Source organism: Lysinibacillus mangiferihumi (genome assembly GCF_003049665.1).
In the GTDB taxonomy this organism is placed as follows: domain Bacteria; phylum Bacillota; class Bacilli; order Bacillales_A; family Planococcaceae; genus Lysinibacillus; species Lysinibacillus mangiferihumi.
Map to the genome: position 1 here is coordinate 230687 of NZ_PYWM01000002.1, position 57671 is coordinate 288357.

Below are 57671 nucleotides of genomic sequence, written 5' to 3' on the forward strand. Positions count from 1 at the left end.
GGTATCGCATTTGCGGCGGGTTGGACACCATGTACAGGTCCAATTCTAATGTCCATAATTACGTTAGCTGGAGCAAATCCTTCTTCAGGGTTTAGCTATATGTTTGCTTACTATTTAGGTTTTGCCATTCCATTCTTCGTGTTATCATTCTTCATTTCACGTATGAATTGGATTCGCAAACACAGCCAAAAAATCGTAAAAGTTGGCGGCTATATTATGATTGCGGTGGGGATATTGTTATTCTTTGATGGTTTAACATATATCACGCGATTATTGCAGCCTATTTTCGGTGGATTTATTGGCTTCTAATCTGCTAAACTAAAGGGCATACCATACTTTAACGTGGAGGGAGATGAATACGTGCCTACAGTTTTAGTAGTGGATGATACGCTATTTATGCGTGTTACAATCAGTAATATGTTTACTGAATGGGGTTATGAGGTAGTTGGCAATGCAGTGAATGGTAAAGAAGCTGTAGAGCTGTATCGAGAGTTACAACCAGATCTTGTAACAATGGATGTAACGATGCCCGTTATGACAGGTATTGCGGCTGTAAAAAGGATCATCCCAGAATTTCCTAATGCAAAGATAGTTATGATTACAGCATTAGGACAACAAAAATTAATTGTAGAAGCAATTGAAAGTGGAGCGAAAGATTTTATTACAAAGCCTTTCGAGCCAGAAAAATTAAGAGCTGTAGCAGACCAGCTAGTTGGTCAAAGTTGCTAATTTAACATCAGAGGAGGATTCTTTATGTTAAGCAATATCCCTTCTCAATATTATGTTATAGGTTCGACTATAATGGCCATTATAATGGGTAGCTTTGTGATGGTATTACGTATGCGAGCTTCCAAAAAACCTACAAATGAGAAGAAAATTATCATTCCACCTATTGCCATGTCATCAGGTGCGTTAATGTTTTTATTTGCACAGTTTCGAGTGCCACCTATGCAGATTTTAGAAGCTGCTGCGGTAGGTATGGTGTTCTCGACCATTTTAATTGCTACTTCGAAATTTGAAGTAAAAGGTCAAGATATTTATTTAAAACGTTCAAAAGCGTTTGTATTTATTTTAGTTGGGCTGTTAATCTTCCGTATTGTGGCAAAAATGATTTTAAGTAGCTCGATAGATGTCGGGGAGTTAGCAGGTATGTTTTGGATTTTAGCATTTGCGATGCTATTGCCCTGGCGAATTGCAATGCTGATTCAATTTACAAAAATCAAGAAAACGATTCCATTAAAAAATATGTAAAGAAAAGAAACTACACTAGCACATTTGCTGTTGTAGTTTTTTTAACGCATACAATCATTTTTTGTATCAAGGGGATATATTATAACAAGCGCTTTCTAATCGACATCGTGGTATACTAGGAACCATGTTAAAAAATGAGGAGTTACTTAGATGAAATATTTTAAACCACAGATGCAGTTGCTCGTAAAAGAAAACCGTGAATTGCATGACCGACTAAAAGAGCTAATGGCGGATATGGATTTGCAAAAAAATTACGCATTAAAGGCACTGTATCATGCAGAAGTGGCAGACGGTGGGCGCTATCAACAAGATTACCAAGCGCTTGATCATTTATTTAAATAAAGCATGAATCCGTTTTATATCAAAAAAAGCCGCACGTATTGCAGTGCGGCTTTTTTGCATCCTATCAGTCGAAAAGATGCTCATATGGGGACACATCAATTTGCATTTGATCTAACTTTTTACGTAAAAATTTGTGGTCACGTTTAGGCGTAGCTTGAATATAGCCGCGTATAATTAAATCATTGTCTATAGCTGTCGCCTTTTCTTCTAAAGCCAGTTCGCCAATCTTACCTGCAATTTTTTCTTTCGCCACTTGTCTAAATAGCTCAGGTACTGGGCTCACCAACTCATATAGAAATTCCTTCTCAGGTTGTCCCCATAGATGAATCGTTTTATCTAAGTAATATTCCTGCCAATCTAAATCTGATTTCCCATCCTGCTTTGGTAAAGCCTTTAAAAATTTGCGGAACATGAAAAATCCGCCAATAGCCATTAGCGAAATAAGGACGACTACCCAAAATAAAATAAACCATAAAAACCAACCATCTAACAAATCGTTCACCTCTTTGTCTTCTCTCACTCTATTATAAAAGCTTCAACAAAAAAATTCATCCTTATTGTGCCTCTTTTTATAAATCGTTTAAATAAATGTAAGTATTGCACTCTAGTGAAAAAAGTTTGTAAGTTTGGCACAGTATGTTGTGGTCTTGATGAGCAAGTAAGGTATAGGTAAATAAGATTTTACAAATGTGCTAGCAATCTAACCGAGTAGAGTCTAATTTTTCACTTCTGCACATTATTTATGGATTGAATTGTTCAATATATTTCCAACTATTATTGGGAGTCTAATATCGTTTCTAGATGCTGTTAAAAAGGTAGAAGCAACCTATCCACCATATGAAAAATTTAAGTCAACAGGTAGGTTTGTTCAAAGGTATTATACACTTGATAATCTTAAATACACCGTTGCCTTTCTAGTTATTTCTGATTAAAGAATATACGCAATGCCAATTTTGAAAATAAATCAAAGTGTGAAAGTAAAGCCAACATATGCTATTTTCATATTCCTTTAAATGGAAATATAAATTTGTCTTAATTGACAAAAGTAACAACTCGTTGTTAAAATCAAGTTGTTACTTTGAACCAGATAAACTTTTATAAAGTCGGTCAAAGGTCTAGAGACAAGGAAAGTCTCTTCTAATTAAGGGGGATGTAAAATGGTCAAGTTGAAAACAGTAGGACTAACTTTTGGAATAGCTGTTTCGTTACTATTAGCAGGATGTGGTCATGAAGACAGTAATCAAAATGATGAAGAGGCAACAGGCAAGAACGTAAGCATAGGTGAGCAGGTTGATTATAAAATTATAGGGATTGAACCAGGAGCAGGATTGACGGAGCTTTCGGAAAACACGATAGCAGAATATCAAAATTTGCAAGGTTGGGAACTGGAGGAAAGTTCAACACCTGGGATGTTAGGTTCATTAGAGCAAGCTATTCGAAATGAAGAGCCTATTATTATTACAGGATGGACACCGCATTGGATGTTTTCATCCTACGATTTAAAATTTTTAGAGGACCCTCAAGGGACATTAGGTGGAACGGAAAATATTAATACACTTGTGCGCAAAGATTTGGCTAAAGACTTACCCGATGCCTATACACTTCTAGATCAATTCTATTGGGAACCAGAAGATATGGAAGCTGTAATGTATGAAGCCCAAACAACTTCTTTTGAAGAGGCGGCAGACAAATGGATCGCACAAAACGAAGAGAAGGTAAATGAATGGACAAAAGGGATGACAAAAGTAAAAGGCAAAGAAATTGAATTAGCATCCACTCCATGGGATTCAGAAAGAGCTTCAAGCAGTGTACTACAAGCAGTATTTGAAGAACTTGGATACACGGTCACAATCACACCAGTTGATCCTGCCATCATGTTTCAAGCAATCGCATCAGGAGTAGTCGATGCAACTGTCGCTGCTTGGTTACCAACGACACATAGCTCCTTTTATGCAAAATACAAAGAGGACTTTGTTGATTTAGGAGAGAATTTAACAGGGACCAAAAATGGATTTGTTGTTCCTACATATATGGAAATCGATTCCATTGAGGATTTACAACCAAAACAATAGGTTAAGAGATAACAAGGGGAATTTCCTTCATAAAGAGGGACATTCCCCTTTTATTAAGATAGTTTTTTAAAAATTGTAAAATAAGTTGGGCTATCAGAGGTAGAATTGCAAATGAATAATCTGATATTATGATAATAATACATAATTGGGATTATTGGGTATTAATAGTTATTTAAGAATGTTAGGGCTATTTATTGTTACTTGATATTAACTAACTTAGGAGGAGAACTATGGGTAAATGGAAAAGATTGAAATCTGAGTATATTCATAAAAGTCCATTTGGTAATATTCGAAAAGATTGTTGTCAACTTCCGAATGGCCTATTAATTGATGATTATTTTGTCCATGAATATGCTGATTGGGTAAATGCAGTTGTTATAACAAAAGAAAAACAAATTGTGCTTGTCGAACAATATCGTTATGCAGGAGAAGATTTTTTCTTAGAAGTACCTGCAGGTAAAAAAGAAGGAAATGAAACAGATGAAGAAAGTTTACTTAGAGAAGTAAAAGAAGAGACTGGGTATACTTCTTTAAAAACACCGATTTTTTTAGGTGATTTCATGGTCAATCCAGCGACACAAAACAACAAAGTGAAAACCTATCTAATACTGGAAGCATACAAAGCTTATGAACAAGACTTAGATGATACAGAAGAGATAACCGTTAAATTGTTTGAATTTGATGATTTTGGAAGTGAAATCATTACAAATAAAATTAAAACACAGCTATTTACATCAAATGCATATTTTATGGCAAAAAACTATCTTACAGAAAAACAGAACAGTTTGAAATTAAAGTAGACAAGCATATTAATTTCCTGAACATGTTAGGAGTCAAAGAGATGACGTTATATTCCGTTCTAGTAGCAGATTGCGAATTACAAACAGTGGATTGTACAGGAATTACTGAAATCACTGTAAGAGAATTAAAAAAATTACATCCGATAACAGGGGATACGCCAGAACAGCCTTGGCACTCGATGGATGATGACGCAAGGATTGTCTATGCGCCAGATGAATCAGCTTTCGGTCAATTGCATATTTTCGAATGGAATAATCCGCCCTATGATTTAGCGCTTTATAATGAAAAAAGTTATGTATATGGCATTGAGGGCAATTGGGGTCCGCAATTTTTAGATGATTTTTTAATCTATTTAAAGCAGCATATCAAACCGGAGCAAAACGTGGACTTAATTAGGTTTTGGGCAGGAGAATATGACCGAAAATTAAAAAGTCGTTGTATCAATATTGCCGAAATCGAAAGCCATCACCTTGAAAGCTTACAGAACGAACAGTACATATGTGTCGCTTTTGTGTAACTTATAGCATGTAAAATCTTTTTTTCTAGAATAAAGTTAGGATTTTGGTATTTTAATTATGGCAGATTTCCGTGCTGTATCAAGGAAATAAGTTTTATAAAGGGGCTGTATATCAAATGACTATACAATTCAAAAAGTGCAAGCTTGAAGATTTACATGTACTCCGAGACATAAGTATTGAAACGTTTCAGGATACATATAGCAAACAAAATAAGCCTGAAAATATGCTAGCCTATTTGGATAGAGCATTTACTCCTCAACAATTGGAGAGGGAACTAGCGAATGGTGGTTCCCAATTTTATTTCATTTATTTCGATGAAGACGCTGCGGGCTATTTAAAAGTGAATACAAATGATGCTCAATCAGAAAAAATGGGGAAAGAGTACCTCGGGATTGAGCGAATTTATATAAAAAACACCGTAATGATGCAGACTATGGAAATATTACTGCACAATTGAATAATGAAGCAACACCAAATTCAAAACAAATAGCAGAGCAAATGGCAAAGCGATGTAAAAAATAACGAGAGGCATCTTTTTTATTGCGCTAGATGGACATGCAAAGCATGATTGTTTAACCATATTTTTAATAAATGTTATGATGAGACTAATAACTGTGAAAAAGGGGATTGTTTTAATGGAAAATTTACACTCAATAGAGCAATTTGAAAACTTAAAAAAAGGTGACCGTACAATATTTGTTTTTTCAGCAGACTGGTGTGGAGATTGTCGATTTATTGATCCGATTATGCCGACAATTGAAAAAAACTACAGCAATTATCATTTTGTGAAAATTGACCGCGATGATTTCATCGATTTATGTGTTGCATTAGATGTATTTGGTATTCCAAGTTTTCTAGCTTATGATAAAGGCAATGAAGTTGGCCGATTTGTTAGTAAGGACCGTAAAACACAACAAGAGATTGAAGCTTTTTTAGATGGATTAACTTTATCATAAGACTTGCTTAAGCTATAGGACGCTATCTCCTATAGCTTTTTATTTGCCTGCTTTCAAGCCGTTACATAAGCAATACAACGTTCCACATACGCCAGTACCTCTGCTGAAATCGGGTATAATCCTGTTTTCTCTGTAGGGAGTTTTCTAACCTCCCAAAATTGATCCATTAAATCCGTGTCACCTTGAAACGTATCGTTTGATAATTCGATTATTTTGGAACCAATTTGAAAGCCTTCGTCCGATTCAGCTTGAATATTATGTTTGATACACCATTCAATTTGTCGTAGTAATACAATATATTGCTGTGTCATTATGTCATTGCTACTAAGGTTTGGAATGGTTTGTTGTAAAAATGTTTGTTCATGCTCTTGGAAATAGTCCATCCATTTTTTAGAGGTACTTTGAGAACGTTGAACGAGTTCCGTCACATGTTCCCACGATAATGATTCTTCTAAATCAATCATATTAATCAATGATGTCGTATGCGAGATACTCGTTTGCAGTTCAGCGAGTCGTTCTTGTAAGTAATTGTGATGTGAAATTAAAATTTGTTTATAGGAAAGTTTATCTAATAAATCACGAATTTTATCGAGTGGAAGTGACAGCGTTTTTAGAATGATGATTTTCTCTAATTTAAACAAGTCTTCTTCTGAATAGTATCGTCGTCCATAATCATCTTTAAAACTTGGTGTAAGCAGATTAATTTGATCGTAATACCGAAGTGTGCGAATGGAAATATTTCGCTGTTTCGCTACCTCTCCAGTCGTCCATTGTTTCATTTTCATTCCTCCTGAAAAAAAGATTGCAGGTGACGTTACGTCATCTCATACACTTAGATTACACCATATAAAGGAAGAAGGATAGAGAATGGAAATAAAACAAATTAACTGGAAAACACAAGATAATTGGGGATGGAAAGAATTTATTTTATTACTGCTATTAGAGTTTGTTGTTGTGATCGGCATTATTAAATTTATAGTGAAACCCGTGTACGCTCACTTGTTCCGTAATGAGCTATATGCTGGCACATTAACAGGATTCACCATTGCGATTACGCTTGTGATCGGTGTTTATTTTATAGCGCTACGTCCTAAAAAGCTTTCATGGCTTGAAGTAGGGATAACATCAATTTCGCTGAAGCAATGGAAAACGATACTATGCTATTCGGTTCTGTTAATGATTGGCGCCTTACTAATCGTAGTGCTAACAAGTTATATTGGGATTTCGGTGGAAAATAGCAAAACACAGGCAATACAGCAGAACATAACCTTTTTTACTGTACTAATAGCCTTTCTCTCAGCGGCTGTTATTTCACCAATATACGAAGAGATTTTTTATCGAGGGTTTTTATATCGCTGGTTACGTACACGCTTAGGATTGGTCGGTGCCATTATCCTTAGCTCATTTATTTTTACGATTGCTCATATCCCAACCTATAATGTCATGCCCGTCAACTTCTTTAGTGGCATTATTTTTGCTTTAGCATATGAACGTACGAATTCTATTTGGCCTTCCATTATCATTCACGGCTTAACGAATGGCATGATGGTTTTGCTGACAAGTTTGGGATGAATAGATGGTTAACATCGACAAAAAACCAGGTCTCATTAAACATGAGAACCTGGATCGGTCGATTGAATCATTATTTTGCTTGACGGTACCAGATAATCACAGGGATTAATAATAAAGATAATAGTCCACCTGTTAATGATAAAGTGGCGTAACTGGAATTCGCTACTATCATCCCCGAAAGTGCCCCTCCTGAAGCACCTGCCAATGCGATAAAAACATCAATGGTGCCTTGGATTTTAGCGCGTGTTGAAGGTTCTGTGGCATCAACAATTTGAGCAGTTCCGCTAATTAAGCCGAAATTCCATCCTATACCTAATAAAGAAAGAGCGACGATCAGCATAAACATGGAATCACTTGGTGCATAGGCCGCTATTAAACCTGCAAACAGTAAAATAACACCAGCAGCAATACTCATGGCTGTTCTACCAATCTTGTCAACAAGGATACCTGTGACAAGAGAAGGAAGATACATGGCCCCAACATGGAAACCAATAACAATTCCTACAGCACCTAAACTATGTCCATGATGTTGCATATGGATGGGCGTCATTGTCATAATGGCTACCATAACGATTTGCGTAAGAATCATCACAACTGCGCCAACGATGATACCTTTTTTATTCATTAAAGGTGGCGCATGATGAAGAGCTTTCCCAGATACGATTTGATGTTGATGAGCTTCTATCGATTTTGCTAGCAGTAAAGGATCAGGACGAAGCATGATGAAAAGAACCAAACCTGCTAATATAAATGCAATGGCAGATAATATAAATGGGCCAGCTAATGAAGGAATACCGATAGAAAGAGCAAATTTGCCCATGACATCCACTAAATTTGGTCCTGCTACGGCCCCGAATGTGGTCATAACCATCGTAGTACTAATGGCCGTTGCACGTTGTTTGTTATTTGCTAAGTCTGTACCTGCATATCGAGCCTGTAAATTTGTTGCTGTTCCTGCACCGTAAACAAGTAAGGAAGCAAATAGTAAAAAAACACTGTTAATTAATGCTGCGATAACAACGCCAATAGCGCCAAGACCACCAGTGATAAAACCAGTAGCGAGCCCTATACGGCGACCATAGCGTTGCGAAAGTCTTCCTACTATAAAAGCGGCCCCTGCTGAACCTAATGTAAATAGGGCAGAGGGTAATCCGGCAAATGCGTCCGTGCCAAGCATTTGTTGGGCTAAGAGAGCGCCTACCGTGATACCAGCAGCAAGACCTGCTCCACCGAAAATTTGCGATAAACTAACTACAATTAAAACCCTTTTATACATTTTTTTTAGCTTTTCGGGAGAATTTACATACTGCCCGATTGAATGATTTACACTAGTCAATTATATGGAACACCATCTTTCTAACTATAAGATTAACAAAAACTTTTAGCTCATTTACCAAGCTTACCATACTCCTGCAATTGTAGATATATGCCAATTTGCAGTGAAAAATTTTGTTTATTACATAGAACATTGCTTGTAATTTTAAAAAACCTCCTAACGAATAAAGCTTCGTTAGGAGGTGCAAATGATTTTCCTTCTATTAATTATGATCGTACCAAGGATTTAGGTGAATTAGAACTTCTTCTACATTCGGATGTTTCTCCATTATCGTTTTCTTGATTTTACGGATAATATCATGTCCTTCTTGGATTGTTAAATCAGCAGGTACCCCCACACGCAAATCGACTAATACATAGTGCCCATGTTCTCTCGCTCGTAGACGATCTATTCGTTTTACTTCAGGAATAGTGAGGATTAACGCTTTGAAACTAGCTAGTGTATCAGGACTTACGCTTTTCTCCATAAGTGTGTCGATAGCTTCTAATAACATCCCATAGGCAAGTTTGAAAACTAAAATGGTCACAATGATACCCGCAATGGGATCACCATATGTAAGGATATGAATATGATAATTTTCTCCAACTAGTGCAAGCCCGATTCCTAATACGGCTGCTAATGAAGCATATACATCAGCAAGATGATCATAAGCAGTGGCAATTAAGCCTTTACTATTTGTTCTTTTGCCAATTTTTATCGTATATACGTATAAAAGGAGCTTCCAAACAAGTGATATGATAGCCGTGATAAAGGCAATTAAACTTGCTTTTTCAGGTTCCTGAAAGAATGCTGTAACGGATTCATAAGCAATATAAAGAGCTGCCATTATTAATATAATTCCTACAATGGCGGAACTAATGACTTCTGCTTTTCCGTGTCCGTATGGATGATCTTCGTCGGCAGGACGTTTAGAAATACGCATAGATGTTAAAGCGGCACCGCTTGCTATTACATCACCTGCATTATGATAGCCATCAGCTAAAAGAACGGGGCTGTGGAAGATAGTACCAACTGCTATTTTTAAAATAGTTAAGACGATGTTGCTTATTAAACTAATCCATCCAGCAACGATTGTAGTATTGGAATTTGTGCTTTGATTCATAAATGTATACCTCCAATAAAATTCTTTCCTAAAAGCAACAAAAACCTTCGACTCGTTTTAAGTCAAAGGTTTTGATTAAAAAATATAGGTTTTGTGAACTTGAAATGTGCATCATCTTTCTCACTCCAATATAAGCGTTTATTGAGTGTAACATATTCTATTCATCGGTTCAATCATGGTTTGTCCAACTTTTTTTCTTAAAAAACAATGGGGATATCTATTGTTGGGTGGTATTATTTAATAAAATAGGGAATGAACGTTAAAAAGAGTTGTATAACTTATCAAACAAGAAAGGACGTAGACTTATGAAACAAATTATAGCACTTGGGGGCGGTGGCTTTTCTATGGAGCCAGAAAATCCTTTGTTGGATCAATATATTCTTCAGCAATCTATGAAAAAAAATCCAAAAATTTGCTTTCTTGCAACAGCAAGTGGAGATTCAGAAAATTACATTTCTCGATTTTATCAATTCTTTGAGAAACAGGATTGTCAGCCTTCGCACTTATCATTATTTAACCCACCTACAAGAAATGTAGAAAGTTTCTTACTGGACAAAGATATTATTTATGTTGGTGGAGGGAATACAAAGAATTTATTAGTGCTGTGGAAGGAATGGGGATTGGATAACATTCTGAAAAAAGCGTGGGAGCAAGGAATAATACTAGCTGGTATTAGCGCGGGTTCCATTTGCTGGTTCGAGCAAGGGGTGACAGATTCTTATGGGGATGGATTGGAACCTTTACAGTGTTTAGGTTTCCTAGAAGGTAGTAATTGTCCCCATTATGATGGAGAATCAGATAGAAGACCTTCGTATCAACAGCTTATCACTAATAAAAAAATTAAACCTGGTTTTGCAACGGATGACGGTGTTGCCATTCATTTCATTGATCAGGAAATCCATAATATTGTAAGTTCAAGACCTAACGCGAAAGCATATAAAGTATATGATGATAATGATAAAGTTATAGAGAAAGAGCTTGCAACAAATTTTTTAGGTCTTCTTTAGAAGTGATAAACGGGAAATTTCCTTTCAAAACCACAAAACCCCGAATAGTTCCGCTTTTCTTGAAAGCGTGCTTTGCTCGGGGTTAGTGTTATAAGCGGGCTCCTAACTGAATGGTCCGAAGCTTACTTTTGCTGACACAACATGCCTTTACTTAGTTGGCATGTGCGATGGCGCTGATTTCAATTAGTTGTTCTGGTGATGCCAAGTAAGTCACGCCGATAAGGCTACCGGCTGGTCGATGTTGCCCAACGTAGTCCTTGAATAGTCGAAGGACTGGTTCAGTATGTGCTTCCGCATTTCTTAAATAGATTTCCATATAAGCAAGGTTAGATCTTGTTGCACCGAATTTTTCCAAAACGCCATCTAGATTTTTAAGCGTTTGCTGTGCTTGTGCTTCGATATCGCCATCGCCAACGAATGTACCCTCCGTATCATGGGAAAACTGCCCCGAAATGTAGATAGTGCCGTTGACACTGTAGCCCTGTGAAATACCATGATCCCAAAGGTCGTGATTGTAAATTGTAATATTCTTCATTTTTTTCTCTCCTTTACTTTAAAGTAATGTCAGTATAAAATGAACGCGAACAAAAAAATAGTACGCACTTTTTTGAAAGGTACTATCAGAAAGGATAGTGTAAATATGGGTTTGGCTGATTACAAAGACACGGGGACTATCCAAGAAACCCCGTTTGGCTATACATTATCAGTAATTGGTGGTAAATGGAAAATGTTGATTATCTATATTTTGGCGGAACATCAAACGGTTCGGTTTAATGATTTGAAACGCAAAATAGGTGCAATCACCTTTAAAACATTAAGTGCACAACTGAAAGAATTAGAAGCAGATGGAATTGTCAGTCGAAAAGAGTATCCGCAGATTCCACCTAAAGTGGAGTACAGTCTTACAGCTAAAGCGGAAACGTTATTACCTGTTTTGGAACAGTTATGTGAGTGGGGAGAAAAAAACAATACGCATTAATGTCTTGCTGTAAAGCGTACCTCACAAATTAAATGAAATAAGCGATGAATGGATGCAGGAGCTACAGTTAATTTGCCATTTCTATAGCAGAGATTGATTGAAAGCTTCAATCATCTCTTTTTTTCTGTTTCTTATTATCAATAATTTTAAATAGAAACAACAGTAGACTACAAGAAAAAATAATAGACAGTACACCTTTAACCGCCCGCATGCCAAAGTTATCAGTAGGGAAATCGAATAAAATATACCCCAAACTATATATCCACGATACAATTATCAACAATTGAAATACTATTTTCTTCATAACATATTCTCCCTTAAAAGTACTGCTTTTTTTACTAGCTGGAAATTTTATCTACAAGAATTGTAACATAGTAATGTGCAGGTGGATACAAATGTAGAATTAGATGAATTTTATTGCACAGGATTAAGCTTTATGTCAGTTTCTAACTTGAAGGGTTCTACAATTATGACTAATGGTCACTTGTATTTGGCTGTCAGAGGCAATCTATCTATCATGCTAATCGCATTAATTTCAATCAAAAAATATAGAACCAGCCACTCATTTAAAAGTGAGTGGCTGGTATTTTTGTCTAAATCGTCTACAAAAATGATATTTTTTTGACAGCTCTAAACATTATTCAAAAAACATACTTTAATGGACGAGCGAAACTGCTAGATAAAGGTGCGTATAGCAAAGCCATTGAGCGGCATAATGATAGCAAGGTAAAATTTCGCAATGGAACAGTGAGGGTCTCCAACTGCTCTATTGGTTCAGCTTAAAATATATATAAAGTAAAGAATGGATGATGAATTTGTCACATTTTAATAATCATGGGCAACAGGATGGGAGTAAAAATAAAATAGCCTTGAAATGGACTTTCTTTCTTATAGCGGGGTTTATGATTGTCGAAGTGATCGGTGGCATCATGACAAACAGTTTAGCGCTATTATCAGATGCAGGTCATATGTTAAGTGACGCAGCAGCGTTAGGGTTAAGCTATATTGCTGTATCCATTGGTCAAAAAGCCGTAACAAATCGAAAAACGTATGGCTATCGTCGGTTTGAAATATTTGCCGCTTTTATAAATGGTCTTACGTTAATTGCAATTTCGCTTTATATTTTTTATGAAGCTTTTCGCCGATTTTCAGAACCACCAGCCGTGGCAAGTACGGGTATGTTAATCGTTGCAATACTTGGTTTACTGGTCAACATTGGCGCAGCGTTTATCCTTAAACGAGGGGATAATGATAATCTCAATGTGAAAAGTGCTTTTTTGCATGTTTTAGGTGATATTCTCGGCTCTGTGGGAGCTATTACGGCAGCATTGCTTATTTTATTTTTTCAATGGAATTTAGCCGATCCTATTGCAAGTATGATTGTGGCGTTTCTTATCATTATTAGCGGCTATCGTGTTACGCGGGACTCCTTTAATATTTTGATGGAAAGTGCGCCAGAAAATTTGCCAACGGATGATGTCAAAGCGAAGTTAATGACTGTTGAGGAAGTCGAAGAGATTACCGATTTACATATTTGGTTAATTACAATGGATTTCCCATCTTTAACTTGTCAAGTAGTGGTGAATCAAGCAGCAGATGAACAAATTGTATTACGGAAAATACAAAATCTGTTACATGACGAATTTGCATTGCATCATATGACGATACAGATTGAGAAAAAGAACAATTAGAACGGAAAAAATCATTACGTGATGGGGAATCTACATAATGCATATTGCCATGTAGATTATTCAATAGCGCAAAACGAATTAGCTTATGCTTACGGCAAATGCGCCTGCACACTTCTGAAGTCAACTTCCGCGTATCGATCCTCCTTATTGTAAGCCTTATTTGCACTTCTATGCGTCTATGTAGAATACTAGCTGTTGGTTGAATGCATCAACTGTTGTTTTCACCCGATGCTGAGAACATCTCAATGGACAGTAGCGGTAATCTACTTCGCTAGTGAATAGTGTTTGAATTGCCCTATAAAGTTACGTCCACAATTGAAATTAGGGGTTTTCCTTTAAACAATCATTGTTTAGGGGAAAACCCCTATATTTTTTACATATAGATTTCACTATGATGAGAGTGTAAGTTTCAAACACAAAATGCAGAAAGAAGGAAGAAGCATGAAAAATTCTTTCAAAATTGTCATTGTTGGTGGGGGAACAGCTGGTATATCTGTTGCTGCCCGCTTATTAAGGAAATCGCCAAGCCTCAATCATGAAGTGGCGATAATAGATCCAGCCTCAAAACATTATTATCAACCTTTATGGACGTTAGTTGGTGGAGGCGCTGCTAAAAAAGAAGATTCTGAACGTTCTATGGAATCTCTTATTCCAGAAGGTGCAGTATGGATCCAACAACCCGTACTTGAATTTAAACCTGAACAAAACGAAGTCATCCTAGGAGATCAAACATCTATTTCATATGATTACTTAGTTGTAGCAGCAGGGATTGAAATTAACTGGGGTGCCATTAAAGGCTTAAAAGAAGCACTTGGTACAAAATCTGTTTGCAGTAACTATTCATTTGAACATGTTGATTATACTTGGGAGACGATACGCAATTTAAAATCGGGTACCGCCTTATTTACACACCCAAATTCACCTGTAAAATGCGGTGGTGCGCCACAAAAAATTATGCATTTAGCAGAAGATTACTTCCGAAAAACAGGTGTTCGTCAAAATATGCAAGTCGTATTTGGTTCTGCTAATCCAGCCATTTTTGATGTACTGAAATACCGTGAAGCGTTAGAAAAAGTAGTGGAACGCAAACAAATTGATGCACGATTCAGACGGAACCTAATTGAGATTAAAGCGGATGAAAAAATCGCCATTTTTGAAAATCTAGATACTGGTGCAAAAGAGCAATTGAAGTATGACATGATTCACGTTACACCTTATATGAATGCACCTAAATTTATTGCGAACAGCCCTTTAGCGGATGACAATGGTTGGGTCGATGTGGATATGTATACATTGCAACATAAGAAATATGCAAACGTTTTTGGCATTGGCGACTGTGCAAACTTGCCAACATCTAAAACGGGAGCAGCCATTCGAAAACAAGCACCTGTGGTAGCTGAGAATGTTGTGGCATGTATGCGCAATCAAACAATGGACAACACATATAACGGTTATTCGTCTTGCCCAATCGTGACAGGATACAACAAGCTAATTTTAGCAGAGTTCGACTATAAAAAAGAGCCTGCTGAATCGATGCCATTTAACCAAGCAGTGGAACGTGCAAGCATGTATATGATGAAAAAAGATTTATTACCAATCATGTATTGGGACGGCATGTTAAAAGGAACGATGTAGAGAGGAGGCATGTGTGATGGAAACGAATCCATTACTAGAGCAACTAAAGCAGCCGGATATTGAAGCAGCGCTCGTATCATTGCTACGTCAATTGCCAACATATGAAAAAAACTTACAAGCCATCGGGAATGTTGTCAGTTTTGGACAAGCGGTATTGCAAGATCAGCAATCCATTCAAAAATATGATGAACTTGTACGAAGCTATAACGTAAATCTCGAAACGGTGGAAGCATTAGTTGGCTTACTAGAAAAATTGCCGAAGCTTTTACAAATGATCAATCAGTTAGAGGATATAGTGGATTTTGTAACGGCTGTGTTAGCCGATCAGCAAACAATTGATTATGCGACAGCAAGTATTAAATCTTACACAGAACCGATTGTAGAAAAAGGAAAACAAGGATACTCGCTAGTCAAAGATATACAACAACAAGCAGAAGCAACAACAGAACCAATTAAACTCTTTACGATTATGAAGTGGTTAAAAGACCCGAGTGTTCAAAAGTCACTGAAATATGTACAAGCAACAATCCAAATTTTAAATAAACAATCCAATTAAAAGGAGAGAATTTTATGTTATTACGTTATTTCTATGATGAAAAATTAGCACATGCTTCTTACATGGTAGGTTGTCAACGAAAAGGCGAGGCAGTGATTGTGGATCCAATGCGCAACATTGAGCCATACATCCAAGTAGCTGAAAAGGAAAATATGAAAATCGTAGGAGCATTAGAAACGCATATCCATGCTGACTTTGTAGCAGGTTCTCGTGAATTAGCGGATCGTTTTGGTGCTACGATGTACATTTCCGATGAAGGCGATGAAAACTGGAAATATCAAAACTTAGATGGCATTCAACATGTGTTATTAAAAGATGGTGACAAATTTGAACTTGGTAAACTTACTTTCGAGGTGATGCATACGCCAGGTCATACGCCAGAATCTATTTCATTCCTATTAACAGATGGTGCAGCAGCAGATAAACCAATTGGAATATTTACAGGTGACTTTGTATTTGCGGGGGATATTGGCCGACCAGACTTATTAGAAAAAGCAGCTGGTATTAAAGGGACTGCTGATGCAGGGGCAAAAGTGATGTATACATCTGTAGAGCGCTTTAAACAATTACCAGACTATTTACAAGTATGGCCAGCACACGGTGCAGGTAGCGCATGTGGTAAAGCACTTGGTGCAGTACCATCGACAACAGTAGGCTATGAAAAACAATTCAACTGGGCAATGCAATTCGACAACGAGCCAGACTTTGTGAAAGCTCTATTAGATGGTCAACCAGAACCACCTTATTACTTTGCAGTGATGAAATCAGTTAATAAAATTGGCATTGAGTTAATTAAAAATTTACCAGAGCTAAAAGTCATTACTGCTGTTGAAGAAATTGAAGGCTTGATTGCAGCTGGTCAGCAAGTAGTGGATACGCGAGATGCTCAAGCCTTCTCACAAGGACATATTAAAGGAACGATGAACGTGCCATTTAATAACTCCTTCACAAACTGGATGGGCTGGATTGTTAACTACAAGGAACCGTTATATTTACTTGCTAACCCTGCTCAAATGCAAGACATGTTAATTGCGCTTCGCTCAATCGGTATTGACCAAGTACTAGGTTATGCCGATGTAGAAGCGATGATTGAGCAAGCGAATGAACTAGATTCATATGAAAATATTACACCTTCTGAGGCAAAAGCGATGATGGACGCAGAAGAAGTAGCTGTATTAGATGTGCGTAATCTGACAGAATATAATGAAGAACATATTGAAGGTGCACAGCACATTATGGTTGGTACATTAAAAAATCGTTTAGATGAAGTACCAAATAAAAAACTCATTGTTCAATGTCAAGCAGGTGGTCGTTCAGCCATTGCAGCAAGTGTATTAAAAGCAAATGGCTTCCACAATTTAGTCAATATGACGGGCGGCTACGGTCAATGGGTGAAAGAAGTAAAATAAAGTAATTAGTGCAAAGAGTGCCTTCCATGTGAGGCACTCTTTTTGGAGGTTTCTATGATCATTTTTCTAATTGTTGCCCTAGCCATTGTTTTAGTACGGGCTTATTATATTCGTTTTGTCCCTGTCAAACAGGTGAAAGATATACCGTACCGTCAAGTAGCTGAAGGACATCAAATACTTGATGTACGTGATTACAATACAACCGGCTGTTTAGTTTATAATAGTAAGCATATTCCATACGGCTATTTACCACGTTTTTATAAACAAATCGAAAATCGCCCTGTCCATCTGATAGTAGAGAGTCAAATGGATTTAAATCTGGCTAGCCGCTTTTTACGAAAAAAAGGGTATAGTGTAAATAGCTACACGATGATGAAAAGACCGTGTAAAGTAAAAGGAATGATGTATAAGGAGGTGTAAAGTATGCATTCCCAGCTACAAAATGAGTATTTACAGCAAATTTATGAGCATATTCAAGATGGGATTATTATTATGAAGGAAAGCAGGGAAATCATTATGATGAACCCTGCTGCACAACGCTTAACTGGTTGGCAAAAAGGTGATTTTGTGCCGTATTGTTCTTATTGTATGACTCGTAAAAGGGAGCAGAGTGAACCAACATGCTATTTAATTGCAAACAATGAAGTGCCTTCATTTTTATCGGAAATGCCCATTTATCATGGTCGAAAGATTGATGTCGAAATGAGCACAGCCGCTATTTATGCTAATGAAAATACAGGGGAAACAGAATATTTACTTGTCTTACGTGATCAAGAAACATTAAAAAAAGCACAAGAGGCTGCCATTAATAAAAAAATGATTCGAGCATTAATCGAAGCAAAGGAATCAGAACATAAACGCTTAGCGCAAGAACTACATGATGGAGTTGGCCAATCTTTATTTTCGGTATCTATTGCGCTACAAGCGATTGAATCTTTTGTACAAGATAATGCGCAGTTGAATGAGTACATTTCCGAGGTGCGTGCGGAACTGCAAAAAGTTATGAATGACATTAACGCATACTCTCACCAATTACGACCGCACAGTTTAGATCAATTAGGCTTAGAGCCGACTATTCAGGCGACAATTGATGCGATAAAAAAACAAATAACGGGTTTGGATATTCAATTAACGACACGTGGTCTTGATCGATGTGACCCAGCAGTTGAGATTAATTTATATCGGATTACACAAGAAGCATTGCATAACATTATTAAATATGCAAAAGCAACCCAAGTGCATATCCATATTAAAAAGGACAACACCCATATTTATATGACCATTCAAGATAACGGGATTGGCTTTGAACGGGACAAGATTCAAAATGCAGGGCTAGGGTTAAAGCATATGGAGGAACGGGTCGATCAGTTGGGTGGTACTTGTTCAATTTTGTCAAAAGTAGGACAAGGGACATGTATCGATATCGTCATTCCAAGATGGAGGCCGCAACATGATTAAAATATTACTTGTCGATGACCATGTTTTAATACGGAAGGGCATTGCGCTCCTTTTAGGGAATTATTCGGATATGACAGTTGTAGGAGAGGCAAGTGATGGAGAAGAGGCGATTCAGCTTGCCTACCAGACTGAGCCGAATGTGATTTTAATGGATATATCGATTCCAAATGGGTTGGACGGATTTACTGCGACAAAGGAAATTAAAAAAAATTTACCTGACACAAAAATAATTATGCTGACAATGCATAATGAGATAGCCTATATTCAACAGGCGATGGAAGTAGGAGCAGATGGCTATATTTTAAAAAATAGTCAAGGTGGCGAAATGTACGAAGCGATTCAAAGTGTCTATACAGGCCGTCGCTACTATGAAGTGGGCTTACCAAAAGGTCAACTAGAAAAGTTATTTAAGAAAAAAGGTAAAAACAATGCGGATATCTTATCTACACGTGAGCAGGAAATTGTTCGATTAACCATTTTAGGATTTACGAATATGCAAATTTCAGAAAAGCTATTTATTAGTGCTAAAACGGTAGAAAACCATAAAGCCAACATCATGCAAAAGCTAAATTTAAAAAGCAAGGCAGAGCTTATTCAATACGGTATTACAAATAAGTATATTACGTAGCATACATGGGCTGCCCAATAAAGTCTTTTTCTTTCTAAAGTCTGACGTTTTGTAATGGAACAACCATCTATATATCTATCCCTGAGCGATAAAGCGATCTGCTTTATCGCTTTTTCTATGCTAGGGTGTTATACCTACCGTTTTCCTCCTCTTGTTAATTTTCGACAATAAATAATTGCCTTTTCTTCTGAAGGATAGGGGCTTCCCCCTATATTTTTAAAGCAATTCACACTCTATACTTAAAGAAAATAAGGTAGAAAGAAGGTGTGACGGTGGAGTTTTCATTCATCGTTGTCATATTTTTAATTGGTTTTGTTGGATCATTCGTATCAGGAATGGTAGGCGTTGGGGGATCCATTATTAAATACCCTATGCTTTTATATATTCCACCATTATTTGGGCTAGCAGCTTTCAGTGCACATGAAGTATCCGGTATTAGTGCTATTCAAGTGTTTTTTGCATCGATTGCAGGAGTATGGGCATATCGCAAAAGTGGCTATTTAAACAAATCGCTAATTCTTAATATGGGTACGGCAATTTTAATAGGTAGCTTCATCGGTAGTTTTGGATCCAGCATGTTACCAGAAGCAGCAGTAAATATTGTATATGGTGTTTTAGCCTTAATTGCTGCTGTTATGATGTTTATTCCGAAAAAGCAAATTGACGATAAGCAGCTAGATCAGATTACATTTAGTAAACCATTAGCAGCGGGTTTAGCGTTTGTCGTTGGGATTGGTTCAGGGATTGTTGGAGCAGCAGGTGGATTTTTATTAGTACCAATCTTACTTGTTGTCTTGAAAATCCCAACACGTATGACGATTGCCACTAGCTTAGCGATAACATTTATTTCATCAATTGGTGGAACAGTAGGGAAAATTATGACAGGTCAAATCGACTATGGACCAGCAGCAATCATGATTGTGGCAAGTTTACTTGCAGCTCCACTTGGCGCAAAAATAGGCGGCAAGCTCAATACAAAAGCACTACAAGCGATTTTAGCAGTATTAATTTTAGGTACAGCTATTAAAACATGGTTAGATATTTTGTAAGTAGTGAAGGTTAAAAATTACATGCTCGCAATGCAACGAGTGGTGATGATGCCACAACCAGATGCTCATTAGATATGAGTATCTGGGCTTTTTTTATATAGGAATAATGAAGGTGGAAAAAGCGTTTTTTCAGGTAGGAGCGGACTGCTCGATGCCTATCCCAGTCGCTGATGGCTTTTTACGTTAAATTTTCAAGTGAAACATGTCCCTATTTTTACAAATAGCTGTATATATTGTGTAGAAAGGGGGTGTTACGGATGGCAAAAACCCAATTATTAGATGCATCACTTCGCTTAAAGTATGTGGTGGGACATACTGAAACAAATAAGCCGCAATTTGTAATTAAAACCTACCGTAATGTAAACGACACGCATACACCAACAGCGTTAGTAACGGTAGCGAAAGCGATTGCGAGTCTTTCATCAAAGCCACTTGACAGTATTAGTAAGCAAGAAATAACAGAATTGTCGTCATTACAATAAAAAAGGAGGTAGGACTGATGGCAAAAGTTTTAGAGTTGCAATTTAATACAGCATTAGGAAAAACGGCGACGATTGCCATTGATGAACCGAAGCCACATGTCACATCTGCTGAAATTCAACAAGTAATGCAAACAATCATCATGAGTAATGTATTTGGTGGACAAGCGGGTGCTTTGGTTGGCATAAAAGGTGCACGCATGATTGATCGTCAAGTTTCAGAGTTTAACATGAACTAATGAATGACATGGTCTTTGCAGTCGTTGCAAAGACCATTTTTAAGACAAGCAAAGCATGTCGAAAGGAGAGGGCAGTATGGAACAATGGCTGACAATGTTATCTGATATTGGTTTTCCTATCCTCATGTCGTTTTACTTATTACATCGAGTAGAGGTTAAGCTTGATGCGATTCATGATGTGATTGTTTCACTTAAGTGAAGTTGACTTCACAAAGATGTACGAAAGCTGTCACGACAGGTAGTTGTCAACGCTTACATCATTCGATAAGATGGGGGTAGTGTAAGTAGGGAGTGTGTAAAGATGAAAAATAAAGTAATGGGGTTTGTATTACTATTGACTTTAGTAACTGTACTTAGTGCGTGCGGGAACGCAAAGTTTAAAGCTGATTATAGTTTGGAAATGCAGGATTTTGAACATATTAATCAACGAGGAGAAACTGTTTCACTAGACAGTTTAAAAGGGAAACCTTGGTTGGGCATGTATATATTTACGAATTGTAATTCAGTTTGTCCACCAATGACGTTTAACATGACGCAAGTGCAAGAAAAGCTGAAGAAAAAAGGGATAGAGGATTATAATATTGTCGCTTTTTCAGTAGACCCTGAGGTGGATACGCCGGAAGTACTAGCTGATTATTTAACGAGATACACTGTACCTGACGAATCTAAATGGAATCTCCTTACAGGATATTCACAGTCATATATTGAGCAATATGCAGTGAAGTCAACAAAATTACTTGTCAAAGACGATCCGAATTCAGACCAAGTAATCCACGGTATTCAGTTTTTCTTAGTGGATAAAGACGGAATTCTTGTAAAACAATATGACGGATACGCAAAAGATGCAAACGATGTTCCAATCGATACAATTGTTTCGGATTTAGAAACGTATATAGATGAAAACTTATAACATGATAAGCTAGTGCTACATTGACATAGCACTAGCTTTTTTGTAGCATGATGACAATACTTCGCGGGTATTTAAGGTTAAATCGCGGGTATTTCATGATTTTTCGCGGGTATTCAGTGGTAAATCGCGGGTAAAACCATGCTTTCCGCGGGTATTAACTTGTATCCACAGAGAAATGGTTTGAGAATTGGACAAGGGGGAGGTAGTTAGAAATGAGCATAGGGGAAACATATTTAAAAGCTGTACGAGAAAGATTTAAAACGATTAAAGCGGACGGGGATAAAGCGATTGCACAATTAGATATTGAGCAATTGCACTGGGCTTTCAATGAAGAGTCCAATAGTATTGCAGTCATTGTCAAACATGTAAGTGGCAACATGATTTCAAGATGGACAGACTTTTTAACGACAGATGGAGAAAAAACAACAAGAAATCGTGATGAAGAATTTATTGATAGTATTGATACTAAAGAAGAGCTACTAACTATTTGGGAAAAGGGTTGGCAAGTCTTCTTAGATTCACTATTGAGCTTAACCGAGATGGATTTAATGGCACATGTCTTCATAAGAGGGCAACAACATACAGTGATAGATGCGATAGAAAGACAGATGGCACATTATGCAGCACATGTTGGACAAATTGTCTATGTTGGGAAGCAAATAAAAGGGGAAGAATGGAAAACATTGAGTATTCCAAGAGGACAATCGCAGCTATTTACAGAAGCGATGAAAAAAAGCTAATTTTTAATTTTCAAAATTGTTTGGGTGTCAGGCACCAAAAAAGCGCCATTCCTTCAAGTAATCCTTGAGGGAATGGCGTTTTCTTATGATCGATGATCTTCCCAACAGTCTGTATTTTTCAAACCAGGGATGGACTTTGCGTAAAATACAGGATTTTTGCCTGCTTTTCGTTGTAGTGTAAAATCATCTAATACACGGAAAGCTATTTTACCAAGTATCATAATTACCGTAATATTGATGAGCGCCATAAGACCCATAAATAAATCCGCTAAGTTCCAAACAAGTTGAACTTGCGCTACTGAGCCGAACATTACCATGGCCAGCACAAGTAGACGATAAACGGTCATCCAGCTTTTATGAGCATTGATAAACTCAATATTGGATTCACCGTAATAATAGTTACCAATAACAGAACTGAATGCGAAGAAAATAATACTAATGGCGATAAAATAAGGAGCCCAGTCGCCAACATGCACTGCTAGAGAATTTTGTGTAAGAACGATTCCGTTACTTTCACCAGTTTTATATAAGCCCGCTAAAATAATGATAAATGCAGTGGCAGAACAAATCATAATTGTATCAAAAAATACGCCTAAACTTTGCACAAGTCCTTGTTTAGCAGGATGTGATGTATTGGCAGTTGCTGCTGCATTCGGCACACTCCCCATACCAGCTTCATTTGAAAATAAGCCTCGACGAACACCTTGCATAATGGCTACCCCAATGGCACCGCCAGCAGCTTCTTGAAGGCCGAACGCTTGAGAGAAAATAAGTTTAAACACAGTTGGGATTTCCCCTAAATTTGTTACAACGACATAAAGTGCAACGAGTAAATAAAAGACGGCCATTACAGGTACAATTACTTGTGTAAATTTAACAATTCTATGTACACCACCGAAAATAATCATAGCCGTTAACACTACTAATACAATGCCGATAATAAATGGTCTAATATTAAATGCTTCACCTACAGAAGTCGCAATCGTATTAGACTGTACTGCGTTAAAAATAAAGCCAAAGCTCAATGTTAAAAGGATACTAAAAACAATTCCTAATTTTCTATGACCTAATGCCTTTTCTATATAATAGGCAGGGCCACCACGAAAAGTATCGCCGTCTTTTACTTTATACACTTGAGCAAGTGTACTTTCAATAAAAGCGGTTGCCATACCAAGAATGGCAATAACCCACATCCAAAATACGGCACCAGGACCACCGACACCTATCGCAAGTGCAACACCTGTTATATTACCCGTACCTACACGAGACGCTGCGCTAATCGTGAACGCTTGGAACGGAGAAACCCCCGACTCACCATCTCTTTTTTCTGTTATTAAACGAAACATTTCTGGGAAAAGACGTATTTGTACAAATTTAGAGCCAAATGAAAAATATAATCCAGCAGCTAATAATAATATGATTAAAAGATACGTCCATAGAATATTATTTGTATTATCTACTATATTTGATATCCACTCCATTTATATTCCTCCTTTTTTTAATAAGTTTTAGTCTACACTCTTTTTTTATAAAATATCAAATTTTTAAAAATTCTTAATAATAAAAAGATATTTTTCTCGAAATGATTTGCTGTGTGGTGGTAATATATAGAAAAGGTAAAGTGGATACAGTTCACCGTTGCGGTAACACAATACTTTTTCCAAATTAGTATTCAACTTGCTTTTTCTTTTATACCTTTAATTTGAATACTTGAAAATGTATCGAGAGCAGTTTATTTAAAAATGACGATTAATAGAGGGAGTGGATGATGTGAAAACGATTGGCTTAATTGGTGGTATGAGCTGGGAATCTTCAGCTATGTATTATCGCCTTTTAAATGAGCAAGTGAAGCAACAATTGGGTGGTTTACATTCGGCAAAATGCATTTTATATAGTGTCGATTTTCAAGAAATTGAATACTATCAAGCAAATGAACAATGGCAAAATGCAGGAGAAATACTAGGAGAGGCTGCTTGGTCTTTAGAAAAAGCAGGTGCCGATTTCATTGTGATCTGTACGAATACAATGCATAAGGTCATAGAATTTATGGAAGCGCGTTTGACTATTCCAATTTTACATATTGCCGATGCAACAGCCGTTCAAATTCAACAGGCTGGTCTACAAACGATTGCGTTGCTTGGCACAAAATATACGATGGAGCAAGATTTTTATAAACATAGAATTGAACAGTTTGGCATAAATGTAATGGTGCCAAACGCTGATGAACGAACAATGGTTAATCAAATTATTTATGAGGAATTATGTTTAGGGAAGATTGAACCAACTTCAAAAGAAACCTATTTACAAATTATTGAGCGCCTTGTGAAATCAGGTGCGCAAGGAATTATTTTAGGTTGTACGGAGATTGGTTTACTAATACAACAAGAAGATGTCCAAATCCCTGTTTTCGACACGACTATTATTCATGCGCTTGCTGCTGTAAATCATGCATTAAAAGAGTAAAAAGCATTGAGAAGGGGTGAAAAAATGACACAAAAAGTGCGGGAATTGGGTATTGTTATTGGCACATTACCAGTCGGTAAAAAAAATTGCATTACGGATGTACAAGGTGTTCAAGTTGGGCATGTCACACTGGATGAAAAGCTAGATGATGTGGGGGCATATGCATGTACTGGGGTGACGGCGATTTTACCACATGGTGGCAATTTGTTTCAACAAAAAGTTACGGGTGCTAGTTATGTGCTAAATGGTTTCGGCAAAACGACAGGACTCGTGCAAGTCAATGAACTAGGTGTTATTGAAGCTCCTATTATGCTAACAAATACGTTTGGGGTGCCCGCAGTAACGCAAGGAACATTGCAATATATGTTACATACTAATCAGGATATTGGTCTTTCTACAGGGACAATTAATCTGGTTGTTGGGGAATGTAATGATGGTTATTTAAATTCGATTCGAGCTTGTCCCGTCACACCAGAGCACGCGCTGCAAGCAATTCGTAATGCGTCCGAAAATACCGCTGAAGAAGGTGCAGTTGGAGCTGGAAAAGGCATGATTTGTTTCGGCTATAAGGGAGGAATAGGTTCTGCATCGCGCATAGTGACTCTAGAACAAGATAAAATTAGCTATACGGTGGGGATTATCGTGCTAAGTAATTTCGGTCATAGCTCAGAGTTTATAGCTGAGCATTACAATCTGCCAAATTCTAATAGCAATGCTGCGTTCTCACCAACAGATGGTTCCATTATTATTGTGCTAGCAACAGATGCACCGCTTAGTAGTCGCCAATTAACACGTGTTATTAAACGTTGTGGTATTGGGCTTGGACGAACAGGTAGCCATTTTTCTCATGGAAGTGGTGATATTGTCATCGGCTTTACAACGGCACACCATATTGCGCATCATTCGTCCCAGCATTTGGAGACACGTATACAGCTACGTGAAGATCATCCTATTATGAATCAGTTATTTACCGCTGCTGCGGAAGCAACAGAAGAAGCTATTTTAAATTCCCTGTCACAAGCGCAAACAACAACGGGTCGAGACGGACACGTAGTAGAAGCCTATTCATTTAAAAAATAAACGAAAAGCTATTGAACATTCGAATGTTTCAATAGCTTTTTTGTTTACATGTTGACCGCTTGCCAAAAAAAGTCTTTATATTGTTTTCTTTTTATTGTAAATCCCCATCTATTTCATGCGCTACTAATTCATAAGCATCTGAAACGTACATCAACTCTTGTGCTATCCACGCGGTACTATTTTTCCTAACTAGAAGGTCGGTTAACTGGATAGAGGGGACCTCCTTTATGTTGCTTGAAGAGGTACATTCTTTACCTAACATTCCTAGCATAATGTGTAAGGGCAATGCTACTGTAGAATGTAAAACAAAATCAGAGCAGATTGCACTTATTTGAAGCAATGAAACCAGGTTTACGTCCAGAAAAAGAAAAAGTTCAATGAAGAGCTCAGACGCATGCCACTATTCTAGATTCCATTATCAAGTTGAATGTATGGGTTCTTTTGTTGCAACGCTTCTACAAATGCCTGTCTATCTTTTGGGGAAATCTGAATGGTTTTATATTTTTCGTAATTGATTTCTATGCGATGAACGGAAAGTGATGGTGCCACAAAAGGATTCGTTGTATGCCGATTGGATTTCATTTTAATAAGCCCATACGGTATTTGGAGTGTATCAGTTCGATTTTGTAGCGAGTATTGAACCATATTGTTCTTAATAATTACCATTGTATCACCTCCATAAAAACTTCCCTTTCATTAAGATATTTGGGCAATCATGTCTATTTTTAAAGTTTACTTAATCGCTAAAGTCGTATAAAAAAATAAATGTTTCGACCATATATTGTAGTGTTTAAGCGCTGCATAGCAAATTTTGTATAACGATTAGATAATAACCATTATTATGTAATTATTGTTTTTTTATCTAGTCAACTATGAAGCGGTGTGTTAATATTCAATGAAAATACTGAATTATCTAACAACTTAACATTCTTTACGATAAAAGGTGATGCGAATGCATGAAAAATTATTGCTGCCAATTGCACACGAGACACCGACAAATCCATCCAATCCTATTGTGCTTAACAGTTGTGAGCCATTGATGAACATTGACCACCTACACCCAAGAATCTTTACCCAGCCCGTGTACTATAAACAACAAATTGCTAGTAGCTTACAATCCATTTACTTGCGCCAAGCAGTATATGAGCGATTACAACAAGCTTTATTACTATTACCTGAAAACTATAGTTTGATTGTCTATGACGGGTACCGACCGCTACAAGTGCAACAATATTTATTTACACATTTTGCTGGGCAGCTCAAAGCGCAACATCCAAATTTCACAAAAGAAGAAATTCATAACAAGACATTAAAATTTGTCGCTTTTCCAAGGGAGGGGCAAGAGCATCTACTACCACATTTAACGGGAGGTGCCATTGATTTAACGCTCGCAAATAGTAAAGGGAAAGCGTTAAATCTTGGGACAGCATTTGATGAGCTTAGTGAAAAGTCAGCGACCCGCTATTTTGAACAGCATCCTAATGAAAATAAGGAAGCCTGTGTTCATCGCCGTCTTTTGTATCACTGTATGACGGCGGTTGGCTTTACGAATTATGCTGAGGAATGGTGGCATTATGATTTTCACAATATTGCATGGGCAAGAAGGGTAAATGCCAAAGAAGCTTTTTACGGTGCAATAGAGGCACAGATTGATGACAATTTGATAAAGGAGTATCGATATTTATGAAAGTCTATATTAGTGCAGATATTGAAGGCATTACAGGCACAACATCTTGGAGTGAAACGGAACTGAATGCGCCTGACTATTATTTTTTTCAAAAGCAGATGACGAAGGAAGTGGAGGCAGCAATTGAAGGTGCCATTTTAGGAGGCGCCACAGAAATTTTACTAAAGGATGCGCATGATTCAGCTCGTAATCTTGATATTTCGAATTTGCCGATGAATTGCAAGGTCATTCGTGGATGGACATATGATCCGATGTGTATGGTAGCCGGACTTGATAGTAGTTTTGATCGTGCTATTTTCATTGGCTATCACAGCAAAGGAGGCAGTGAACGTAATCCATTAGCACACACACTATGTGTTACTGCTGATATTAAAATCAATGGTGAATACGCAAGTGAGTTTCTTATCAATACGTATGCCGCTGCTTTACATGGTGTTCCTGTTTCATTTGTTAGTGGAGATGTTGGACTAACAGAAGAAATTCAATCCTTCAATTGCAATATTGTGACATTTGCTACCAAGGAAGGGGTGGGGAATGCCACAATAAGTGTCAGTCCTCAATTGGCAATTGCTGAAACGAAACGACTTGTGGAAGCCTCTATGAAGGTCTCCCGAGATGACTTACAAGTGACATTGCCTCAGCGATTTATAGTGGAAATAATTTACCGTGACCATACACGCGCTTACCGCAATTCCTTTTATCCAAATGCAACGTTTAAGCCCCACAACACGGTTGAATTTGTCACGGATGATTATTTTGAAGTACTTCGAATTTTACAGTTCTTAACTTAAGAATAGACTGTAGGTGAATGCATGAAGATTAAAGATATTGTTGTTGCAACGGTAGAAGCCCCCCCTTATTGTGCCATTTAAAACAGCATTAAGAACCGTGCGTAGCATTGAAAATATTGCCGTTTACGTTCATAGTGAGCACGGACAAATTGGCATTGGTGAGGCTGCGCCAACTGCTGTTATTACAGGGGAAACTTTAGGTTCGATTAAGGAGGCTATTAAACACTATATTAAGCCAGCCATAGTAGGTATGGATTTACAAGAAATAGCCGTTGTGATGGAGCGAATGGACAACAGTATTTATCAAAATACGAGTGCGAAAGCGGCGGTAGATATGGCGCTTTATGATTTATTGGCACAGCATCACAAGACGCCATTGTATAAATTATTAGGGGGCTATCGCAAGGCATTAACAACAGATATTACAATTAGCGTGAATAGTGTAGCGGACATGATAAAAGATAGCCTATCAGCGGTGGAACGTGGCTTTCAAATATTGAAGGTCAAGGTTGGCAAGGATCCAGCGACAGATGTCCAGCGTGTGACGGCTATACGGGATGCAGTAGGCAAAGCCATTACATTACGTGTAGATGCCAATCAAGGGTGGACGCCAAAAGAAGCGGTTCGGATAATTCGTGCACTTGAAGATGCAAATAGCAATATCGAATTAGTGGAACAGCCTGTGCACTATGCTGATTTAACGGGTATGCAATATGTAACAGCCAATACGTTGACAAATATATTGGCTGATGAAAGTGTCTTTTCTGCAAAAGACGCCCTCACTATTATCGAACGACGTGCTGCTGATTTCATCAATATTAAATTAATGAAAACAGGTGGCATTTTTCATGCGCAAAAGATTTGCCATATTGCAGAAGCGCATGGCATTGCTTGTATGATGGGCTGCATGCTTGAAACAAAAATTAGTGTGAGTGCGGCTGCACATTTTGCTGCATCACAAAAAAATATCACAATGATAGATTTAGACGGACCAAGTTTATGTTTGAAAGATCCTATTGCAGGTGGTCCTATTTTTAACAATGATCGAATCACAATGACGGATGCAAATGGAATAGGATTTTCAAGATAAAAATACGTAGGGGGATGCTTATGAGGAAAAGGAAATGGTTTCTTTTAGTATGTCTAGTCGTCTTACTTTGTGCAGCCTGTAGTAATGATTCTTCTGACGAGAAAAAATCAGAGTATCGGGTCGTTTATTCAGGTGAGATTAAAACATTAAACTATTTAAAAACCTCTGAAACAAATGAATTTGCTGTAGCTGCCAATTTAGTGGATGGCCTCATTGAATATGATAAGTATGGGATTGTGCAACCAGGCTTAGCGAAAGAATGGTCGTCAAATGAAGATGCGACTGTTTGGACATTTAAGCTACGTGATAATGTAAAATGGGTTACCCATAATGGAAAGGAATATGCAGATTTAGTGGCACAAGACTTTGTGGATGGTTTGCAGTATGTGCTCGATGCAAAAAATGAATCTTCGACCGTCTGGAGTGCCATGGTAGTCAAAAATGGTGAAGCGTTTTATAACGGTGAGCTAACTGATTTTTCAAAAGTGGGCATCAAAGCGATCGATCAACATACGGTTGAATACACGCTGGAGGCTCCTACACCTTATTTTCTGTCGATGTTGAACTATGTATGTTTCTTCCCTGTAAATGGGAAGTTTTTAACGGAAAAGGGCGAGCAATTTGGAACTACACGTGAAAATTTCCTGTATAACGGTGCCTATCTATTAGATAAATTTGAACCTCAAAATGAGCGTGTTCTTGTAAAAAATGATACGTATTGGGATAAAGACAACGTGCTGATAGAGCGCATTCGGTATAAATATAACAAAGAAGCAGCAACCGTTGCGCCCGAACTATTTTTACGGGGCGAAATCGACACAGCAACGATTCCTACTTCGATCATTGACGAATGGCTGAAGGATGATAAGAAAAAATCCCAAGTACGTCAAACGCAAAATAATTTTTATTCGTATTTTTATGCGCTCAACTTTGACCCGCAATTCGCTGCGGAATATGAACCTGAAAACTGGAAGATTGCCGTTAATAATAAAGATTTCAGAAAATCGCTTTTCCATGGGCTTGATCGTGTATCAGCGATGCTAACGGTGGAACCATTTAACCCTCAAGATTTACTAAGCAATACAATCACACCGAAAAACTTTGTTGATGTTGAAGGAGTCGACTATACACAACTTGACTCATTAGCGGCGATTACAAACAATGATTCTTTTAATAAAGACTTAGCTTTACAGTATAGGGACAAAGCGAAGGCGGCATTAGAAGGGAAAGCGACTTTCCCAGTAAAGGTATTAATGCCATACAACGCTGGAATGCCTGACTGGGCCAATCGTACCCAAGTCATTGAACAACAAGTCGAAAAATTATTAGGTACTGACTATGTGGATATTATCGTTGAAGCAGGTCCTTCGACAGGTTTCTTATCAGAAGTTCGACGCCCTGGTAAATTTGCATTACTAGAAGCGAACTGGGGGCCAGATTATGCTGACCCGTCAACGTATACAGAACCATTTAGTGTAGATGGTACTTATAATAAGCCAGAGTTAGCTGAAGGCTACAAGGAAGCAAATGGTCAAACTGTTTACTTGAATTTATTAGAAAAGGCGAAAGCGACAATCGATACGGCCGAGCGTTATAACCTATTTGCTCAAGCAGAAGCTTTCTTAATTGAAGAGGCCTTTGTTATTCCATATTCTGTAGGTGGTAGTGGTTATGTTGCTTCAAAATTAAATCCATTTGAAGCCCAGTACTCACCATTTGGTGTGACAGCAGAGAAGTTTAAAGGACAGCAAGTGTTAGCAAAGCCAATGAGTAATGATGACTTTAAGAAAGCATTGGCTCAGTGGGAGCAAGAACGTGTGGATGCATTGGCGAATGCAGCCAAATAAAAGAAAGGAATAATTATTGCCAAAATGCATTCCGTAGGCGTATAGTGGTGATTTTTCAATATCGAGGAGATGACCGAAAATGCTGATTCGGCATCTCCTTCCTGCTTTTGTAACAGTTTTACTGGAGGGAGGATGCTTAAATGCTTTGGTATGTAGGAAAGCGCTTGTTACAATCCATTGTTACGCTATTTATTATTATCACAATTGTGTTCTCGTTACTACGATTAATGCCAGAAGAAGGCTACTTAGGGGCAGCGGCAGAGAAAATGTCAGCGGCTCAAAAAGAAGTGTATTTAACGAATTTAGGGTTACGTGATCCATTGCTTGTTCAATTGGGGAATTTTTATGCGGATTTATTGCAAGGTGATTTAGGCAAATCCGTTACATATCGTACGGATGTGCCTGTTGTGACAATACTTGCAGATAAAATCATGTATTCATTGTTCTTTGGGTTAGGAGCGGTTGGCATATCGCTGCTCATCGGTGTACCGCTCGGAATATTAATGGCACAAATGAAGGGGCGCTGGCTGGATCGGTTAGGGACTGGCTACATTGTATTTGTCGTCGCAGTACCAGCGGCTGTGTATTACTTAGTCATTCAAATGTATATTACAGATATTTTCCATTTGCCGATGCTGTTTGACGAATATAAGCCAATCACCTGGCTATTACCGCTTACTTCGATGGCATTAGCACCAACTGCTTCTTATGCGATGTGGATGCGCCGGTACATGGTAGATGAATTAAACAAAGATTACATTAAGCTCGCACGTGCGAAAGGCGTGAAAGAGCGTACCTTAATGTTTAGTCATGTATTGCGCAATGCTTTTATTCCAATGGCGCAATATTTGCCAGCAACGATTCTTTTTACGATTACAGGCTCCATTTATATTGAATCTTTGTATTCTATTCCAGGGATGGGTGGATTACTCGTGGATGCTATTCAACGACAGGATAATACGATTGTACAAGGTTTAGTGCTAGTTTTTTCATCACTTGGCATTATCGGCTTAATTTTAGGTGATATTGCGATGGCGCTAGTGGACCCACGGATTAAATTAGGGAAAGGGGAGAGTGTGCGCTAATGAGCATGTATACAGAGGAAATCGATAATATGTCAGACAAGTCTCGTGCACAACTATTTGACTTTGTGGAAGCGACTGATGGTCAGGCAGAAGACATAGCCTACTCCAATTATTCCTATTGGCGCTCTACTTGGAAATCGTTTTTAAAAAATCGAGTGGCTGTTTTCTTATTAGTAATGGTTTGCATTATTGTGGCGTTCACCATGTTTCAGCCGTATTTGCCGGCACAAAAATCTCCGACCGAAATTTATCTCGATGACCAAACGGGATTACAGGCACGCAATATTGCCCCAAATGCTGAGTTTTGGTTTGGTACCAACTCGATTGGACAAGATTTATGGTCCCGTATTTGGGCTGGCACAAGGACATCGTTAATGATTGGCTGTGTGGTCGCATTAGTGGAAGCATTTGTCGGCATTACAATCGGAACACTGTGGGGCTTTTCTCGTAAGCTAGAAATGCCGATTACACAGCTTTATAACGTTGTAGATAATATCCCGACAACAATTGTCCTTATTTTAATGTCTTATATTTTACGCCCGAGCATTTCCACCATAATCATTGCCATGTGCATTACGGGGTGGGTAGAAATGGCGCGCTTTATTCGCAATCAAATCGTAATTTTACGAGATCGGGAATACAATTTAGCATCGAAATGTTTGGGGACATCAGACTATCGAATTATTATAAAAAATTTATTACCTTACTTAATCTCTGTTATTATGCTGCGCATGAGTTTAGCGATTCCGTTTGCGATTGGCGCAGAAGTGTTTTTAACATATATCGGTTTAGGGCTACCAATTAGTGAACCATCATTAGGGAATTTAATTAATGAAGGGCGTGTCCTGATGATGTCACCTGATTTAAGGTATCAGTTAATTTTCCCAAGTATTGTACTAAGTATTATGACGATAGCATTTTATATTATTGGGAATGCATTTGCAGATGCAGCAGATCCAAAAAACCATGTATAGAAGGGAGATGATTGTTTGTGAAGCAAATAAAATCCCGTATTTTAGCGATTGAAAACTTAGTCATTACATTTACACTACGAGGGCAAGTACTAACAGCTATTAGGGGAATCTCACTTGATTTATATAAAGGCGAGAGTCTTGCCATTGTTGGTGAATCAGGTTCAGGAAAATCCGTACTAATGAAATCAATTATGGGCTTACTCGATAAAAATGGTTCGATTGCCCAAGGTCAAATTATATACAATGGTATGGATTTAGCGCTGTTTAACACAGAACAACAATGGTTAACTATTCGAGGGAAAGAAATCGCTATCGTTACACAGGATCCGATGACATCGTTGAATCCATTGAAAACGATTGGCAAACAAATTGAGGAATGTGTGGTGTTACACCAAGGGCTCAAGGGCAAAGCAGCTTATACTGAAACACTTAAATTATTAACAGACGTCGGTATTGATGATGTAGAGAAACGCTACAAGCAATACCCTCATGAATTTTCAGGAGGAATGAGACAACGAATTGTGATTGCCATTGCGCTCGCGTGTAAACCGAAAATTTTAATTTGTGATGAGCCAACAACCGCATTGGACGTAACCATACAAGCACAAATTTTGCAACTTCTAAAAAGCCTTCAGCAAAAATATAGCTTAACAATCGTTTATATTACACATGATTTAGGCGTTGTAGCAAAAGTTGCGGACCGTATCGCCGTCATGTATGCAGGGGACATACTCGAAGTTGGTCATACCCATGAAGTGTTTTTTAATGGAAAACATCCGTATACATGGGCGCTTCTTTCGTCACTACCACAGCTTGGGTTAAAAGGGCAACCGCTTTATTCGATTAAGGGGACGCCACCCAATCTTTTTAAAGAAATTAAAGGTGATGCGTTTGCCCCGCGCAATCCATTTGCTTTAAAGATTGATTACGAAGTACGTCCGCCATTTTTTCAAGTAAGCGATACACATTTCGCGCGCACTTGGCTGTTGGATCCCCGTGCGCCCAAAGTGGAACCTCCAGCAACGTTACAAGCTTTTTTTGAAGAAGGGAGGCAGTACGCCAATGAGCGATAAAGAAGTATTATTAGAAGTGAAAAATTTGCACATTGTGTTTGATAAAGGCAAACATAAATTTGTGGCAATAGATGATGTCAGCTTTCATATTTATAAAGGTGAAACATTCGGATTAGTTGGCGAGTCGGGCTCTGGGAAAACGACTATTGGCCGCGCTATAATGCGCATCAATGAAGTAACGAGTGGTCAAATATTGTACCGTGGAAAGAACATTAACGGTAAAATCTCGAAAGATTGGGACAAACAAATAACGCAAAAAATCCAAATGATTTTTCAAGACCCGATGGCTTCACTTAATGAACGGGCAAAGGTGGATTATATTATATCGGAAGGTCTGATTAATACGAAAAACTTTAAAGATGAAGCGGAGCGTCAGCAAAAAGTACAAAATGCACTTTTAAATGTTGGCCTATTACCGGAGTTCGCGAGTCGCTTTCCGCATGAATTTTCTGGCGGTCAGCGTCAACGGATTGGCATTGCACGTGCATTAGTAATGGAGCCAGAGTTTATTATTGCGGATGAACCAATTTCAGCCCTCGACGTATCGATACGAGCGCAAGTGCTCAATTTATTATCGACGATTCAACAACGAAACAACTTAACCTATTTATTTATTGCCCATGATTTATCAATTGTTCGATTTATTACAGACCGTACGGCAGTCATTTATAAAGGAAAAATTGTGGAGTTAGCAGAGACCGAAAAACTTTTTTCTAATCCAATCCACCCGTATACAAGAGCATTATTATCAGCTGTGCCAGAGCCCAATCCGTATAAGGAGCGAGATAAAGTTGTGGAAATTTACAACCCGTTACAGCATCAATACGAACTAGCTCCCCCTTCATTTATAGAAATAGAAGAAGGGCATTATGTTTTAGCCAATGAAGAGGAAATAGCAAATTATCGTACATTACGAACAGTAGAGGTGAGCGAATGATTGTGCCTAAAGCTTTGCTAAAAGGGGATACGATTGGTCTACTTAGTGCTTCTGGTGCTACACCACCAGAAAAGCTAGCTCCCGCCATTGCTAGTATTGAGAAACTTGGTTTTAACGTCATTGTGGGGGAAACATGTCGTGTTAGACATGGATATTTAGCTGGTTCAGACGAACTGCGCGCATATGATGTCAATGAAATGTTCCGCAATCCCCATGTGAACGGCATTTTTTGTATTCGTGGAGGATACGGGGCAACGAAAATTTTACCAAGACTAGATTATGAGATGATACAAGCAAATCCCAAAGTATTCGCAGGCTATAGCGATGTGACTGCACTACATATCGCCTTTAATCAAAAATGTAATTTAGTGACGTATCATACACCAATGCCTTCAACAGAATTTATTCAACAAAATATGGATCATTATACATGGGATTCATTTTTGAATTGTGTGATGGCAACAGATACCATGCCGTTTCTGTTGGAAAATCCTCCACAGCAACCAATGACTACACTCCAAACAGGGACTGCAACAGGTCAACTCGTTGGGGGCAATTTAACATTGATTACAGCGTCTCTTGGCACGCCATATGAAATTGATACAAAAGGTAAAATTTTATTTTTGGAAGATATAGATGAGAGTGAGCAGCGGATAGATCGTATGCTGACACAGTTAAAATTAGCTGGGAAGCTTGATGATGCAGTAGGTTTATTATTAGGGGCATGGACAAATTGCGGGCCTGAAAACCCGAAGCATCCAGAACAGAGCTTATCCTTAAACACAATTTTTAAAGAAATCTTAACACCTTTGAAGAAACCTATTGTATCAAACCTTGCTTGTGGTCACTGTTTACCAACGATGTCACTGCCTTTAGGTCGTATCATAACCGTAGATGCGGAAACGCAAAACATTACAGTGGTAGGGTAGGTGCATGATGCAGCAAACGATTCAACGTATTATACAAGAAGCTCCATATAAAGTGCATATGTTTGTAAAAGATTTTAAGACAAATGAGCTTGTTATCAACGAGCGTCTAGATGATGCTTTTTCCAGTGCTAGCTTAATTAAAGTGCCTATACTTATTGCTGTTTTCGATTATATAGATGTATGCAATATACCTATCAATCAAGTAATAGCCATTACTCCTAGCGATTGGGTTGATTTTAGTGTGATTAGTGAACAGCGAGTAACATCTTGTACGATCTATGAACTGTGCGTTTGGATGATTACGACAAGTGATAATACTGCGACAAATGTGTTAATTGATGTAATCGGTATGGAAGCGCTAAATAAGTACTTTCATAAAATCGGACTGACCCATACACAATTACAAAGAAAAATGATGGACTTTGAACGACTTGCAAAAGGCATTGATAATATAACAACAGCGCGCGATATGGCGCATCTATTTAGCCAAATTTATGGGAAAAATCTGCTATCCCCAGTGTTAAGTCAGCTTGCTATTGATATATTGTGTCGTCAGCGTTTTCATGAAAGCTTGCGCCGTTATATCGTTGATGATGTGACAATCGCCCATAAAACAGGTGGCCTTGATACCGTTGACCACGATGTTGGCATTGTTTTTAGTCACGTACAAGATTATGGTATTGGTGTCTTTATCTCAGAGGTCAAGCAAAATGATGTCGCCAGACAATTAATCGGTCGTCTTTCAAAGGTAGTCTATGACAAGATGATAGGAGTGAAAGGAGAGACAACATGAACGCGATTGTCATTGCTATGATGGCTAATCTTTATGCTGAACCCAATCGTCATGCTGAGCTTGTTGATGAAATACTTTACGGTATGCCTGTTCAAATTATAGAAGAATTAGAAAATGATTGGCTGTATGTTCGCACCGCCTATCGCTATGAAGGTTATTGTCAGCGAAAGCATGTCCTTTTCGATGATGCGATTACAAATGCATGGATTCAAAAGGCGCAACATGTTATTGGACAGCGTTTCGCAGATGTTTTACAAGAACCGAAAATACAAAGCACCAAAATCATCACATTGGTAAAAGGTTCTATTTTATACAATGTAGATTCCGACACGACATCAAACACGCCATGGACTGCCGTTCAATTAGCGACGGGCGAAATAGGCTATTTACGTTCACAATGGTTGCATCCTAAAATTGCTGAACATACTTTTGAAGAGCATGCGTTTCGAGAAAATGTTGTACAAACAGCACTAAGCTATATAGCCACACCGTATCGTTGGGGAGGTAAGTCACCGCTAGGCATTGATTGTTCGGGCTTATGTTCGATGGCTTATCTGCTAAATGGCGTAATTATTTTCCGAGATGCTAGAATAGTAGAAGGTTTTCCAATTAAGGAGATAACAATTGATCGTATGCAAAAAGGAGATTTGCTATTTTTCCCAGGGCATGTAGCACTGTATCTAGGGCAGACTCTTTATGTTCATGCCTCACTTGGTGGCAATGAGGTCAATGTCAATAGCCTAGATGAACAACACCCGTTATATCGCCAAGATTTAGCAACGACTATTACCGCAATCGGAAGCTTGTTTTAAATGTATGTAATGCTTGCAGAAAAATGGAAGCAAAAAAACGAGGCATTTGACGGTAGTTGTATCGTCGAATACCTCGCCTTGTGTATGTTTACACTAATATTGATAAATATTTAACTGTTGTCCAGCTTCAATATTATCTGAACGCAATTGATTCCATTGTTTAATGGATGTTACTTTCACATTATGCGTCTGTGCGATGTGCATCAGCGAGTCACCATCCGCAACTGTAATGGTTTTTTTATTTTTTACAGGGCTGTCGTATTGTTGTAAGTCGTACTTCGCAATTAGACTATTTAACTTTTCATTGTAAGTTGAATCTGTTGCGTAAGAGCCTGTTAAAAATTTTGTCGCATCTGCATAGGATGTTGTGTTGCTTTTAAAGACACCTGTATAAAAATTTTTGTTCCAAGATACACCATTGCGGAGTAATTGGACATAATCCTTCATAGATTCTTCGTAGGAAGGATATTTGCGGAATTCAGCCATCACTGTTGTCAGATTACCAGAGCCATCATCCTCAACTGTTTCAAGTGTCACGGAATCATTTTGAAATTTGCCTTTCATACCAAATAAATTGTTATTAGGAGCTGAACTAAGACCACTTTGCCCATGCTTACTTTCTAAAATGGCTTGTGCAATCATGACAGATGCATATAAGTCATTTTCAGCACCGAGTTGTCGTGCTGTTTCTGCAATAGAGCCGATAAATTCTTCTACACTTGGACCTTCATCTACATATTTTTGAACGGCAGTGTCGGTTGGCTTCAATAGCTGAATCAAAAAATAAGTGGAAATACTGATAACAGACGCTATGACAATCATTCCGATTAATAGTTTTTTGAATAATCTCATGTAGTTATAGATGTTGAATCTGTGCAACACCTTCCTCCTTTCTTTTCTCTTAAAAAATCGCTTACTCTTTTCATATTGTAAAACAACTAGATAAAAAAAAGCATCGTTTTTCACTAGAATTCATAATTAATAGAACGAACTTTCATACGAAAAAGTTTCATATAGCGCGTCTAGGATGGACATGAAACTATAAGTCTATTAAAATCGCTTTGTCCTATTGTTAGTTTAACCGCTTGAATATGTGGAAAGATATACTGATGGGAAGAACACTGACATTTAATCTATCAAATTTATAAGGAGCTTAGTCAATGATTGCATTTGAGAATGTTACAAAAAAATACGATAATAACCAAATTGCAGTAAATGCCATTAATTTTGAAATACAGAAAGGGGAGTTTTTTGTCATTATAGGCCCTAGTGGTTGTGGCAAGACGACATTACTAAAAATGATTAACCGATTAATTCAATTGACTGAAGGGACAATACGAATTAACGGTAAAAGAATTAACGGTAAAAGAATTAGTGATTATAATATTCATGAGCTACGATGGAATATTGGCTATGTGCTCCAACAAATTGCACTTTTCCCTCATATGACAATAGCAGAAAATATCGCCATTGTTCCTGAAATGAAAAAATGGGAAACGACAAAAATTCAACAACGAGTTCATGAATTATTAGAAATGGTAGGGCTAGAACCAGCTCAATATAGTGACAGGAAGCCAAATGAACTGTCGGGTGGGGAACAACAACGGGTTGGGGTTGTCCGCGCATTGGCAGCAGATCCCGAAATTATATTAATGGATGAGCCATTCAGTGCATTGGATCCAATTAGTCGAACAAAATTACAAAATGACCTGCTTGAGCTTCAACGTGCAATAAATAAAACGATTGTCTTTGTTTCACACGATATGCAAGAAGCGTTAAAACTAGGGGATCGTATCTGTGTGATGAAAGATGGAGAAATAGTACAAATCGGTACACCAAAGGAAATAATACAAAATCCCGTCAATGATTTTGTTCGAAAATTTATTGGGGTCAAGGAAGATGCATTGAATGTGTTTACCATTCAACAAGTGATTGAACCGTTTGTAGAGGCGAAACATCAAAGTTATGTGATACATAGTGTTGGTGATCAGGCTACTTTACAAGCCATTTTACAACAATTGGCGCACTATGAGTGTCTGGCAGTGAAAAGCGAAGAGGAAATTATTGGGGTTATTACAAGGCAATCAATGTTGCAGTTTTTAGCCAACCATTCCACAGAACGGGGTGAGGCAAATGACTGATTTTTTACATGTGTTGGATGAACGCAAAGGTCAACTCATTGCATCGTTAATAGAGCATATGCAAATATCATTTATTGCCTTATTTTTTGCAGTAGTCATTGCCATCCCACTGGGCATCTACTTAACGCATCAAAAGAAAATAGCGGAAAGTATAATTGGCATTAGTGCAGCCTTACAAACAATCCCTTCATTAGCGTTGTTAGGATTGTTAATTCCGTTACTCGGCATTGGGAAAACGCCTGCTATAATCGCTCTTGTGGTCTATGCCCTCCTGCCCATTTTACGCAATACATTTACAGGCATAAACGAAGTCGATCCGTCTTTAAAGGAAGCGGCAATGGCAATGGGGATGAATACAGTAAAAAGATTAGTGAAGGTGGAACTGCCACTTGCAATGCCCGTTATAATGGCAGGCATTCGCACAGCCATGGTATTAATAGTTGGAACGGCTACATTAGCTGCATTAATAGGCGCTGGAGGGTTAGGCGATATTATTTTGCTTGGTATTGATCGTAATAATACTTCGCTCATCCTATTAGGTGCAGTTCCAGCGGCCATTTTAGCATTAGTGTTCGATTATCTTTTGAAAAAGCTAGAATCACTATCTTTTAAACGAGCAGTTTCGGTATTACTTGCCATTAGTGTTGCGGCAATGATGATGGTTGCAATGCCATTCCTAAACTTTAATAACAAAGCAGATATCGTCATTGCAGGTAAACTTGGTTCAGAGCCAGAAATCCTGATTAATATGTATAAATTATTGATTGAAAATAATACAGATTTAGATGTTCAATTAAAACCTGGACTTGGCAAGACATCCTTTGTTTTTAATGCCCTAAAATCAGGAAGCATTGATATATATCCAGAATTTACAGGTACGGCAATCGCAGAGTTTTTAAAAGAACAAGCGGTAAGTAACGATCAAGTAGCAGTATATCGACAGGCGAAAGAAGGTATGTTGAAGAAATTTGATATGGTTATGCTCAGTCCAATGCAGTATAACAACACATATGCTTTGGCCGTTTCAAAACAACTAGCGGAAGCTTATCAATTACAGACGATTTCTGATATCAAGGCGATGCAAGAGTCGATTAAAGCGGGATTTACGTTGGAGTTTAATGATCGTGAGGATGGTTACGTAGGCATTCAGAAGCGCTATGGGATTGATATTGCCTCTGTTACAACAATGGAACCAAAGCTAAGGTATCAAGCCATCCAATCAGGTAATATCGATTTATTGGATGCTTATTCAACTGACAGCGAGTTACGCCAATATGATTTGACTGTTTTAGTGGATGACCAACAGTTATTTCCCCCGTATCAAGGCGCGCCATTATTAAGAAAGGAAACACTTGAAAAATATCCTGAGCTTGAAAAGGTGTTAGGGAAACTGGCCAATCAAATCACGGATGATCAAATGCGTGAAATGAATTATCAAGTTAACGTGGAAGGGAAAAATAGTGAGGATGTAGCTAGAGCATTTTTGAAAAATGCAGGTTTATTATAAGCATTTGTATGAATCGCGGGTAAAATAGGTTAATTCGCGGGTAAATCACGATGAATCGCGGGTAAAGTGTGATATTTCGCTGGTAAAGTACGCTTTTCCGCGGGTAAAGCGTACGGCTTCATTACAAATCATGTCGTCATATTTTAAAAACGGACATATTATAACGAGATAGGTCAAATAATGATTTTGCTATCGTTCGAGTAAGGAGCCATTGCTAAAACGCAATAGGAAGGGGCTGGGAACGTTGGGTATTGAAAAAGGAAGAAAGCACTTTGTATGCGAAGCGCTATACGATATAAAAGCACTACAGGATATCATAACAGATTTTCATTCAAAATATTATGGTCAGCTTCTTGTAAAAATAATTGGTAGTGATACCATTCCCTTTTTTTTAATAACGCATAATGGAGCACATTTACGATTAATAGATACAGTACAACAGTTTGAAACAGAGTTTTTTCGTATAGAAGCGATTGATATAGATCGTTGTCGAGGCACTATTTCGCTGTTACGAGCCTATGATTATGAAGGCAATGAAACAAATGTAATTGCTGATGTTGTGAGATTAGAAAGAACATCGACAGAAAAATCAATTGAGTTAGGCAGTATATCAGCTATTCAGTTATTAAATCCAGACTTATTAAAAAAGAAATTTATCATTGAGCCTAAATGGTAAAATAGATGATTTACCTATAAAACTACTAAAATAATTGCAGAACTAGAGCATCTGTCCATATGCAAGCTGCGTAATCTGAATTTAATAGAAAGAGTCTATAGAAAGGAAGATTAACGCATGACAATTATAGGAATGTTGCATCATCGTCTAGATCCTAAAACTGTTATCAAGTCATATGCATATGCAGCAGTTGCAAAAGCAGAAGGAGTAGAATTTTTTTACTTTACACCTAAAAAGGTAAACTTTGACAATCGTACGATCAATGGGCAGGTATTAGAAGATGGGCAATGGCATGAAAGAGTGATGCCCTTTCCAGATGTAATTTATAATGCTGGAAGTCCAGAAAAATTAGCGGTGTCAAAAAAAATAATAGAGAGATTGAAAAAGGAGATTCCGTTTACTACACATTCAATTGGTAATAAATGGAATGTTATGGAGCGACTTAAAGAGGCGAAGGAATTTGATAAATACATTATTCCAACAGAAATAGTAAAAAACACAGATGTCTTTCATAGCTATATAGCCCACCATAAAAAAATTGTATTTAAGCCGATTGACGGCAGGAAAGGAAAAGGAATCTATTTTATTATCAAAATAGGAGACCATTTTGAGGTACGGCAAAATAGCGAGAATCGTATGTACTCAAAGCAACAGTTAAATGCATTAATCCATGAACTTCTTGAAACGGGTACGTTTATTATGCAACCGTATATTCAATCGAAAATGAAATCGGGTCAAGTTTATGATTTTCGTCTACATGTTCAAAAAAATGGGGAAGGTAAATGGGTGGTGACAACAGTTTATCCACGTATTGCACCACATGGCTCAATTATTCCAAACATCAACAATGGCGGTTATACAAATTATTTGGATCCATTTTTAGAACAAGAGTTTAAAGAAGAAGCCTTTAATATTCGTCGGATGTTGGAACATTTCTCATTATCTTTGGCACGCCATTTAGATGACATTCAGATGACGAAGTTTGGAGAGGTCATTGATGAGATTGGAATAGATGTCGGGCTCGATGCGCAACAAAAAATATGGATCTACGAGGTAAACTGGCGTCCTGGTTGTCCGCCAGCGTTTTACTTAGAATTAGATGTTGTTATCCATTCGATTCGTTATGCAAAGTACTTAGCAGAAACCCAACAACCGCTAAAAAAACCAAAAGCAAAACCTGCAACTTCAAACACAAAAACAGTAGTACCAAAACCTACAGATTCAAAACCAAAGCAAGTCGAAGTAACAGCACAATCGAACCATGCAAAATTCGATAAACCAATAATTGCGATTACTGGTAGTGCAGGAAAGACCACATCTAAGGCATTTTTAGGGTCTATATTGTCTAAAAAATGGAATGTATTTGAGTCGAAGGATTACTGGAATACGACTGAACATACTAAAAAACATGCAGAAGAAATCAACGATTCTCACCAAGCCGTTGTGCTCGAATATGGAATGGCTTATCCAGGTATCATTACAAACCACTGTAGCATTATCCAACCGAATATAAGTATCGTTACAAATATTGGACTTGCGCATGTTGGGAATTTTGATGGAGATGTTCGAAAAGTAGCGAAAGCTAAGTCAGAATTAATTCAAGGTATGGATCAGCAAGGGTTACTTATTTTAAATAAAGATGACGACAATTCAAACTATTTATTGACCGATCAATTTAAAGGAAAAATCCTGACTACTGGTATTCACACAGCAGCGGACTATCGAGCATACGATATACAATATAAAGAAAATGGCATGGCATTTAAGATGGAACTGCAAGGTCAGGAAATCCAATTATTTATTCCGATTTTAGGAGAACATCACGTTTATAATGCCCTTAATGCGGTCGCAGTTGCAGATTATTTAGGGTTTACGCCACAGGAAATAAAAGCAGGTTTGCATTTTAAAAAGCCGCCAAGAAGGTTGACGGTGTATAACTGCCGCGATCATATAACGGTCATTGATGATACTGTTCACTCCCATCCTCAAGGCGTAAGGGCAGCCCTAAATGTGCTAACAAATGTTAGCAACAAACGGCGTGTGGCAATAATTGGGCAGATGCGTGAGCTAGGTGATTTAAGAGAAGAAGAATATCGCAAATTAGGCGAATTTATTGTTGAACAAGGCATTGATCTTTTAATTACCTATGGCTTTAGGACAGAAGAAATAGGAGCAGCGGCCATAGCAAAAGGCATGGATTCAAACAAGATTTATCATTTTACGAATAAAGATCAATTGCATGCGCTGTTAGAGAAAATAATCGAACCTCATGACACGATTCTTGTCAAAGGTGCTAGTAAAACGAATATGTTTGAAACCGTTAAATTTTTAGACCAAACATTTAAAGCATAACGAGGAAAACCCGAGTAGTTGCCTATTGGATAGGGCAATTACTCGGGTTGATTGTTGTGAATGCAAACAAAGTAAAACGATGTATCTAGCGCTCTATTGCCTAAATTGCTCATAGTAAAGCGGATGAAGCAAAAGCCACATCCGCAACTACAGCATATTTACTAAGAAGATAGATTAAGTTGGAACGATAAGCAGCAATCGCCCCCAAATTAGAGCGCTTTTAATAGAAATTTGATTTCTTTGGCGGCGGTTATAGCATTAGTTTTCGCTTGAGCTAAAGTTTTACCCTCGGCAATGACATAGGCATAGCGATGACCCATCGACAACGGTGGGGTTAACAAGGTTCCTTTTCGCGGTTTTACATATACATCGACAACACCAGGTGCTTTTGTTGCCCTTGTTTTACCGATTACTCTTTCTAACACACCTTTGCTCTCTACTATGACATATTTTGTAAAGATGAATTTTTTATGCCTAGGTTGGACATTTGGTTGTTCACCTAAAAATAATTTCAGTGTTTCTTCCACTAAACTAAATCCGAAAGCCGCATGTAGCATATTATTCATAGCGCCACCTGAAATTCGAGGGTTAATCTCAATGAGCTTCCATCCTTGTTCTGTTAAACGAAGCTCTAGATGCAATGTTCCATTTTCAATATCAAATACTTTGACAATAGAATGGAGCACTTCTTCAATCCCTTTTTGAATATCAGAAGGTACTTCCGCGAGTATACCATAGCCTGTAATAATAAATCGTTTACCTTTTGTAATCTCCTGTTCAATAATACCGATTGTGTGAACTTGTCGCTTATAGACCATTGCTTCAACTAAGTATTGGGGTCCATCAATATATTCCTCAATCATGATGGTTTCACCAGGGTTTTTATTTTGGAGAAATGTAAGATGTGAATCGAGTTGGTTTTTATCTGTCGCCAGTAGTACGTCTTTTGAACCCGTTGATTTAGGAGATTTAACAATCAATGGAAATACCATGTTATTTGAAAATGATTCATGCGGTTTTTTTAGGAAAAATTTTGGGGAGTACGGCTGATCCTTTAATAGATTTCTTGTTTTCTCTTTATCTTCCATCATTTCAATTGCTGCTGATGAAGTATAGTTTTGGCAAAATTCATCACATAAAATAGAGGCAATATGAACAAATGGATCTACAAAACTAACAATGGACTTTATCTCTAAACCGGTATCAAGCAAATCATGAATTTCCTCTATCATATCTTCTATATTGGAAGTATCGATAAAAATCATTTTATGAATGTCTGGATAGGCTTTTCTCTGTTGTAATTGTTTTTCATTGCTTGTGAACAGTATTGTCAAGTAGCCCAATTTTTCTGCTGCTTTTATCGCTTCACGACTAGACCCAGATTTGTTTGTACCGATAAATATAATTGCCTTCAGTGAAATCACTCCTTCAATTGGCACTTGGATTATTAATATACACCTTATATATATGCTGTGAAATAGTTTTCTTCTAGTTATGTATCATGTTTACATCCAAGCAACTTTTAAAGTGCTTCATATAATAGAGAAGAAAGGAGTGTGAAATGATATGAAGCCTCTATCGGTGAAGAATTTAACAGCGATTACTGCAGGTAAATTATTGCAAGGATCGGATGAGGTGCTGATCCAGTATGGCGCATATCGGCTAAAACAAGTGAAAAAACCGTACACAGCTCTATTTACAGACAAACGCATAGTAAACTGGAAAAGTCTTGAATCGCTTGCTCCTCTAGTGCTTGTTACAGAGTGGGTGTATAGTCAGCATGAAATTCCTCAACACGTAATAATTATTCAAGTAGAAAATACAGATGAGGCCTACTGGAAGTTTGTACATTATTATCGTAGTCAATTTGAAATCCCTGTTATTGCAATTACCGGAACATCAGGCAAAACTACAACAAAAGAGATGATAAAACATATTCTTTCTGCTGAAAAAGAAGTAACCGCTACGACTTTAAGTAGTAATTCTAGAACCGCTTCATTGCAGTATTTACTTAGTATTGAAGAGGAAACAGAAGTAGCAGTTTTTGAAACAGCTGTTGGATCACCAGGAGATGTAAGGAAAGCAGGGAAGTATTTTAAGCCGACAATCGGTATTATTACCAATATCGGAGCACACCATTTAAACTACTGTAAAACTTTGGATGGCTATATACAGGCGAAGGGTGAAATGGTTGAAATAGTGAATCCAGATGGTGCATTAATTCTCAATGCAGAAGATGTCAATATACGAAAAATTGATTTATCGAAATTTAAAGGACGTATTATTTACATCGGCCAGCAAGCATCCTGCCATTATAGAGCGAGTTCTATTCGCTATGTAGAGAATGGTATGCAGTTTACATTGCATCATAAAAAGAAAAAATATGACGTTTTCGTTCCTGGATTTGGAGAACATCAAGTCTATAATGCATTGGGGGCAATTGCGGCCATTCATGAATTACGTGTACCGATTTCCGAAGCGATTAAACAATTAGCGACATTCAAGAAAGTGAATAAGCAACTACAACTTTTTGAAGGAATCAATGGTTCTCTATTGATCGACGATACTTGGAGCTTAACAACAACGTCCTTAGAAGCTGCTTTAAAGGTCTTAAATTCATTAGGAGAAGGCAAGAAAAAAATTGCCATTATCGGAACGATTACGGATTTAGGGTCCTGGGGGTATATTATCCATGAGCAAGCAGGAGAATTAATCCATAAAATTGGTGTAGATGTTCTTATTACTATTGGAGAGCACGCCCGAATTATGGCTGATCGTGCAATAAAATTAGGCTTCCGTAAGCCCGTTTATATATTTAATAATAATATCCTCGTCTATAAGTTATTACATGAAATAGTAGATGAGAATACGATTATTCTAATAAAAGGAGATATGTATAGTAAGCAAATTTACCAACTGGCCGCTGATTTAAAAATTAAAAAAACGTTGCCAAAAGAAAATGATTCTAGGCAATAATGTACTTGATATGAAAGCTGGTTAAAGACTGTGTCGCATAAAGTCATGTCATAATATTGTATAGTAATCTTCTAGAAAGGAGCGCTTTAAATAAAGGATAAAGCACGTCATCAAATAATAGTTGTTACTAGAAATAGGGTAGAATGGTTCTTCATTACCCACACTTCTAGTGATTATATTTCATACTATACTGAGAGGGGGGAGGAGTTCACGTGCAAAATATTCGCGTGACTGTGGTTAGAAAGTTACTACAAGGGGAGTTAGTAAGTGGTTCTGAGCAATGGCTTATCAAACATGCCATCTATTATAATCGCCATGATTTGACGCAAAAGAATACACTCATGTTTATCAATAGAAGTGAGACCATTAATTGGGAAGAAATCGATAAAAAGGGACCATCCCTCGTTATTTCAGATAAACCTTTAGAAGAACTAAAAAAAGCACTACCGAATACAACGGTTATTCGCGTGAAAAGTACGTTGCAGGCATACTGGAAGTTTATTGAGTATTATAGAGGACTATTTGACATACCAGTAGTCGCATTAACGGGTACATGTGGAAAAACAACTACAAAAGAAATGATTAAACATATTGCGAGCAAAGACTGGAATGTGCAGGCATCTATTAGTAGCAAAAATGAACCTCGCCAATCTTTACCTTATTTAATAGGCATCGATGAAACGACGAAAGCAGCGGTTTTTGAATTAGGGCTAGGGAATACGGGGAATATTAAGCATCAATGTATGATTTATCGGCCGACGATTGGTATTATTACAAATATCGGTGTGCATCATTTGGATGGCTGTAAAAATCTTGAAGGCTATATCAAAGCAAAGTCTGAAATTTTAGAAGGAATAGCTGAAGATGGAACATTAATCATCAATGCAGATGATGAAAACACAAAAAAAATTCCTCTGCATACGTTTAAAGGGAAAATTATTACGATTGGGGTTCAGGGAAAAGCCGATTATAAAGCTTCGAACATGCAATTTATAAACAACGGTATGAAATTTACCCTGCAAGTAGCTAAGGAAAAATATACAGTATTTGTACCTGGCTATGGAGAACACCAAGTATATAATGCATTAGCGGCCATCGTTGCTGCAAAAGAAATGGGCATGTCCATTCAGCATGCAATCTCACGTTTAAAAACATTTAAACCGATGGCAAGGCATCTAGAAATGTCAACCGGTCTTAAAGGAAGTACTATCGTAGATGATACATGGACGAATAATCCTACATCGGTTGAAGCAGCCTTGAAAGTTTTAGATACGATAGGAAAAGATAAAAAAATAATCCTTATATTAGGTGATATAAAGCGATTGGGTCTTTTCGAAGAGAAGTATCATCGTGAGATTGGCTCCATGGTGGCTGAGCGAAATATTCAAATGCTGATTACCATTGGAAAAAGAGCCGAACATATAGCAGCACAAGCAAAAAAAGATGGCACCACTGCAGAAGTTCATGTTTTTAAAGATGTTGCAGGGGTATTAGAATTACTCAAACCAAAACTTGATAAAAATACGATTGTGCTTATAAAAGGCCCAATGTCTAGTAGATCCATGATTGAATTTGCCAATCATCTAAAGGAAATCTAACAGCATAGCAGGGCAAATTTTATGGTAGCAATGACAAACAAGACTTTAACGATGTAAAATTCATCCAACCATTTAAAGCGAAAACATAGCATACAAACGTGTCAATGACACTGCTTTGTATGCTATGTTTATATATTTGCTAGCAGTCATTCAATTGTTTATTGCCAGATTGTATGTCTTTTAAAATACTCGTTTTGCTGTTAAATAATGTTCCTTATAATAATCAACAAATAGTACTCTTGTCGTAACACCGCTTGAAGTTGGGATAATGAGACGTTGATCGCCAGCGTAGATAGCTACAAGCGAAGGGTTTTTCGAACCTTTCACACCATTAAAGAATACTAAGTCACCCTTTTTCAAATTGGCACGTGACACCGTAGTTCCTTTCGCCATGAGTTCTTTTAAGTTTGTAGTACCAAGTTTTACGCCACTTTTACGGTAGACATATTCAACGAAACCAGGTGCTGTAAAACGTAAACTTTGTTCATTTATTGTGGAACTAATTGTTGCTTTATTTTTATAAGTAATCGCATTTTCTACGATTTTATCACCCTTTGTTGCAGGGTTGGCAGATAATAATGTTGGTAATACTCTGCGAGCAGATACGTAATTGTCTTTATAATATGGCTTACTATTCATATCTGAAATGACAATATTTTGCTTGGAATCAGCCATATGGATAATTTTGTTATTACCAATGTACATGCCTACATGATCAGGATCCGTGCCTGTTTTTTTACTTTTAAAGAATACTAAGTCACCTTTTTGCAATTGGTTTCTTGCAACATATGTCCCTTGTTGTATCATGTAATTTTCATTATACGTACCAAGATCTACACCATTCTTTTCAAAAATATACATAAGGAATGAAGCACAAGAAAATTTGTAAGGATATGTAGACTTGTACACGCTATTACTGTATGTAGCCTTACCAATTAAGCTTTTCCCTGTTTGAATCAGTTGATCGGCCTTTGCCGCAACGGCCTGGTCATTATTTTGCGCATTTGTCGTCGCTGCCTCCACTTTTATCGGTTCAAATGTACCTTGAACGATTCCGAATGAGCTAAACCCAATCGACAATGCTAATGTAGTTGTTAAAAAATGTTTTTTCATGCTGTTTTTTACCTCCTGTAAGCGAGCAGTAAATTTTTCTGTTTGCTTGCCATTGCAATAATCGTAGCATGAAAAACACGGGGTTCTGCTAGGTAAATGTTTCCACAGTGCACGTCACCCTACCTGAAAACCTTGATAGTAAAGGCTTTATCGCTTGAATTTACAGTTTCATTACAAATGTTTCAGTTTGTGATGATAAAAGTAGGATTGTGTCAAAAACAATCGGATCTTTTTCTATTTTAAATAACATTACAATAGAATTTAAAGGGAAGTCAGAATACTTAAAAAATAATAAGCAATGTGGCAATAGAGCGTACTGCCATACAAATTTTATAAATCAAATTAAGAATATTTTATGATAGAAAAATAACTTTTTTGCTCGAATAATGCTTATATAAGCACGCTTTACAACCTTATTTCTTATCATCTTTTGTTATGAAATACATAGTTCGAGTCATGGGAGTTAAAGGGATAATATGTTATATTTAGGGAGAAAACAAGCAAGACTTTCATCCTCAAAAGCTAGCGAAAAATGTTGTTTCGTAGAAGTAATTGATATAATTTCACTAACGAAAGGGGAAAATGGTATGTTACAGAAACTTAGGTTCAAAACCATTCGAGCAAAAATTTTGAGTGCATTTTTCATTGTTGTATTTTTTATTGCTTGTTTTAACACGTATAGCTACTTTGCCAATAAGCGTGTCATTTCTGCTGGCGAAGAAATTGTTTATAAAGAATTACAGTTGTTAACAGCAAATGAAAAGTTAGCATCCACAATCAGTGTTCGAACAACTGCTGCAAAAAGCTATGTTCTGACTGGTGATCAGAAATATAAAAAAGAATTTGAAGCATACGTAAAAATTGCTGAAGAAAATAATAAACTATTAACGGAATTATCAACTGATACAAATCTATCGAAAACTGTAGAAAAAGCAAGGGAATGGCGAGGTTTTGTGCAAACGAAAGTGTTTGATGAATATGATAAAGGAAATGTAGAATTGGCTATACAAAACTTAAATTCTATTGACTCGCTTGCTACAGAGGTTAGAAAAGGTTATGAGGGGCTTGCACAGGCAAGAGAAGCTTCTATTAATGAGCTAGGACAGGCAATGATTGCCCAATCGAAAGAGTCACTGAATGTAGGGTTAGCAATAGGCGTAATGATAACTTTAATCGCAATTGTAACCGCTTACATATCGGCGCATATGATTGCTAATCCGATAAAAGCGGTAATTGAAAAAATATCGCAAATGGCAGATGGCGATATAAGTCAGCCTCCATTGCCAGAAAGAATGAAAGATGAAATTGGCTTGCTGGTACAATCGACAAACACGCTCAATCAAAAACTTCATGAAATTATTGGATCAATCCATGTTGTTGCGGGCAATGTAGCTGCAAATAGTGAGCAGCTTGCACAATCTTCGCTAGATGTAAAAACAGGTGCAGAACAAATAGCATTGACGATGCTTGAGTTAGCAGGTGGTTCGGAATCCCAAGCACATAATGCAAGTGACTTAGCGCAAATAATTGATACATTTAAAGTAAATGTCCAACAAGCAAATGCACAAGGCATTGATTTACAAGGCTATTCAAGTGAAGTATTACAACTTACGACAAGCGGTCAACAATTAATGAACACATCGACACAGCAAATGTTTGCCATTGATACGATCGTGCAAGAGGCTGTTGCAAAAGTAGCAGGGTTAAATAGACAATCGCAAGAAATTTCTAAGTTAGTATCAGTTATTGACGATATTGCCAATCAAACAAACCTATTAGCGTTAAATGCTGCAATTGAGGCGGCACGGGCTGGAGAACAGGGAAAAGGCTTCGCAGTTGTAGCTGCTGAAGTGCGCAAACTTGCGGAACAGGTTTCTTATTCGGTCACAGATATATCATCCATTGTGGGGCGCATTCAAAACGAAACGGTTGGTGTAACAGCTTCCCTTCAAACGGGATATGAAGAAGTAAAAAGAGGAACAGAGCAAATTACGAATACCAATACAACCTTTGAACAAATAGCCTCTGCGGTCAATAGTATGTTTAGTAATATTCAAGGAATAACAGAAAATTTACAAGGTATTTCAACAACAACAGAACACATCAATCGTTCCATTGATGAAATTGCTGCTATATCCGAACAGTCCGCAGCAGGTGTAGAGCAAACGACTGCAACAATCGACGAGACAGTCGTAACGATGGATGAAATTTCAAAAAATACAGATGATCTCGCTTCGATGGCTGAACGTTTAAACAAAGAAGTACAGCATTTTAAATTATAAACAATAAAAGCAGCCACTTTGCAATATTGGCTGCTTTTGTCATTTAGATGGGCTGCATCATCTCTACTCGATTACCGAAAGGGTCTCGAAATTCAAAGCGTTCAACATGTGGAATTGGAACGCAATCAAGTATTTCGATTTGGTGTTCGGATAAGACGTTCTTCCAATGCGCTACGTTGTCAACTTGATAGGCAATATGCGCTTTCGTTGTATATCGATCAAATCCGTCCTCTGTCCCAACATGTACTTCTTGATTTCCTACTTGTAACCAAAATCCCCCACGGCCTTGAAGGGATGTAGGTTTCTCTATTTCTTTTAGCCCCAGTACATGGCAATAAAACGTTTTACCCTGTTCCTCACTACCTTTTGGAATGGTAAGCTGTACGTGATGTAAACCGACAATCATCCTAATCCTCCTTTAATTCCTTTATATTTACGTATAACTATATACTTCGCTTCACTACTTGGAATACCTTCTAAAGTGTGAAAGTATGATGAATAAGTCTATCTTTTATTAGAATAATATTTCCTTAATAACAAGTATCGTTTATTTTGACAGCAAATAAGTACTTAATCAATAAAATGATTTTAGAAAAGTTATACTTTTCAGAAAAAATATGTGTTATAGTAACAACATAATTAAATATTGTGTAAGAGTTGGTGCCAAATGAAAGTTTGGCTTAAAAGGGAAGTCGGTGCAAATCCGACGCTGTCCCGCAACTGTAAATCGGAGCAATTCACAAATGCCACTGGGAGACTGGGAAGGCTGTGAGGCGTGTTGATGAGAAGCCAGGAGACCTGCCAATATCTAGTACACACCAAATAACCTACGTGGAAATAGGTGGTGAGATGTGACCCAATTGGCACTGTGCGACAACGAATCTGTATACGATAAGCAACCTTTATCGTATCGTTTCATCATAGCTAAATTGTATTGACAATGACTACCATTTTCCTGAAAAGGAAGATGGTTTTTTTTATTTTAATTAAAGGGGAGAAGGATATGACGTATTCAACGACAGCAATTGGTTACCCATATATAGGGGGAGAACGTGAATGGAAAAAAGCATTAGAAGCCTTTTGGAGAAATGAGCTGACAGAAATTGATTTTTTACAAAAAATGAAGGAAATTCGTCTTGCTCGTATTGATAAGCAACTCCGTATTGGCTTAGATATTGTGACTGTTGGGGATTTCACACTGTATGACAGAATGCTCGATACAGCAGTAATGTTTGGCTTAGTTCCCAAGCGCTTTGGTTGGCAAGGAGGCAAAGTTGAATTACAAACATATTACGGAATCGCGCGTGGTAATCAGGATGCAGTCGCCAGCGAAATGACAAAGTGGTTTAATACCAACTATCATTACATCGTACCAGAATTTGAAGGGCAAGCTCTGGAGTTAACAGAAAATAAAATTCTTGCGGATTTCCTTGAAGCGAAAGAAGCATTTGGTATTACAGCCAAACCAACGCTGATCGGGCCATATACCTTTTGTAAGCTAACAAAAGGCTACGATAAAGTATCGCAAGTTGCATTTATTTTAGCACTATTACCACTTTATACGCAGGTTATCAAAGAACTCGTTACAGCCGGTGCTAATTGGATTCAATTGGAGGAGCCTGCCTTAGTTACCTCATTAGATGAGACAGAGGTTAAACTGGTGCAAGAAATCTATATACAATTAGCAGCAACTGTCCCTGAGGCGAACATCATGCTACAAACTTATTTTGAATCATTAGCAGCTTATAAAACGCTTATCGAACTACCAGTAAAAGGAATTGGTTTAGATTTTGTGCATGGCTATACGCATAATATGGAGGCGCTACGTCAATTTGGTTTTCCACAGGATAAAGTATTGGCAGCCGGCGTTATTAATGGACGAGATATTTGGCGCGCTAATTTAGCAGAGGTTAGTACAACAGTTAGAGCAATTGAACAACTGACCAGTGCCGAGGAGCTATGGATTCAATCATCATGCAGCTTACAGCATGTGCCAATCTCCACAGAACTAGAAACAAAATTAGAGCCAGTCTTAAAAAATGCACTTGCATTTGCAGATGAGAAATTAGTAGAACTAACAGAGGTAGCAAAGTATTTAAAAGAAAAAAATCATGCAACAAATTACACTATTTCAGAAAGTATGAAGGCAATCGAAGCGTTAAAAAAACATTCTGTTCGAAATAATCAGGCTGTTCACAGGGCAGTACAAACAGTGTCGACACAGGATTTTGAACGGCAAAGTGATTTTAAAACGCGTCAACGAATTCAGCAACAGGCACTTCAATTACCGTTATTCCCAACGACTACAATAGGTAGCTTCCCTCAATCGGATGAGGTAAAACGGACACGTAGTGCATGGCGCAAGAAACAGTTGTCCGATGAAGCTTATGCAACATTTGTCGCACAAGAAACGAAACGTTGGATTGAAATACAAGAAAATTTAGAGATCGACGTACTTGTGCATGGTGAATTCGAACGTACGGATATGGTGGAATACTTTGGAGAAAAACTCACAGGGTTTGCTTTTACAGAAAAAGCTTGGGTTGTTTCGTATGGCTCCCGCTGTGTGAAGCCACCGATTATTTACGGAGATGTTGCTTGGGCGACACCTATGACAGTGAAAGAAACAGCCTATGCTCAAAGTTTAACAAATCGCTACGTGAAAGGAATGTTAACGGGGCCAGTAACAATCCTAAACTGGTCCTTTGTACGGGATGATATTCCACGGAAAGATGTGACCTATCAAATAGCACTTGCTTTAAGGAAAGAGGTAGAGGCACTCGAAGCGGCCGGTATTGCTATTATTCAAGTCGATGAACCTGCTTTGCGTGAGGGCTTGCCATTACGCACGGAAAATTGGGGCGCTTATTTGGACTGGACCGTGAATGCATTTAAGCTAGCAACGACGAACGTAAAGGATGAAACTCAAATTCATACACATATGTGTTATTGTGAGTTCAATGATTTTATAGAACCAATTAGTGCACTCGATGCTGATGTACTATCTATTGAGACGTCTCGTAGCCATGGTGAGCTGATTGCATCGCTACACATCCATCCATATGAAAAAGGGATTGGATTAGGTGTTTACGATATTCATAGCCCTCGTGTACCGAATGAACAAGAAATGTTAACAATCATGCAAGATAGCCTACAAGTATTATCGACTAATCAATTTTGGGTCAATCCAGACTGCGGGTTGAAAACGAGAAAAGAGCCAGAAACTATTGCGGCACTTGCCAATATGGTGGCAGCTACCAAAACATTGCGTCAACAAATCCAACAATCAACGTACTAAATGAGACAGCCCCCTAAGCGTAAAAGTGCTTAGGGGGTTTTTTAAGACTATCAAAATTGTTATATGTTTTATAAATGCTAATATTAAATTTATTTTATTAAAATCAATAAATTAATGTGAACATAAAAAACTATTATAAAAGCTAGTATTTCAGAATTAAGAAAATTATAATATCTTGAAATTTATTAAATTTAAATTAAAATTTTTGGTAATTATTTTTGAAAATAATACTAAAAGTGAGTAAAAAAATATTATTTTATTTTTTCTGAATTTTTAGTATTATGATAAAAACAAAATACTTATTTGCTATAAGATTTTTAAAATCATTTATTCTCTTATTTAGGGGGCTTATATGAAAGACAATCAAATGGTGCTTAAAAATGCTAATTTTATTCTTCTATTAACAAGCCTAGTGTTTAATGCATTTGGTGGATTATTACTAAATGTAGCTGTAATATCAGTTGTTTATACAGTTACTAGCTCTATTGCAAGTGCTTCTTTTATATTAGTTCTAAATACCATTGCTTCGATTGTTGGAGGCTTTATTGCAAGCAACTTTTTAGATAGAGTCAGCCATAAGAAAATTATGTTATTTTCAGATTTGTTTAGTTGTATTTTAGTTTTTTTCTTAGCATTAATAGTTTCTTATATTGGAATAAATATTATTGTTGTATATATCACGACTTTTTTAACAACGATTATAAGTAGCTTCTTTATACCAGCAAGATCAGCTATAGTACCAAACATCGTACAGAAAGAACTGCTTATTCGGGCAAACAGCTTTTTAGTAAGTGTGATTCAAATTACTACAACAGCGGGTTGGATTGTCGCAATACCAATTGTTTTAACGTTTGGTTCCATTCTTAGTATTTATCTAATAAGTTTTACATTCTTAATTTCAACAGTTTTAATTATGTTTTTATCAGTTGAAAAGCAAGAAGACAACGATATTCCTGTTGGCTATTCATTTATCTACAATTTTAAAACAGGTTTAAATACTTTATGGAAAAATAAAGTTGTAAAATCGATAACTATGATGGATATAGGAGAAGCATTTGCAAATATTGTTTGGGCTTCAACGTTCCTTTTATCCTTTACTGTAGAAATTCTAGAGTCAAGTGAAAAATGGTGGGGCTATCAGGGTGCCACGTTTCTTATTGGATCAATAGTGGGAGGTTTAATTACTGCCAAGTATGCAGATCGAATTCGTCTTTTTGGTGGAAAAGTGATTATTTACTCTTCCTTAGGTGTTGCATTAATTACTTTTGCATACGGATTAAACACTATTTCTATTATTGCATTAGTAATTTCCTTTTTTACGGGTTTACCATATCAAATAAGAAATATAGTACAGGAGTCTTTACTTCAAGAATATGCTGAGAACAAAATTTTAGGACGAGTATTTGCTGTTAGAAATATACTAATTCAATTTTTTTA

At 37.4% G+C, this 57671-nt stretch carries 57 protein-coding genes, 1 pseudogene and 1 riboswitch (2 of these 59 running past the window's edge); of the genes and pseudogenes, 47 read left to right on the top strand and 11 right to left on the bottom strand.

Translation table 11 applies throughout. From position 1 onward, the window contains the following. The 4 genes from C9J37_RS03130 to C9J37_RS03145 all read left to right on the top strand — a co-directional run. Positions 1–309: the final stretch of a cytochrome c biogenesis CcdA family protein gene (locus C9J37_RS03130; protein ID WP_107894305.1), read on the top strand. 402 nt of this gene lie to the left of the window's left edge; only the last 309 of its 711 coding nucleotides appear in the window; its start codon lies beyond the left edge, outside the window; it ends in the stop codon at positions 307–309. Between the two features lie 33 nt (positions 310–342). Next, complete coding sequence (locus C9J37_RS03135; RefSeq protein ID WP_029747323.1) at positions 343–729, top strand: response regulator; 387 nt, start codon at positions 343–345, stop codon at positions 727–729. A 24-nt stretch (positions 730–753) separates the two neighbouring features. Further along, the gene (locus tag C9J37_RS03140; RefSeq protein WP_107894206.1) at positions 754–1251 is read left to right on the top strand and encodes a CcdC family protein; all 498 of its coding nucleotides are present in this window, start codon (positions 754–756) and stop codon (positions 1249–1251) included. A gap of 150 nt (positions 1252–1401) precedes the next feature. After that, positions 1402–1593 (top strand): hypothetical protein, encoded by a 192-nt coding sequence (locus C9J37_RS03145; protein WP_024363544.1) that lies wholly within the window; start codon positions 1402–1404, stop codon positions 1591–1593. 64 nt (positions 1594–1657) lie between these two features. On the opposite strand, the gene C9J37_RS03150 is transcribed toward C9J37_RS03145, so the two are convergent. Next, positions 1658–2086: a DUF2621 domain-containing protein gene (locus tag C9J37_RS03150; RefSeq protein WP_107894207.1), complete on the bottom strand. Its 429-nt coding sequence runs from the start codon at positions 2084–2086 to the stop codon at positions 1658–1660. 664 nt (positions 2087–2750) lie between these two features. Between C9J37_RS03150 and C9J37_RS03160 the strand changes: the two genes are divergently transcribed. The 5 genes and pseudogenes from C9J37_RS03160 to C9J37_RS03180 all read left to right on the top strand — a co-directional run bounded on the left by C9J37_RS03160 (position 2751) and on the right by C9J37_RS03180 (position 5940). Beyond that, positions 2751–3665 carry a glycine betaine ABC transporter substrate-binding protein gene (locus tag C9J37_RS03160; protein ID WP_107894209.1) on the top strand — a complete coding sequence of 305 codons (915 nt, stop codon included), beginning with the start codon at positions 2751–2753 and terminating at the stop codon, positions 3663–3665. Positions 3666–3895: 230 nt separating this feature from the next. After that, positions 3896–4465 (top strand): NUDIX hydrolase, encoded by a 570-nt coding sequence (locus C9J37_RS03165; protein ID WP_107894210.1) that lies wholly within the window; start codon positions 3896–3898, stop codon positions 4463–4465. Positions 4466–4506: 41 nt separating this feature from the next. Beyond that, positions 4507–4983 (top strand): hypothetical protein, encoded by a 477-nt coding sequence (locus tag C9J37_RS03170; protein WP_107894211.1) that lies wholly within the window; start codon positions 4507–4509, stop codon positions 4981–4983. A 116-nt stretch (positions 4984–5099) separates the two neighbouring features. After that, positions 5100–5399: pseudogene (locus C9J37_RS03175) on the top strand (GNAT family N-acetyltransferase); the annotation flags it as partial. A gap of 184 nt (positions 5400–5583) precedes the next feature. Then, entirely contained in the window at positions 5584–5940 is a 357-nt protein-coding gene (locus C9J37_RS03180) for a thioredoxin family protein (protein WP_268807976.1), read from the top strand. A 53-nt stretch (positions 5941–5993) separates the two neighbouring features. Here the strand turns inward: C9J37_RS03180 and C9J37_RS03185 are convergent, their stop codons facing one another. Continuing rightward, positions 5994–6719, bottom strand: coding sequence for a MerR family transcriptional regulator (locus tag C9J37_RS03185; RefSeq protein ID WP_107894214.1), 726 nt, complete (start codon positions 6717–6719; stop codon positions 5994–5996). A gap of 88 nt (positions 6720–6807) precedes the next feature. Between C9J37_RS03185 and C9J37_RS03190 the strand changes: the two genes are divergently transcribed. After that, positions 6808–7512 carry a CPBP family intramembrane glutamic endopeptidase gene (locus tag C9J37_RS03190; RefSeq protein ID WP_107894215.1) on the top strand — a complete coding sequence of 235 codons (705 nt, stop codon included), beginning with the start codon at positions 6808–6810 and terminating at the stop codon, positions 7510–7512. Between the two features lie 70 nt (positions 7513–7582). On the opposite strand, the gene C9J37_RS03195 is transcribed toward C9J37_RS03190, so the two are convergent. Together C9J37_RS03195 and C9J37_RS03200 are read right to left on the bottom strand one after the other, a co-directional pair. Further along, positions 7583–8788, bottom strand: coding sequence for an MFS transporter (locus C9J37_RS03195; protein ID WP_107894306.1), 1206 nt, complete (start codon positions 8786–8788; stop codon positions 7583–7585). Between the two features lie 262 nt (positions 8789–9050). After that, positions 9051–9950, bottom strand: coding sequence for a cation diffusion facilitator family transporter (locus C9J37_RS03200; protein WP_107894216.1), 900 nt, complete (start codon positions 9948–9950; stop codon positions 9051–9053). 305 nt (positions 9951–10255) lie between these two features. Here C9J37_RS03200 and C9J37_RS03205 point away from each other — a divergent pair, with 305 nt between their 5' ends. After that, positions 10256–10957, top strand: a complete 702-nt coding sequence (locus tag C9J37_RS03205; protein WP_107894217.1) for a Type 1 glutamine amidotransferase-like domain-containing protein — start codon at positions 10256–10258, stop codon at positions 10955–10957. A gap of 151 nt (positions 10958–11108) precedes the next feature. Here the strand turns inward: C9J37_RS03205 and C9J37_RS03210 are convergent, their stop codons facing one another. After that, positions 11109–11492 carry a RidA family protein gene (locus tag C9J37_RS03210; protein ID WP_107894218.1) on the bottom strand — a complete coding sequence of 128 codons (384 nt, stop codon included), beginning with the start codon at positions 11490–11492 and terminating at the stop codon, positions 11109–11111. A gap of 105 nt (positions 11493–11597) precedes the next feature. Between C9J37_RS03210 and C9J37_RS03215 the strand changes: the two genes are divergently transcribed. The 14 genes from C9J37_RS03215 to C9J37_RS03285 all read left to right on the top strand — a co-directional run bounded on the left by C9J37_RS03215 (position 11598) and on the right by C9J37_RS03285 (position 22730). Further along, positions 11598–11936, top strand: a complete 339-nt coding sequence (locus C9J37_RS03215; protein WP_024363558.1) for a winged helix-turn-helix transcriptional regulator — start codon at positions 11598–11600, stop codon at positions 11934–11936. Positions 11937–12745: 809 nt separating this feature from the next. After that, a complete protein-coding gene (locus C9J37_RS03225) occupies positions 12746–13627 on the top strand; it encodes a cation diffusion facilitator family transporter (protein ID WP_167397251.1) in 882 nt (293 codons plus the stop codon). A gap of 441 nt (positions 13628–14068) precedes the next feature. Further along, positions 14069–15262, top strand: coding sequence for an NAD(P)/FAD-dependent oxidoreductase (locus C9J37_RS03230; protein WP_105928913.1), 1194 nt, complete (start codon positions 14069–14071; stop codon positions 15260–15262). A 16-nt stretch (positions 15263–15278) separates the two neighbouring features. Continuing rightward, positions 15279–15818 (top strand): helical membrane plugin domain-containing protein, encoded by a 540-nt coding sequence (locus tag C9J37_RS03235; protein WP_024363562.1) that lies wholly within the window; start codon positions 15279–15281, stop codon positions 15816–15818. A 14-nt stretch (positions 15819–15832) separates the two neighbouring features. Beyond that, positions 15833–17227 carry an MBL fold metallo-hydrolase gene (locus C9J37_RS03240; protein WP_107894221.1) on the top strand — a complete coding sequence of 465 codons (1395 nt, stop codon included), beginning with the start codon at positions 15833–15835 and terminating at the stop codon, positions 17225–17227. Between the two features lie 54 nt (positions 17228–17281). Further along, entirely contained in the window at positions 17282–17647 is a 366-nt protein-coding gene (locus C9J37_RS03245) for a rhodanese-like domain-containing protein (protein WP_107894222.1), read from the top strand. Between the two features lie 3 nt (positions 17648–17650). Further along, positions 17651–18685, top strand: a complete 1035-nt coding sequence (locus C9J37_RS03250) for an ATP-binding protein (RefSeq protein ID WP_107894223.1) — start codon at positions 17651–17653, stop codon at positions 18683–18685. Beyond that, positions 18678–19313 carry a response regulator transcription factor gene (locus C9J37_RS03255; protein ID WP_024363566.1) on the top strand — a complete coding sequence of 212 codons (636 nt, stop codon included), beginning with the start codon at positions 18678–18680 and terminating at the stop codon, positions 19311–19313. Before C9J37_RS03250 ends, C9J37_RS03255 begins: the two co-directional genes overlap by 8 nt. 272 nt (positions 19314–19585) lie before the next feature. After that, positions 19586–20362, top strand: a complete 777-nt coding sequence (locus C9J37_RS03260; protein ID WP_407656226.1) for a sulfite exporter TauE/SafE family protein — start codon at positions 19586–19588, stop codon at positions 20360–20362. Positions 20363–20619: 257 nt separating this feature from the next. After that, positions 20620–20844 (top strand): DUF1659 domain-containing protein, encoded by a 225-nt coding sequence (locus C9J37_RS03265; RefSeq protein WP_107894225.1) that lies wholly within the window; start codon positions 20620–20622, stop codon positions 20842–20844. 17 nt (positions 20845–20861) lie between these two features. Further along, positions 20862–21080, top strand: a complete 219-nt coding sequence (locus tag C9J37_RS03270; protein ID WP_107894226.1) for a DUF2922 domain-containing protein — start codon at positions 20862–20864, stop codon at positions 21078–21080. 76 nt (positions 21081–21156) lie between these two features. After that, positions 21157–21279 (top strand): YvrJ family protein, encoded by a 123-nt coding sequence (locus C9J37_RS03275; protein ID WP_080653352.1) that lies wholly within the window; start codon positions 21157–21159, stop codon positions 21277–21279. Positions 21280–21381: 102 nt separating this feature from the next. Then, positions 21382–21990: an SCO family protein gene (locus C9J37_RS03280; RefSeq protein WP_107894227.1), complete on the top strand. Its 609-nt coding sequence runs from the start codon at positions 21382–21384 to the stop codon at positions 21988–21990. 212 nt (positions 21991–22202) lie between these two features. Continuing rightward, positions 22203–22730 carry a DUF1572 family protein gene (locus C9J37_RS03285; RefSeq protein ID WP_107894228.1) on the top strand — a complete coding sequence of 176 codons (528 nt, stop codon included), beginning with the start codon at positions 22203–22205 and terminating at the stop codon, positions 22728–22730. Between the two features lie 83 nt (positions 22731–22813). Here C9J37_RS03285 and C9J37_RS03290 read toward each other — a convergent pair whose 3' ends face one another. Then, positions 22814–24211, bottom strand: a complete 1398-nt coding sequence (locus tag C9J37_RS03290) for an alanine/glycine:cation symporter family protein (RefSeq protein WP_107894229.1) — start codon at positions 24209–24211, stop codon at positions 22814–22816. Between the two features lie 289 nt (positions 24212–24500). Between C9J37_RS03290 and C9J37_RS03295 the strand changes: the two genes are divergently transcribed. Next, positions 24501–25193 carry an aspartate/glutamate racemase family protein gene (locus tag C9J37_RS03295; RefSeq protein ID WP_107894230.1) on the top strand — a complete coding sequence of 231 codons (693 nt, stop codon included), beginning with the start codon at positions 24501–24503 and terminating at the stop codon, positions 25191–25193. 24 nt (positions 25194–25217) lie between these two features. Continuing rightward, positions 25218–26273: a DmpA family aminopeptidase gene (locus C9J37_RS03300; RefSeq protein WP_107894231.1), complete on the top strand. Its 1056-nt coding sequence runs from the start codon at positions 25218–25220 to the stop codon at positions 26271–26273. Between the two features lie 405 nt (positions 26274–26678). On the opposite strand, the gene C9J37_RS03305 is transcribed toward C9J37_RS03300, so the two are convergent. Further along, positions 26679–26939 (bottom strand): PH domain-containing protein, encoded by a 261-nt coding sequence (locus C9J37_RS03305; RefSeq protein WP_107894232.1) that lies wholly within the window; start codon positions 26937–26939, stop codon positions 26679–26681. Between the two features lie 286 nt (positions 26940–27225). Here C9J37_RS03305 and C9J37_RS03310 point away from each other — a divergent pair, with 286 nt between their 5' ends. The 11 genes from C9J37_RS03310 to C9J37_RS03360 all read left to right on the top strand — a co-directional run bounded on the left by C9J37_RS03310 (position 27226) and on the right by C9J37_RS03360 (position 38291). Continuing rightward, positions 27226–27960 (top strand): M15 family metallopeptidase, encoded by a 735-nt coding sequence (locus C9J37_RS03310; protein WP_235617011.1) that lies wholly within the window; start codon positions 27226–27228, stop codon positions 27958–27960. Then, complete coding sequence (locus C9J37_RS03315; RefSeq protein ID WP_107894233.1) at positions 27957–28751, top strand: M55 family metallopeptidase; 795 nt, start codon at positions 27957–27959, stop codon at positions 28749–28751. The genes C9J37_RS03310 and C9J37_RS03315 overlap by 4 nt, the downstream gene beginning before the upstream one ends. 70 nt (positions 28752–28821) lie before the next feature. Beyond that, a complete protein-coding gene (locus C9J37_RS03320; RefSeq protein ID WP_235617012.1) occupies positions 28822–29841 on the top strand; it encodes a dipeptide epimerase in 1020 nt (339 codons plus the stop codon). 20 nt (positions 29842–29861) lie between these two features. After that, entirely contained in the window at positions 29862–31688 is a 1827-nt protein-coding gene (locus C9J37_RS03325) for a peptide ABC transporter substrate-binding protein (RefSeq protein ID WP_107894235.1), read from the top strand. Positions 31689–31828: 140 nt separating this feature from the next. After that, positions 31829–32773, top strand: a complete 945-nt coding sequence (locus C9J37_RS03330; RefSeq protein ID WP_107894236.1) for an ABC transporter permease — start codon at positions 31829–31831, stop codon at positions 32771–32773. Continuing rightward, positions 32773–33747 carry an ABC transporter permease gene (locus C9J37_RS03335; RefSeq protein ID WP_107894237.1) on the top strand — a complete coding sequence of 325 codons (975 nt, stop codon included), beginning with the start codon at positions 32773–32775 and terminating at the stop codon, positions 33745–33747. The genes C9J37_RS03330 and C9J37_RS03335 overlap by 1 nt, the downstream gene beginning before the upstream one ends. A 17-nt stretch (positions 33748–33764) precedes the next feature. Beyond that, a complete protein-coding gene (locus tag C9J37_RS03340) occupies positions 33765–34820 on the top strand; it encodes an ABC transporter ATP-binding protein (RefSeq protein WP_107894308.1) in 1056 nt (351 codons plus the stop codon). Next, a complete protein-coding gene (locus tag C9J37_RS03345) occupies positions 34810–35757 on the top strand; it encodes an ATP-binding cassette domain-containing protein (RefSeq protein ID WP_107894238.1) in 948 nt (315 codons plus the stop codon). Before C9J37_RS03340 ends, C9J37_RS03345 begins: the two co-directional genes overlap by 11 nt. Then, on the top strand, positions 35754–36686 hold the full coding sequence (locus C9J37_RS03350) for a S66 peptidase family protein (RefSeq protein WP_107894239.1): 933 nt from the start codon (positions 35754–35756) through the stop codon (positions 36684–36686). The genes C9J37_RS03345 and C9J37_RS03350 overlap by 4 nt, the downstream gene beginning before the upstream one ends. 4 nt (positions 36687–36690) lie before the next feature. Then, positions 36691–37479 carry a serine hydrolase gene (locus tag C9J37_RS03355; protein ID WP_235617013.1) on the top strand — a complete coding sequence of 263 codons (789 nt, stop codon included), beginning with the start codon at positions 36691–36693 and terminating at the stop codon, positions 37477–37479. Then, positions 37476–38291 (top strand): SH3 domain-containing C40 family peptidase, encoded by an 816-nt coding sequence (locus tag C9J37_RS03360; protein ID WP_107894240.1) that lies wholly within the window; start codon positions 37476–37478, stop codon positions 38289–38291. The genes C9J37_RS03355 and C9J37_RS03360 overlap by 4 nt, the downstream gene beginning before the upstream one ends. Positions 38292–38384: 93 nt before the next feature. On the opposite strand, the gene C9J37_RS03365 is transcribed toward C9J37_RS03360, so the two are convergent. Next, on the bottom strand, positions 38385–39170 hold the full coding sequence (locus tag C9J37_RS03365) for a glucosaminidase domain-containing protein (RefSeq protein ID WP_235617014.1): 786 nt from the start codon (positions 39168–39170) through the stop codon (positions 38385–38387). 281 nt (positions 39171–39451) lie between these two features. On the opposite strand from C9J37_RS03365, the gene C9J37_RS03370 reads away from it, so the two are divergent. The 4 genes from C9J37_RS03370 (at position 39452) to C9J37_RS03385 (ending at position 44967) form a co-directional block, all read left to right on the top strand. Next, positions 39452–40432: an ABC transporter ATP-binding protein gene (locus C9J37_RS03370; RefSeq protein ID WP_107894242.1), complete on the top strand. Its 981-nt coding sequence runs from the start codon at positions 39452–39454 to the stop codon at positions 40430–40432. Continuing rightward, a complete protein-coding gene (gene opuFB, locus C9J37_RS03375; RefSeq protein ID WP_107894243.1) occupies positions 40425–41939 on the top strand; it encodes an osmoprotectant update ABC transporter permease/substrate-binding subunit OpuFB in 1515 nt (504 codons plus the stop codon). The genes C9J37_RS03370 and opuFB overlap by 8 nt, the downstream gene beginning before the upstream one ends. 244 nt (positions 41940–42183) lie before the next feature. Beyond that, positions 42184–42615 carry a hypothetical protein gene (locus tag C9J37_RS03380; RefSeq protein WP_107894244.1) on the top strand — a complete coding sequence of 144 codons (432 nt, stop codon included), beginning with the start codon at positions 42184–42186 and terminating at the stop codon, positions 42613–42615. Positions 42616–42732: 117 nt separating this feature from the next. Next, positions 42733–44967 (top strand): YheC/YheD family protein, encoded by a 2235-nt coding sequence (locus C9J37_RS03385; protein ID WP_107894245.1) that lies wholly within the window; start codon positions 42733–42735, stop codon positions 44965–44967. Positions 44968–45176: 209 nt separating this feature from the next. Here C9J37_RS03385 and C9J37_RS03390 read toward each other — a convergent pair whose 3' ends face one another. After that, on the bottom strand, positions 45177–46382 hold the full coding sequence (locus tag C9J37_RS03390) for an ATP-grasp domain-containing protein (RefSeq protein ID WP_201262125.1): 1206 nt from the start codon (positions 46380–46382) through the stop codon (positions 45177–45179). A 151-nt stretch (positions 46383–46533) separates the two neighbouring features. Between C9J37_RS03390 and C9J37_RS03395 the strand changes: the two genes are divergently transcribed. Next, complete coding sequence (locus tag C9J37_RS03395; RefSeq protein ID WP_107894246.1) at positions 46534–47943, top strand: Mur ligase family protein; 1410 nt, start codon at positions 46534–46536, stop codon at positions 47941–47943. A 212-nt stretch (positions 47944–48155) separates the two neighbouring features. Further along, entirely contained in the window at positions 48156–49541 is a 1386-nt protein-coding gene (locus C9J37_RS03400) for a UDP-N-acetylmuramoyl-tripeptide--D-alanyl-D-alanine ligase (protein ID WP_107894247.1), read from the top strand. A 180-nt stretch (positions 49542–49721) separates the two neighbouring features. Here the strand turns inward: C9J37_RS03400 and C9J37_RS03405 are convergent, their stop codons facing one another. After that, entirely contained in the window at positions 49722–50654 is a 933-nt protein-coding gene (locus C9J37_RS03405) for a C40 family peptidase (RefSeq protein ID WP_024363594.1), read from the bottom strand. Between the two features lie 587 nt (positions 50655–51241). Here C9J37_RS03405 and C9J37_RS03410 point away from each other — a divergent pair. Next, the gene (locus tag C9J37_RS03410; protein ID WP_024363595.1) at positions 51242–52936 is read left to right on the top strand and encodes a methyl-accepting chemotaxis protein; all 1695 of its coding nucleotides are present in this window, start codon (positions 51242–51244) and stop codon (positions 52934–52936) included. Positions 52937–52979: 43 nt separating this feature from the next. Here the strand turns inward: C9J37_RS03410 and C9J37_RS03415 are convergent, their stop codons facing one another. Next, positions 52980–53342, bottom strand: a complete 363-nt coding sequence (locus C9J37_RS03415; RefSeq protein ID WP_107894248.1) for a VOC family protein — start codon at positions 53340–53342, stop codon at positions 52980–52982. 235 nt (positions 53343–53577) lie between these two features. Next, a riboswitch (cobalamin riboswitch) is annotated at positions 53578–53756 on the top strand. 183 nt (positions 53757–53939) lie between these two features. On the opposite strand from C9J37_RS03415, the gene metE reads away from it, so the two are divergent. Beyond that, positions 53940–56234 carry a 5-methyltetrahydropteroyltriglutamate--homocysteine S-methyltransferase gene (metE, locus tag C9J37_RS03420; RefSeq protein ID WP_107894311.1) on the top strand — a complete coding sequence of 765 codons (2295 nt, stop codon included), beginning with the start codon at positions 53940–53942 and terminating at the stop codon, positions 56232–56234. A gap of 352 nt (positions 56235–56586) precedes the next feature. After that, positions 56587–57671 carry the 5' portion of an MFS transporter gene (locus C9J37_RS03425; RefSeq protein ID WP_103976841.1) on the top strand. Its footprint extends 160 nt past the window's final position, so 1085 of the gene's 1245 nt are visible here — the first part of the coding sequence; it begins with the start codon at positions 56587–56589; its stop codon lies beyond the right edge, outside the window.

Excerpts from the sequence above, each read along its gene's own strand:
- C9J37_RS03210 (WP_107894218.1), bottom strand. The coding sequence starts at position 11,492 with ATGAAGAATATTACAATTTACAATCACGACCTTTGGGATCATGGTATT.
- C9J37_RS03305 (WP_107894232.1), bottom strand. The coding sequence starts at position 26,939 with ATGGTAATTATTAAGAACAATATGGTTCAATACTCGCTACAAAATCGA.
- C9J37_RS03255 (WP_024363566.1), top strand. The coding sequence starts at position 18,678 with ATGATTAAAATATTACTTGTCGATGACCATGTTTTAATACGGAAGGGC.
- C9J37_RS03310 (WP_235617011.1), top strand. The coding sequence starts at position 27,226 with ATGCATGAAAAATTATTGCTGCCAATTGCACACGAGACACCGACAAAT.
- C9J37_RS03405 (WP_024363594.1), bottom strand. The coding sequence starts at position 50,654 with ATGAAAAAACATTTTTTAACAACTACATTAGCATTGTCGATTGGGTTT.
- C9J37_RS03265 (WP_107894225.1), top strand. The coding sequence starts at position 20,620 with ATGGCAAAAACCCAATTATTAGATGCATCACTTCGCTTAAAGTATGTG.
- C9J37_RS03190 (WP_107894215.1), top strand. The coding sequence starts at position 6,808 with ATGGAAATAAAACAAATTAACTGGAAAACACAAGATAATTGGGGATGG.
- C9J37_RS03345 (WP_107894238.1), top strand. The coding sequence starts at position 34,810 with ATGAGCGATAAAGAAGTATTATTAGAAGTGAAAAATTTGCACATTGTG.
- C9J37_RS03325 (WP_107894235.1), top strand. The coding sequence starts at position 29,862 with ATGAGGAAAAGGAAATGGTTTCTTTTAGTATGTCTAGTCGTCTTACTT.
- C9J37_RS03355 (WP_235617013.1), top strand. The coding sequence starts at position 36,691 with ATGATGCAGCAAACGATTCAACGTATTATACAAGAAGCTCCATATAAA.
- C9J37_RS03370 (WP_107894242.1), top strand. The coding sequence starts at position 39,452 with ATGATTGCATTTGAGAATGTTACAAAAAAATACGATAATAACCAAATT.
- C9J37_RS03170 (WP_107894211.1), top strand. The coding sequence starts at position 4,507 with ATGACGTTATATTCCGTTCTAGTAGCAGATTGCGAATTACAAACAGTG.
- C9J37_RS03195 (WP_107894306.1), bottom strand. The coding sequence starts at position 8,788 with ATGTATAAAAGGGTTTTAATTGTAGTTAGTTTATCGCAAATTTTCGGT.
- C9J37_RS03290 (WP_107894229.1), bottom strand. The coding sequence starts at position 24,211 with ATGGAGTGGATATCAAATATAGTAGATAATACAAATAATATTCTATGG.
- C9J37_RS03185 (WP_107894214.1), bottom strand. The coding sequence starts at position 6,719 with ATGAAACAATGGACGACTGGAGAGGTAGCGAAACAGCGAAATATTTCC.
- C9J37_RS03335 (WP_107894237.1), top strand. The coding sequence starts at position 32,773 with ATGAGCATGTATACAGAGGAAATCGATAATATGTCAGACAAGTCTCGT.
- metE (WP_107894311.1), top strand. The coding sequence starts at position 53,940 with ATGACGTATTCAACGACAGCAATTGGTTACCCATATATAGGGGGAGAA.
- C9J37_RS03385 (WP_107894245.1), top strand. The coding sequence starts at position 42,733 with ATGACAATTATAGGAATGTTGCATCATCGTCTAGATCCTAAAACTGTT.
- C9J37_RS03165 (WP_107894210.1), top strand. The coding sequence starts at position 3,896 with ATGGGTAAATGGAAAAGATTGAAATCTGAGTATATTCATAAAAGTCCA.
- C9J37_RS03395 (WP_107894246.1), top strand. The coding sequence starts at position 46,534 with ATGAAGCCTCTATCGGTGAAGAATTTAACAGCGATTACTGCAGGTAAA.
- C9J37_RS03250 (WP_107894223.1), top strand. The coding sequence starts at position 17,651 with ATGCATTCCCAGCTACAAAATGAGTATTTACAGCAAATTTATGAGCAT.
- C9J37_RS03330 (WP_107894236.1), top strand. The coding sequence starts at position 31,829 with ATGCTTTGGTATGTAGGAAAGCGCTTGTTACAATCCATTGTTACGCTA.
- C9J37_RS03360 (WP_107894240.1), top strand. The coding sequence starts at position 37,476 with ATGAACGCGATTGTCATTGCTATGATGGCTAATCTTTATGCTGAACCC.
- C9J37_RS03415 (WP_107894248.1), bottom strand. The coding sequence starts at position 53,342 with ATGATTGTCGGTTTACATCACGTACAGCTTACCATTCCAAAAGGTAGT.
- C9J37_RS03275 (WP_080653352.1), top strand. The coding sequence starts at position 21,157 with ATGGAACAATGGCTGACAATGTTATCTGATATTGGTTTTCCTATCCTC.
- C9J37_RS03280 (WP_107894227.1), top strand. The coding sequence starts at position 21,382 with ATGAAAAATAAAGTAATGGGGTTTGTATTACTATTGACTTTAGTAACT.
- C9J37_RS03140 (WP_107894206.1), top strand. The coding sequence starts at position 754 with ATGTTAAGCAATATCCCTTCTCAATATTATGTTATAGGTTCGACTATA.
- C9J37_RS03180 (WP_268807976.1), top strand. The coding sequence starts at position 5,584 with ATGAGACTAATAACTGTGAAAAAGGGGATTGTTTTAATGGAAAATTTA.
- C9J37_RS03285 (WP_107894228.1), top strand. The coding sequence starts at position 22,203 with ATGAGCATAGGGGAAACATATTTAAAAGCTGTACGAGAAAGATTTAAA.
- C9J37_RS03215 (WP_024363558.1), top strand. The coding sequence starts at position 11,598 with ATGGGTTTGGCTGATTACAAAGACACGGGGACTATCCAAGAAACCCCG.
- C9J37_RS03230 (WP_105928913.1), top strand. The coding sequence starts at position 14,069 with ATGAAAAATTCTTTCAAAATTGTCATTGTTGGTGGGGGAACAGCTGGT.
- C9J37_RS03240 (WP_107894221.1), top strand. The coding sequence starts at position 15,833 with ATGTTATTACGTTATTTCTATGATGAAAAATTAGCACATGCTTCTTAC.
- C9J37_RS03245 (WP_107894222.1), top strand. The coding sequence starts at position 17,282 with ATGATCATTTTTCTAATTGTTGCCCTAGCCATTGTTTTAGTACGGGCT.
- C9J37_RS03200 (WP_107894216.1), bottom strand. The coding sequence starts at position 9,950 with ATGAATCAAAGCACAAATTCCAATACTACAATCGTTGCTGGATGGATT.
- C9J37_RS03225 (WP_167397251.1), top strand. The coding sequence starts at position 12,746 with ATGAATTTGTCACATTTTAATAATCATGGGCAACAGGATGGGAGTAAA.
- opuFB (WP_107894243.1), top strand. The coding sequence starts at position 40,425 with ATGACTGATTTTTTACATGTGTTGGATGAACGCAAAGGTCAACTCATT.
- C9J37_RS03235 (WP_024363562.1), top strand. The coding sequence starts at position 15,279 with ATGGAAACGAATCCATTACTAGAGCAACTAAAGCAGCCGGATATTGAA.
- C9J37_RS03270 (WP_107894226.1), top strand. The coding sequence starts at position 20,862 with ATGGCAAAAGTTTTAGAGTTGCAATTTAATACAGCATTAGGAAAAACG.
- C9J37_RS03315 (WP_107894233.1), top strand. The coding sequence starts at position 27,957 with ATGAAAGTCTATATTAGTGCAGATATTGAAGGCATTACAGGCACAACA.
- C9J37_RS03160 (WP_107894209.1), top strand. The coding sequence starts at position 2,751 with ATGGTCAAGTTGAAAACAGTAGGACTAACTTTTGGAATAGCTGTTTCG.
- C9J37_RS03300 (WP_107894231.1), top strand. The coding sequence starts at position 25,218 with ATGACACAAAAAGTGCGGGAATTGGGTATTGTTATTGGCACATTACCA.
- C9J37_RS03205 (WP_107894217.1), top strand. The coding sequence starts at position 10,256 with ATGAAACAAATTATAGCACTTGGGGGCGGTGGCTTTTCTATGGAGCCA.
- C9J37_RS03350 (WP_107894239.1), top strand. The coding sequence starts at position 35,754 with ATGATTGTGCCTAAAGCTTTGCTAAAAGGGGATACGATTGGTCTACTT.
- C9J37_RS03145 (WP_024363544.1), top strand. The coding sequence starts at position 1,402 with ATGAAATATTTTAAACCACAGATGCAGTTGCTCGTAAAAGAAAACCGT.
- C9J37_RS03410 (WP_024363595.1), top strand. The coding sequence starts at position 51,242 with ATGTTACAGAAACTTAGGTTCAAAACCATTCGAGCAAAAATTTTGAGT.